The following is a 57,671-nucleotide window of genomic DNA, read 5'->3' on the forward strand; positions in this document are numbered from 1 at the left end:
CGACTTGGACGAGGATAATGTCAACATCGCTCGCGGCAGCCTCAACCTTCTCAACCTCCCTCAACCATCTAAACCCCTCAACTATGTTAAACTTTCCCCTTCCACTAAACTTCCCCCCCTTTTTCTCGTCTTATTCCTAAAGCCCATAATTATGCAGCAGAAATTACCTCTTTCGTTTTTATTGGTTCTGATTGGATGGGGTGTAAGCTCGGCGCACAATCCAGTTTGGACCCTGGATATTGCCCCGATCCTTTACAAACACTGCACCCCGTGCCACCGCGAGGGCGGCTTGGCACCCTTCCCGCTGGTGAGTTACGAAGATGCCTATTTTAACCGTTTTTCAATTGAATACTCGGTTAAAACTGGGAAAATGCCGCCTTGGCCACCTGATCCCACCTATAGTCGTTTTGCCCACGAGCGCCTGATGAGTGCCGATGAAATCCACCTGATCCAGGAATGGGTTGCTGGTGCCGCCTCTTATGGCAATCCCAAAGATGCCCCCAAAGCCCCGGAATACACTACCGCTCCAGGGATCAGTACGCCAGAGTTGAGCCTGCAAATTCCGGAATACACCATTTCTGGGGAAAAGGATGTATATCGCTGCTTCCCCATTGCGAGTGGGGTGAATGTGGACAAATACATTACTGCCTTTGAATGTGTGCCTGGCAATGGGGAGGTTGTGCACCACGTATTGGTGTATGCAGATACGGCCAAAACGGTTTTGAGCCTTGATGCCCGCGATCCAGGGCCGGGTTATACCAGCTTCGGTGGGGTGGGATCTCAATCGGCGGTGCAAATTGGTGCCTGGGTGCCCGGCAGCCGCCCAACTTTTTACCCCAAAGGGATGGGCCAATTGTTGACCAAAAATGCCACCATCATCCTGCAAGTACATTATGCTCCGGGATCAAAAGGGAAAACCGATCGAACCCGTTTCATCGCACGCCTGGAATCGGGACCGATGCGGCGATTGGAGACACTGCCTTTGCTCAACCACTTTTTGTCCCTGACCAATGGGCCGCTTGTTTTACCCGCCAATCAGGTGAAAACCATTAAATCACAATTGAGAGTTCCGGTTCAAGGTACCGTGATTGCCGTAGCACCACACATGCACCTATTGGGTAAATCCATCAAGGTTTGGGGCATTACGCCCAAAAAAGATACCCTGAAAGTCATCCGCATCAACGATTGGGATTTTCATTGGCAAGGGTTTTATTTGTTTCCCAAAGCAATGGTGATTCCGGCAGGGACAACCGTGTATGGCGAAACCGTATACGACAATACCACCACCAACTTTAGCAACCCGAATTCACCGCCCAAAGAAGTGCGGGTAGGGGAGGGCACTACGGATGAAATGATGTTAGTCTACTTCACCTTCACAGCGTACCAGCCGGGGGACGAGAACCTGATCCTGGCCCCTGAGGCAGTGACTGATAGCCGGGAAATCAAATTGGAAGAACTGGAGCTCAAAGTAGCACCCAATCCAGTCCATTCCAAAGCCCTTATTTCTTTTACCCTCAAGGAGGCAGAACCCATTTGGTTGGATGTGTTTGATGTGCAGGGGCGTTGGGTGCGGAGTTTGGCGACCAATCAAAGTATGGCTGCTGGAGAGAATCAAAAAGAGTTGGATCTGGGTGGTTTGCAGAGTGGGGCCTATTATCTGCGTTTGCGAACGGTTAAGGGGTATGCTTCGAGTCAATTGGTAAAATTGTAGGGTTTCCCGGAAAACCTTTATTTTGGCGTTCTCAACCTACACGCATCATGACCATCAACTTAAACAGCGTTGAATTGCCAAACTTTGGCATGCCCTCCACCGAACCAAGCCTGAGCCAAGCCATTTACGAAGCGCGCATCAACCAATTGCACCAAAAAATGCAGGCCGAAGCCCTCGATTTTGTGATCGTTTATGGCGATCGTGAGCACAACGCCAACACCACTTACCTCTGTGGCTACGATCCACGTTTTGAAGAGAGTTTGTTGATCGTTGGCAAAACGGGCACCCCTCACTTGTTGCTGGGCAACGAAGGCTGGGGTTACGCGGAATTGGCCCCGCTCCCGGTACACCGGGTTTTGTTTCAATCCCTGAGTTTGATGGGGCAAGACCGCCTTTCGGGTGTATCCTTGGGCCGGGCTTTGAGTGACGCTGGAATTACTGCCGAAAGTACGATTGGTGTAGCAGGCTGGAAATACTTTTCCGAGGCTGAATTTACCGATCCAGATTATTGTTTTGAAACGCCATCTTACCTGATTGATGCCCTACGCAAGCTCAGTGGCAACTACCGCCAGGTGCGCAACGCCAATGCGCTGTTGATGAACCCGGACGATGGGCTGCGCATTTTGAACGAAGCAGAACAATTAGCCTTATTTGAATTTGCCGCCTGCCTTACTTCCACTGGCCTCAAAAATGTACTCTTCAACATGCAGCCGGGCATGACCGAAATGCAGTGCGCCACTTTGATGCAGCACAACGGCTTCCCCTTGGGAGCCCATACCATGTTGACCAATGGCTCGCGTGCAGCTTACGGCCTACCTAGTCCATCGATGAACACGCTCAAGGTAGGCGAACCTTTTACCATGGCCATGTGCCTCTGGGGTGGCTTGAATGCCCGGGCGGGCTGGTTGGTACACGATGAAACGGAATTGCCGGATGGGGTAGGGGATTACCTGCAAAAACTAGCCATTCCTTATTTCCGGGCCATCGTCAAATGGTACGAGCACATTGGCATCGGCGTGCCTGCTGGGGAATTGTACGACCTCATCCACGCCGAAATAGGGGATCCATTTTTTGGGGTAAAACTCAATCCTGGGCATTACATCCACATCGATGAGTGGGTGCATTCGCCAGTGTTTAAAGGGTCGGAGCTGAAATTCAAATCGGGCATGGCCTTGCAAGTGGATGTGATACCCGGTACTGGTACAGCGTATCACACCAGCAATATTGAAGATGGGATCGCGCTGGCGGATGAGACCCTACGGGCTGAATTGGCGCAGAAATTCCCGGAAATGTGGCAACGGATTCAAGCCCGCCGGAAATTTATGGCTGAAGTGATCGGGATAAACTTGAAACCGGAGGTGTTGCCTTTTAGCAATATTCCAGCGTATTTGCCGCCGTATATGTTGAGCCCGAGGAGGGTGTTAACGGTGCAGCAATAAAAAAAGGGCACATTCTCGTTGTGGAATGCGCCCTTTTTTTGATCAGTTGGAAAATCTTACCGATTCCCCGCCGACATAAAGATCCTCCGCCAGTTGATCCCCTTCGCCAGGCTACCTTCCTTCAGTGAAAACCAAATCAGTAGCGGCTTACCCACCACATGGTCTTCAGGAACAAAGCCCCAGTAGCGTGAATCTTCGGAGTTGTGGCGGTTGTCCCCCATCATCCAGTAATAATTCTGCTTGAAGGTATAGCTAGTGGCTTCTTTGCCATTGACGTAGAACTTGCCATTGCGTTCCGCAAAATCGTTCCCTTCGTATTTGCCAATCACCCGGCGGTACAGGGCGATGGACTCGGGGTTGAGGGCAATGGTTGCACCTTTTTTCGGAATGTAAATCGGGCCGAAGTTGTCCAGATCCCAGCTACCAAAATGGGCGGTATCATAAGGAAACAAGCGGCTTTGAGTCCGACTCATATCAACGTTTTCGATCACGATGTTTTTATCCATCGCCTTGAGTTTGTTCTTTTGTTCGTTGTTCAGAATCAGCATCATGTTGGCACTGCCGCCACTAACTCCTTGCAGTTGATCCTCCGCCGAAATGCCCCAATCACTGAACTGCTGGGTGTTGATGCCTGCCCCTGAAGGGTTGTACACTTGGTACATGTATTGCAAGTACTTGGGATTGGCACCAGGCTTTCCATTGATGTACACCTGGCGATTGCGGATTTGCAAGGAATCACCGGCCAAACCAATACAACGTTTGATGTAGTGGTCCATTTTGTCCATTGGGCGTGTGACCAAGGGGGCTTGTCCGATACTAATCATAGCGCTTGGTTCGGGAGGAATACTTCCTCGCCTCGCATCGTAAATGCTCCAGGTGCGATTAGGGAAAATATACACACTATCACCTTCAGGGTAGTTGAATACCACTGGGTCGTTGTGGTCGATGCCTTCAAATGCCCTCAGTCTATTGTATTTGAGCTTGGGTTTTTCCAGGTAAGATTCAGTGTTGAGGATCGGGATGCGGTTGTGCAACAATGGTACCATCGCCACCGTCTGTGGCATCCGCAGGCCGTAGCTGGGTTTGCTCACAAACAAAAAATCGCCCACCAGCATGGAACCTTCCATCGAAGAAGTCGGAATCACATAGGCTTCGATCAAAAACATCCGAATAAAAGCTGCAGCAAAAACGGCAAAAACGATGGCTTCAGTCCATTCGCGAATTCCTGATTTTTTGTAAGGGTTTTCGGCCAATAATTTTTTGTGCTGCCGCTCATTGGTCCGAGATTCGTGCAATTTTTGGCGGTAATCCCGCTCCTTGGGCAAAATTGGCCCTTCGTATTTGTCCGTTTTATTGGTGCCCAGGTACAGGAAATAAAAAGGGGCAAACAGTACCGCCAGAAAACTGTGGTAAAATTTGAGTTTACCAAAAGACCGTGCCATATCCACCGCTAAACCAGCGTAGATGAAGATGTTGACGATGGGAAACAAGAGAAAAATGGCGTGGGTGGCTTTGCGCCCCACCAGTTTACACCAAACAACAAAGTTGTATCCTGGAACCAAGCCTTTCCAAGCTTCTTCTCCACATTTTTGAAAAATGAAGTATAAACTTACACTCAACAATACGTAACTCAATACAAAAAACAGGATCATGCTCTGCGTAATTTGTGTGATGGATTGTACGAAAGCCCAAATATAAGGCTTTCAGGGTTAGTTGGGTAACCTTAAATAAAATTACAGTCTTGAAACAAATATTAAAGAACGGAAATGAAATAAAGTAAACACTTGACAGGCTCTTTTTTGATTTTGCTGCGTTGCTCGTCAGTTGCGTAGTTTACTATGCGCCTTCCTCGTGCCTTGCCAAATCAAAAAATAGCTAAGTCAACTCGTTTACTTTATTTCATTTCCGTTCTTAAGCGGGTTGTAAATCAATCAGGGTTACTTCAGGCAAAATGCCCACCCGGCCTGGATACCCCAAAAAGCCCAAGCCACGATTGACGTACAAAAACTGTTCACCCTGCTGATACAGACCCGCCCATTGTTTGTACATAAATTGAGCTGGGCTCCATCTTATCCAGCCGGGAATTTCTACGCCAAACTGAAACCCGTGGGTGTGTCCCGAAAAAGTAACGTGAATGTCCTTAAATTCCGGGACAATTTGAACATCCCAATGCGAAGGGTCGTGTGAAAGCAAAAGTTTGACATTGACCCCATCCGATCCCTGGTGCGCATCTGCCAAACGGCCCATTTTGGGAAATTGGGGCAAAGCCGAGTAGTTTTCAACCCCAATGACCGCTATTTTTTCATCATTGATGTCGAGGATGCGGTGCTCGTTCATCAATAAGTTCCAACCCAATTTTTTGTGAATTTCTTTAAGGTTTTCCAAGTTGGCCTCCTTTTCTTCCGCATTTTTCCAGTTGTGGTAGTCCCCGTAATCGTGGTTGCCTAAAACGGAATACACTCCGTACTTGGCTTCAATTTTGTCAAAAACATCCATGTAATCCGCCATTTCATCGGCGTGGTCATTAACCAAATCTCCGGTAAAAAAGACCAGATCGGGCTTTTGCGCATTGATGATGTCGATCGCGTTTTTAACCGGATCTTTGAAGGTAAAACTCCCCGAGTGGATGTCCGAAATTTGTACAATTTTTAATCCTGCCAATTTGGGTGACAAACCTTTAATGCCAATGGTTTGCTGGAACAACTTATACCGATAGGGATTGCGGAGGATACCGTAAGACAGGGTGAAGAAAGGGATGGCACCCATAAACACGCCCATTTTACTCAAAAACTTGGAGCGACCAATGTCAAAATTGGGATCCCCGTTCACCCGTTGAGCGACCCACATGGTCAGGCGGCGCAAATCGTCGATGAGCAACATGGGTAAAATGAGAAACTTGGAAATATAAATGATGAACACCACCGTACGTGAGTAGGTCTCCATGTTTTTGCTCCAGCCATCAGCCCAGCCCCAATTATGGGCCAGCAGGTAAAACACGCTAAATGCTGTAAGGCCCCAAAAAAAGCCATAGGCAATATTTTTTGCCAACATCGACCAGTCTTGCACAATCAGTTTAACCGCTTGAAAACTATAAAAGTCGATGACCAATAACACAAGGATGAAGATAGTGAATCGCATTTTGATTGGATTGATAAACACTCGTTTAACACTAGATTAGGACAAAGGGATTAATTTTACGTGTAAATTTGCGTTTTCTTAGACCATAAATCAAATATGCTGGACAAAATACCCAATCTTAAGCATCTGGATAGTGGAAACTTTTTCCTTATTGCTGGTCCTTGTGCCATCGAGGGAGAAGACATTGCCTTTGAAATTGCTGAAAAAGTACACCAACTATGTACCCAATTTCAAATTCCCTACATCTTTAAAGGCTCCTACCGCAAAGCCAATCGTTCACGCCTCGATTCCTTTACCGGGATCGGTGATGAACAGGCACTGGAGGTGTTGAAAAAAGTAGGCCAACACTACGGCATTCCTACGGTTACGGATATTCACACCGACGAAGAAGCGGCACTGGCTGCACAATACGTCGATGTGCTGCAAATCCCGGCATTTTTATGTCGCCAAACCAGCCTTTTGGTGGCCGCAGCTGACACGGGCAAGGTGGTCAACGTCAAAAAAGGACAGTTCATGAGCGCCGAAGCCATGAAGTATGCGGTGGATAAAATTCGTCAATCGGGCAATGAAAAAATCATCCTCACCGAGCGCGGAGTAACCTTTGGCTATCAGGATTTAGTGATCGATTACCGCGGGCTGCCCGTGATGCAATCTTTCGGAGTGCCTGTCGTTTTGGATTGTACTCACTCACTCCAACAACCCAACCAAGACAGTGGTGTAACAGGTGGCCGACCCGCCCTCATTGAAACGGTAGCCAAAGCGGCCATTGCTGTAGGGGTAGATGGTTTGTTCCTAGAAACCCATCCGCGCCCATCTGAGGCCAAATCCGATGCGGCAAATATGTTACCTTTGGAACGTTTGGAAGCCATGTTGGAAAAATTGGTGAAAATCCGGAAATCAATACTATAAGAACTTATGAAAAAATTGCTGCTAGCCTGTGTTCTTTTTGCGTTGCCGCTGCTGATCCATGCCCAGATCAAGCGCACCATTCATGAAGTGATCGAGGTGTCGGATACCATCCAAACCCTCACTTTTGAATTTTATGATTCGCTCAAAGTGCAAACCTGGCCCAGCAATTCGATCATGTTGGAGATTTTTGTGATCCACAAAGAAAACAGCACCGATAGTGTACTCAAGGGTTTGATCGAACAAGGGCGGTATCGTTTGGATCCCGTGAAATCGGTGGATCGTTTGCACGTCAAGTTTGACTTGCGCAACCGGGGCATTTTGAATACGCTCACCAGTGGCGAAATCCCCGAAGAAGTCAGCATCAATATTTTTATCCCCGAGGATTTTGTCGAGGGTCAAAAAGGGGAATGGACCCGCAAAAAAATGCCGTGACGCACGAAATCGATATAAAAATGCTGCCCGCCGAAGCCAAAGATGAAACGGCCATCCGGCGCAAGGCAGCCAGTAAATTAAATTTGCGGGAAGATCAAATCCAGGATTTACGCGTTCTGCGCCGCTCAGTAGATGCCCGGAGCAGCCAGCCCATTTTTTTGCTGCGGGTAGCTGTATATGTTGGCGAAGCGTATGAGGCCGAGCCAGCCATCCTGGCCCAACTGAAATCGGTTGCTGATCGCCCTGCTGTGATCATTGTAGGCGCAGGCCCTGCGGGGTACTTTGCAGCAATGGAGTTGATTGAACAAGGCTTGAAGCCGATCGTGCTGGATCGGGGTACCGATGTGCGCACCCGCCGCAGAGATTTAAGAGCCATCCAGCAGTTTGGACAAGTTAACCCCCATTCCAATTATTGTTTTGGCGAAGGAGGTGCCGGGACTTACTCCGATGGCAAACTCTACACCCGCTCCCACAAACGCGGCACCATCGACAAGGCCATGCAACTGCTGGTTGAACACGGGGCCTCTTCCGAAATCCTCATCGACGCCTACCCGCATATTGGTTCCAATAAATTGCCGAACATCGTGGCGAATATTCGGGCAACCATCGAGCACTACGGTGGAGAAGTCCATTTCGACAGTTATGTTACCGATTTTATCCTGCACCAGGGGCGGATGCTGGGCGTAGTGGTCAATGAACAGCAGGAATACCGGGGCGAGGCCGTTATTTTGGCCACAGGCCACTCTGCCCGCGACATTTATTACCTGCTCCATCGCCATCAAATTGCCCTTGAGGCCAAACCTTTTGCCTTGGGCGTTCGCATCGAGCATTCCCAGCAACTCATCGACCGCATCCAATACCACCTGCCTGATCGGGGTGAACATTTGCCCGCGGCCAGTTACAAGCTGGTGACTCAGGTGGCTGGACGGGGTGTTTTTTCATTCTGCATGTGCCCCGGTGGCCTGGTAGTACCCGCCGCAACCGCGCCCGGGGAAATCGTGGTGAATGGCATGTCACTATCGCGCCGCGATTCTCCGTACGCCAACTCAGGGACGGTGGTCGCCATTGAAATGGAAGACCTGGTACCCTTCATGCAGCACGGCGTGTTTGCGGGCCTGGAATTCCAACGCAGTGTGGAACAAGCCATGTTCAATTTTGGTGATGGCAGCCAAAAAGCACCAGCGCAACGCTTGACCGATTTTGTCAAAGCAAAAATATCGAGTGATTTACCGGGCTCTTCTTACATCCCGGGTTTAGTGCCCGCACCCTTACACGAATTGCTCCCTGCAGCCATCTACAATCGCCTCAAACAAGGCGTGGCGGATTTTGGCCGCAAAATGAAAGGTTATTACACCGAAGATGCCAATGTGATTGGCACCGAAAGTCGCACCAGCTCGCCGATTCGGATTCCACGCAATGCGGAGACTTATATGCATGACGGGGTTCAGGGCTTGTTCCCTTGTGGTGAAGGCGCGGGGTATGCTGGTGGGATCATTTCAGCGGCGATGGATGGGCAGAATGTGGCGAAGGGGGTGAAGGCGTTTGTGGGCGGGTGAAGGCCAATGAAAAATCGCCACTTAAATTAAAAAACCCACCCAAAAGTTACAAATCTTCGGGTGGGTCAGCAAAGTCCCTTTGGTTAGCTACTCACGGCTTCCCAATTAAAACTTTACCCCACAGCTTCCAACTCCGGCTGCTGCTTCAGTTCCACCTTTTTCGGAACATCCTTGATCGCTGCCTGCGTAGCCGCCAAACGTGCAATCGGCACCCGGAATGGTGAACAACTCACGTAGTCCAGCCCACTGCGGTGGAAGAACTCAACCGAAGCAGGATCACCACCGTGTTCGCCGCAAACCCCAAGTTCCAAATCTGGCCTAACCGAACGTCCCTTTTGTACAGCCATTTGTACCAACATGCCCACTCCTTTTTGGTCGATAGACTGGAATGGATCCTTTTCGTAAATGCCGTTTTTCAAGTAATGAGGCAGGAATTTGCCCGCATCGTCGCGGGAGAAGCCCAAAGTCAATTGCGTAAGGTCGTTGGTACCAAATGAGAAGTATTCGGCCTGACTGCCTACGCTATCCGCGATCAGCGCTGCACGAGGGGTTTCGATCATGGTGCCGACCAGGTAGTGGACCCTATCTTTCCGCTCCGCAAAAACCATTTCTGCGGTACGGCGAATGACTGCGGCCTGCGCATTGTATTCGCGAACGGTACCAATCAGAGGAACCATGATTTCCGGTTTTACCGTAATTCCTTTGGCTTGTATGTTCAGTGCGGCCTCAAGGATGGCCCGGGTTTGCATTTCCGTTATTTCGGGATAGGTGATCCCCAGGCGGCAGCCCCGGTGGCCCATCATTGGGTTGAATTCTTCCAATTCTTCGACGCGCATCTTGATTTTGCCCAGCGAAACCCGCATTTCCTGTGCCATCACTTGCTGACTGGCTTCATCGTGCGGTACAAACTCGTGCAGTGGTGGATCGAGCAGGCGGATGGTTACGGGCAGGTCGTGCATTTCGCGGAAAATGGCTTCAAAGTCGCTGCGCTGCATCGGCAACAGTTTGGCCAAGGCTTTGCGGCGACCAAATTCATCGTCGGCCAGAATCATTTCCCGCACCGCACGAATGCGATCCCCCTCAAAGAACATGTGCTCGGTACGGCAGAGTCCAATACCCGTAGCGCCGAATTCGCGAGCGATCAGCGCTTCTTCGGGTGTATCGGCATTGGCCCGTACTTCCATGCGGCGGTATTTGTCCGCGAGGGCCATGAGCATACCAAAGTCGCCACTCAGTTCCGCATTTTTGGTGGTAATTTGTCCTTCGTACACTTCACCAGTAGAGCCATTGAGCGAAATCCAGTCCCCTTCGTGCCAGGTTTGTCCGTCGATAGTCATCGTGCGGTTTTTGTAATCCACGTGGATGGCACCAGCCCCAGAAACGCAGCATTTACCCATCCCACGAGCCACTACTGCAGCGTGTGAAGTCATGCCACCACGGGCGGTGAGGATACCTTTGGCCACACTCATCCCCCGCAGGTCTTCGGGTGAGGTTTCCAGGCGCACCAAAATGACGGACTGACCATGTTTGGCCCATTCTTCGGCATCCTCGGCAAAAAAGACAATTTGGCCAGTGGAGGCACCAGGCGAAGCTGGGAGGCCACGCGCCAATACCTGTGCATTTTTCATGGCCTCGCCATCAAAAATGGGGTGCAACAACTCATCCAATCGGTGGGGGTCTACCCGCAACAAAGCTGTTTTTTCATCAATCATCTCTTGCTCCAACATTTCCATGGCAATGCGGACCATGGCGGCGCCGGTGCGTTTGCCGTTGCGGGTTTGCAACATCCAGAGTTTTCCTTCCTGGATGGTGAATTCTACGTCCTGCATGTCCTTGTAGTGGTTTTCGAGCTTTGTTTCAGCTGCTACCAACTGTTGGTACACTTCAGGCATGATTTCTTCCAGGGAAGGGTAGTTTTTGCGGCGTTCTTCTTCGCTGACACAAGCCAGTTGTGCCCAACGGCGGGAGCCCTCCAGCGTAATTTGTTGAGGAGTACGGATCCCCGCTACAACATCTTCTCCCTGGGCATTGACCAGGAATTCTCCGTTAAAAAGGTCTTCGCCAGTACCTGCATCGCGGGTGAAAGCTACGCCAGTTGCACTGGAATCGCCCAAGTTGCCAAAAACCATGGCTTGTACGTTGACGGCAGTACCCCAGGATTCAGGGATGTCATTCAATTCGCGGTAAACCCTAGCTCGGTTGTTGTTCCAGCTTTCAAAAACGGCGACTACTGCACCCCAGAGTTGTTCCCAGGGATCCGTAGGGAAATCACGGCCCAAACGCGCACGAATCAATGATTTGAAGCGCTGAACAAGTTCGCGCAAATCATTGGCATCCAAATCGGTATCTAGTGTGACGCGGCGCTCCTCTTTGAGCATGTCGATGATGACTTCAAATGGGTCGTGGTCTTCTTTGGAAACGGGTTTTAGCCCCATCACCACGTCGCCATACATTTGTACAAAACGGCGGTAGGAGTCCCAGGCAAAACGCTCATTGCCTGTTTTGCGGGCCAGGCCTTCCACCGCACGATCGTTGATGCCCAAATTCAGGATGGTGTCCATCATACCTGGCATAGAGGCACGGGCACCCGAGCGAACGGATAAAAGGAGGGGATCGTCGTCGTTGCCAAAAGTTTTTCCCATCTCTTTTTCCAGCAAGGCAACTCCCGCTTCAACCTCAGCTTTGATGAGGTTCAATACGTAGTCCTTGCCTTTTTTAGTGTATTCGGTACAGGCTTCGGTCGTAATGGTAAATCCGGGGGGAACCACAATTCCCAAGCGGCACATTTCGGCTAGATTAGCGCCTTTTCCACCGAGTAAATTTTTCATGGAGGCTTCGCCCTCCGTCCTGGAGGCGCTGAAGACGTAGACATACTTCTGTTGCATAGCTTGACAAATGATGTAGTCTGATAAATGATATCGATGCCTAAGCTATCAGGTTTACAAATCTGAAAAAAGGAGGGATGTCATGCGGAAAATTGAATAAAGTCAGTACATTGTCCAAGTAACCTTCTGTTCATACAGTCTAATGACCAAATCCTCGACATGAAAGCCATTATGGACCTCATTGGTCGCATCTGTATCTCGCTGATTTTTTTCTATGAAGCCTATGACTCCATCATGTATGCCAAGGCAACCAAGCAGATGATGACCGATTATGGCCTGGTGTGGCGACAAGATTTACTCTTTTATGGCGCTGTAGTGGCTTTGGTATTGGGCAGCATTTTGGTTTTGATTGGGTATCGGGCCAGTTTAGGCGCTTTTTTGTTGCTGGCTTATTGGATTCCCGTAACCCTGATTGTACATTCGTTCTGGAATGATGCCCCGGAACTGCGGCGGATGGAATCCATTCAATTTATGAAAAACATCGCCATTGCCGGGGGGCTGCTTTCAGTGCTGGTTAATGGGAGTGGCAAAATCAGTATTCGCCGCTTGTTTGCTACTTTTCGGGTACGTAATGCGTAAGAGTTGGTCTAGGGAGAAGAAATTTATTTTTTTCATATATAAAACCCTTTTCTCTGTTTTTTTGTATCTTTACGAGTACCCGATCGGTTTTTAATCGTTCATTCAGGATATTTACTTCTAAAAAAAGTGACAAACGTGGTTAAGGCAATAATCGTTGAAGACGAGATTAAAGGAAGGAATAATCTCAAGAACTTGCTCAAACAACACTGTGAGCAGGTTGAAATCATTGGGGAAGCCGGAACCAACTCCGAGGCTTTGGTCCTGTTGTCTGATGAGACTATAGAGCCCGATGTTGCCTTTTTAGACATAAGCCTTCCCGACGGACTGATATTTCAAATGCTCAGTCAGTTGGAAAATTTAGATTTTGAGATTATCTTTGTCACAGCTTACGAAGAGTACGCCATCAAAGCCTGTGAATACAGCTCGATCGGCTACATTTTGAAGCCGATTGACCCCGACGCGCTAAAAGAAGCCGTCAGCCGGATTCGTATCCGTACCAAAAATCAAATGGATAAGCGTCTGGAAATTTTTAGCGCTTATTACAACAACCCCAATGCTTTTTCAAAAATGAGCATTTCTGCTGTAGACGGCATCTACTTTGTCAACATCAAAGACATTGTACGCTTCGAAGCAGAAGACAATTATACCCACATCTACCTCAACAGCAGTGAAAGAATCACTGCATCCCGCACAATCAAATCATACGAAGATTTGTTAGCTCCCTTCAATTTTTACAGGGTACACAAACGCCATGTGATCAATTTGAACTACATGCGCAAGTTTGTGAAAGGAGAAGGAGGCTTCGTGATTATGGATGACAACATCAAGATCGAAGTTTCCCGTCGGCGTCGACCTGCATTTATGGAGCAACTCCGCAGATTACAGGAAGGACCGGTGCAGTAGGTACAAAAATTGAATTTTTTTCATTTTTTTTACCTCAAAAATCTCTTAAAAACTTAGTTTTGGCAGGGTTTGTAGCTTGCATACAAGGTTGTGTCTTGTAGTTGTATGTACAACTTCAGGATAAATTGACGTTTATTACTTGGTACTTTGGGGTAGTGTTCTTAACTTTCGCAATAGGAACCGATTTAAGCAATTTTTTATCCCATAAAACGCACTCATATGGGAAAACCAAAAGATGAAAAAAAGAACCTGGACGACCTGAAAAAAGACCTGAAAACCGTCAAGAAAGAAGATATGAAAAAGATCACTGGCGGTAAAAAGGATGGTAAGAACTGGAACAATGGCTGTGGGGGAATCATCCCGCAGTAGACTATGTTTCGAATGTCCGAACGCTGTTCTTAAAAACGGAAAAACCTCCTGCAAGCATTTTGCCACAGGAGGTTTTTCCATTTCACGCTGATAAAATACTGTCTATAGCTTGACAAATGAAGCACGTTGCCCATCTTGGGTGATGAGCCAATAACGACCTACGCCTAGATCTTGTACGTCTAATTCTCTACGCGTGGTATTTTCCTGTACCATCCGACCTACTGCATCATAGATGCGGATGCGGGTTGCTTCGTTCAAACCCATCAAATAGAGTTTCTCTCGCACCGGATTTGGAAAGAACTGCAATTCTTGATAAGGGATGTCTCGCGTTGAAGTCATGGTACTTACCGTCAGATTGATCACCTTACTTTCTTTCAGCTCGTCGATGTCGTCCCAGGTTTTTGCTTTCAATTTGTGAACGCCCAAGGGCAGATTGTTGAGTGTGATGGCGTAAGGGGGCTGTCCGTCCTCACCGATTTTTACATCATTCAGGTAAAGCTCTACTTTGATGATTTCCCCATCGGGGTCATTCGCATCCAACTTGACTGTCAAGGGTTTACTCTGTAGAATTGTGGTATCCTTGGTCGGATTTTGGAAGAGTAGATTGGGTGGAGCATTGACAATGACCGCTACGGGGGACGACGTACTGGAAGCCCCAAAGTTGTCAAAGGCTTTGGCCGCATAAATGTAGCCTCCTGAGCTTAAGTTGTTGACAATGAAGGTAAAAGGAGATTCGATGTCTTCTCCTAGTTTTTCACCATTTTGCCAAAACTCCACTCGACTCACAACGCCATCGGCGTCGCTAGTGCTCACTTGTAGGGTCAACACACTACCAGGAGTGTATTTTGCCCCGGTAGTGGGACTGGCAATGGCTACAATTGGAGGGGCGTTGATAACAAAATTAAGGGGGCTTGAAGCAGCAATGCCTCCCAAATCATCCGTCGCTCGTGCAAAGAAACTGTAGTTGCCATAAGTGTTGCCATCGTATTCGTATTCATAGGGCGCGATGCTATCTTCGCCTACCTTGGCATTGTTCAGGTAAAACTCCACCTTTTTTATACTGCCATCGGGGTCGTTGGCACTTACTTCAAAGTTAAGGGTAGAAAACAATGGATAAGTATTGCCATTCCGAGGGCCACCGACCTGAACCACCGGCACAGCATTGACCAGAACGGCGGCAGGTGTAGATACGCCCGAGCCACCGCGCGAGTCAAAAGCTTGAACTGCAAAGAAATAAGGCCCGGGAATCAGGTTGCTCAACGACAAGGAATATGGGGCAATGGAGTCTTCCCCCACCTTGGTCCCATTTTGCAAAAAAGTGACCTTGGTGATTCTGTCATCGGTATCACCCACTCTGGCCAGTAAAATCAAATTTGCAGTGCCATGGAAAATGCTGTTGTTGGCTGGAGAGCTCAAAAAAGCAAAAGGTGCAGCATTGATGGTAATTGAGATTGCGCTGGAGACTTTGGAAGCCCCTTGGTTGTCAAAGGCCTTGGCCGTAAAGCTGTACACACCCGGGGGGGTAAAACCTAGCTGGTAATCGAAGGGCGCATCGCTGGCTTCTCCAATTAGTTGCCCATCCTGGTAAAACTCTACTTTGTCGATGGCTCCATCAGGGTCGGTGGCATTGGCGGTGAGACCGATGGTTTGACCCTGTTGAAAAATGGTGCCATTGGCAGGAGCAGTAAGTGTTACAGTAGGCGTAAGGTTCTGAGCTTGACATAAATAGACGCATAATAGTGCTGGGAACAGTGCACTAAAGTTTTTAGTGTGCATAAAATCAGTTTTTGGTTTGAGGACAGGAGATAAGGGGTCTCATGCCTCTTTTGTCATAAATCTATGACGCAATTTACAACAGAAAATTAGAACCTTAAATAGCTGAATATTTTGTATAAGAGAAAAAATAAAATACTAATTGATAAGTGCTAGAGTATGAGGCGAACACAAGAGATATTGAGAAAAAAAGAATGTGTTTAGGTCAAATGCAAAGTACGCAGTATATTTGCAAGCAGCAGATGTTGCCTTCCAACCGTTTTCAGGATATTGAAGCTGAGGAGGCTAGACATTGACTGGCAGTAGATAACCCAAAAATGAATACTTATGCTCGCTTATGTATCAAAAATGGTACCCCTGTTGTGCCTCTTGCTGGTGATGCAAGCGTGCAATACAGACAAAACCGAAGCGCCGGTTTTGGACACAGAAATTGCTAAAGAGTACGAATTGGACTTATGGGAAACCCTGGACAACAATACCCGGACCTTCCAAATTCGGGCCAATACCATTCAAAGCCAGGACTGTCTGAATTACTACATCGAAAGTTCGATCAGCCGTAAAGGCAGTAGTTTTGAAATCAACTTGGGTAAACCCCAAATTCCCAGCGTATGTGAACGCGGCATCGGCACCGCCAAATCCACGCTTGACCTGGGAACCATTTCCAACGGAACGTATAACCTCACCATCAAACTTGGACAAATTGTGCCCAGTACCGGGCGCTTGTTGGTCAGTAATGGTAGTTTTTATTTGTCAATCCTAAATCCAATCGGTTTTCGGATCACTCACAACAACTTATTGCGGGTGCCCGATAACACCATCTGGGGCTACATCGGTTACGATGCGAATGCCTTACCGGTGGTTACACAGTTTTTTACTGATCTGGCCGGCATCAGCCAAATTATTGATTTGCCCAAAGGCTACTATGGTCATTTTAACTTATTGGAAAGTGGTGCCATCGAATTGGGCAATGCTCAAGTATCTACTGACCGACCCATTCAGCCTATTTTGCGGCGCTTTCAAGCCAATGAAAAAGACCTGGAAAAGTTGATTCAAACCTATCGGGAAAAACATGGACAATCCGTCTTCATCCGTTTGCGCAATACGGCAGGCAAAGAGTACTAAGTGTAGTGGGGCAAAAATAAATGTTCATTTTTTTTAGGCCAAAGAATTAGCTAAGACACTTTAAATGAACCGTTTACTTATTTAATTCTTTGGCAAAATGAACACTTATTTTTTTATCGCCCTTAGCTACTTACTTCTACAGTTTTCTTTATTTTGATCGGCGTCTCTTTGAGTTCAAAATTGAATCCCTGCTCCACCAGCTTATTGTAACGCTTGCGGTCAAATTTATACAATTTGGCGGGTCGATGCGCAACTCCTTCCTGCGTTTCGTCACAATCCACGAGCAAATTCATGGACAAAATCTTCTTGCGAAAGTTCCGCTTGTCCAGGGGGCAGCGCAGGATGGCTTCATAAAGGTGCTGTAATTCTGTCAAGGTAAATTTAGGGGGCAACAATTCAAAACCAACCGGACGGGTTTTGACCAACCACTTTAATCGTTGTAGGCAGGATTCTAAAATGGTATCGTGGTCAAAAGCAAGGTGTTGCAAACCATTGACCGTATGCCATTGCGCTTGTAAAGCAATGGAAGAAGGCTGAATGATGTAATTGTCGATTTTGATCAGAGAAAAGTAAGAAACGGTAATGACCCGTCCAAAAGCGTGGCGATTGACCGAACCAAAGGCATGTACTTGCTCCAAGTAGACGTTGGTAAGCCCAGTCAATTCTGACAAAACCCGTTTTGCTGCAGCATCGAGATCCTCTTCAGTTTTTACAAAATAGCCTGGTAAGGCCCATTCCCCGATGTGTGGTTCCTCACCCCTTTTGATCAGCAAAACCTTTAAATCACCTTCGTCGAAACCAAAAATAACGTTATCTACAGTGAAGGCTGATTTGAAATAATTGTCAAAATTTGTCGCCATTTTTTCGGTAAAATTGTTGTAGTGCAGCTTGGCCAAACAAATTATAAAACCTTCACAGGAAAACCAAATAAAGACAAAGTAATTAGTGTAAAAAATGCACTAACTAATGGAAGGTGGTTTTTTAGCGGTTGTTTAAGTGGCAAATTTGTAACCCACTCCACGGATGGAATGAAAATGGCGCGGATTTTTGGAGTCGTCTTCAAAGTTGCGCCGGAATTTAAGGATGAAGTTGTCAATGGTTCGGGTACTGGGATAAACGTCATAGCCCCAAACTGACTGTAGGATTTGTTGCCGTGAAACCACTTCATTGCGCCGGTCAATCAGGAGCTTCAAAAGCATGGCTTCCTTTTTGGTCAACACAAAACGCCCCAGAATACCATCGGCTTCAAAAGTGATAAAATTGATGCGGTTGGTGCCAAAGTCAAAAATTTCGGGGGTGTTTTCCGGTGATTTGCTGGTACGTTTAATCAGGTTGTTGATGCGCAGCAGCAATTCTTCGAGTACAAAGGGTTTGGTGAGGTAGTCGTCAGCACCTTTTTTTAACCCCGAAATGCGGTCGCCTACGGCATCCTTGGCAGTGAGGAAAATGACGGGAACCTCCATGTCGGTAAGTCGAATTTGTTCACAAATTTGAAAACCGTCAATTTCAGGCAGCATCACATCTAAGATGATGAGATCAAAATGTTGTTCTTGAAAATAACGGATGGCGTCTCTACCGTTTCCGGTCGCCACTACCTCGAAATTTTCCAATTCAAGGTTTAGTTTGACGACCTCGCGGATGTTTTCTTCGTCTTCAACAAGGAGGATACGCATCATGGTGTGAAAAATTTAGCTGAGTAGTGGGGCAAAAATAAGTGTTCATTTTTTCTGAGCCAAAGGATTAGATAAGAAACTTAAAATGAAGCGTTTACTTATCTAATCCTTTGGCAAAATGAAACACTTATTTTTTTATCGCCCCTAAGGATTGAAAATGGGTGCTCAAGACTACAAAAAATCCTGGGATATATAGTTTTTATTATACTACTAATTTCAATTAACTGGCAGGAGTATTTCAAAAATGCTTCCCTTTGGATCGTTATCATGTACACTGATTCGTCCCGAATGTGCCCGAATAATTTGATCAACGATGTACAAACCCAAACCAGTCCCCTTAGCGGTACGGGTGTCTTCGTTGCCTACCCGGTAAAATTTTTGGAAAATTTGTTTCTTTTCCTTTTCGGGAATACCCACTCCTTGGTCTTTAACTTGTAGCTTTATTTGCCCGTTCTCCTGCATACTCAAATAAGCTTCGATGTCGGCTTTACCGCCATTGCCAGAGTATTTTACGGCATTTTCCAGCAAGTTGAGCACCACCGAAATCATTCCCATTTTATCCCCCTGGAAATAGGGCATTTCCCCTTCCTGTTTAAAACTAAAGTGGGTGTCGGGGTATTTATCGCTCAATTTGGCAATGATTTCTTCCAGCAACTCATGTAGATCAAGGGGCTCTTTGTTGGCCTGGTAAGCAGATTCCAGTTTTGCTGAAAAAAGCAGGTTGTTGACCAAAGTATTGAGGCGTTCGGTTTCTTTGAGTGCATTGCCTTGCAATTGGGACGTTTTTTCCCGGGGCAATTCCCGCTTCAGCAGGGTTTCCAGGACCAAACGGATCGATGCGATGGGTGATTTTAGCTCATGGGTGATGGACAACAAGAAATTCCGACTCTGTTGGGAAGCAATCATCTCTTTGTTGTAGCCCCGATTGATCAGATATACCCCAAATACCAAGCTGATTACAAAAACCACTGCTTCGCCCACAATCATCCACTCCTGCCGGGTATAGTGTTTGGACAAACTTTCGTATTGAGCACTCGCCAAAAATTGGGAATTATTTTTGATGACGCCTTCCGCAATCATACCTATCTTCATCAACTCACTTTTGGCTTCAAAAGCATCGCGGTTTTTGGTAAACAGCAATACTGTCCACCAGGTGAATGCCATCATCATGTAGGCTATCACGAGGTAAGAGAGGAAGCGGAGGCGGATGTTTTGTTTTTCCATGATTTAAAGTTGAAAGGGTTGAGTGATGTTGAGTGAGGTTGAGAAGGTTTAGGCTCCGCAAACGACTTGGACAAGAACGTGTCTAAGCCGCTTGCGGAGCCTAAACCTTCTCAACCTTCCTCAACTTTCCTCAACTAAAAACGATATCCAAAGCAGCCTTAAACTGCTCAGCTGCTTCGGCCAAGTCGGCGTCAGTATGTGCAGAAGATACAAAACCTACTTCGTAACCCGAAGGCCCCATATACACTCCTCTTTTGAGCAATTCCAGGTGCAAAATTTTGAAATGGCTCATGCTCGCTGGATCAATTTGTTCGGCGGCAATAATGCGTTCAGTGGCAAAAGCTATCCAAAAGATGGATCCAATGTGAGGAAAGGTGACTGGGTAACCCTTGCTGGTGGCGTAATCCTGAATGGATCCCACAAAAGCAGCGGTTTTAGCACTCAGCGTCTCGTAAAAACCAGGCTCCAGCAATTGCTTCAAAGCGGCGTACCCTGCGGCCATAGCCACCGGATTCCCGGATAGTGTTCCCGCCTGATACACTGGCCCATCGGGCGCAATGTTGCTCATGAGCTCGGCACTGGCAGCGTAGGCACCAACTGGCATCCCACCACCGATGATTTTGCCAAAAGTGAGGATATCTGGTTTGATGCCATAATAACCAGCCGCGCCTTCAAACCCTACCCGAAAACCAGAGATGACTTCGTCAAAAATCAGCAGCACATTGTGCTTATAAGCCTTTAAACGCAGGCATTCCAGAAAAGAAGGGTCTTGCAGCAAAAGGCCATTGTTCGCAGGGATAGGTTCCACAATGATACAGGCTATGTTGTGTCCTTCCTGCTGGAGGGTTTCTTCCAGCTTTTCGCGATCGTTGAGTGGCAACACGATGGTCTCCTGCGCAAAAGCCTCAGGGATACCAGCCGAAGTACTTTCTCCAAAAGTGATCAAACCCGAACCTGCCTTCACCAACATGGAATCAACGTGACCGTGGTAACAGCCTTCAAATTTGATGACCTTACTTTTACCCGTTGCGCCGCGCGCCAGCCGCAATGCCGACATCACCGCCTCAGTACCCGAACTGACAAAACGCAGTTTTTCGATGTAGCGGTGGTTGTCAATGATCAGCCGACCCAATTCAATCTCCAGTCGGGTAGGGGCCCCAAAAGAAGTGCCCTCGGCAACTGCCGCATAAATGTGTTCCCGGATTTGAGCATTGTTGTGCCCCAAAATCAGCGGCCCCCAGGAGCCACAAAAATCGATGTATTGCTGATCATCTTCATCCCAGATACGGCAACCATCGCCTTTTTTGATAAAAATGGGAGTACCAAAAACCGACTTGAATGCCCGCACTGGCGAATTGACGCCACCCGGAAATAATTTTTTAGCCTCAGTAAAAAGTGCTGCTGAAACAGTACGCTTGTGATCGAGGAGAGTTTCCATCCTTTATTTTTGTTAACTTGCTACAAATGTAACAAAAGCAGAAGCAAATGTTCAAACTGCGGTAAAGGTGTGACGGAGAAATGAAGAAGAATGGGTGTGGGTAAGAATGGGTGTGGGTGTGAAGTGTGATGGTGTGGGTGTGATGGCCTTTCATTCCCGCAAGTGCCCCGCCAACCCACAAGAAAGGGTGTGAGTTAGTGTGTGAAAGTTTGGGTGTGTTGGCTTTCCATTCCCGCAATATGCTTCGCCAACCCACGGATTTATCCGTGGGAGGCCACCAAGAAAGGGTGTGAGTTAGTGTGTGAAAGTGTGGGTGTGTTGGCCTTCCATTCCCGCAATATGCTTCGCCAACCCACGGATTTATCCGTGGGAAAAAATCCGTGGGATACCCATGTGATCCACATCACCAAAAACCAACCCCAAAAGCACAAGCTTTGGGATCATAAATCAATCCCTCATGGCCGTATCTCGTACATTCAAATTTTGGATCTTCGCAGGCAGTACCTTCCTCCTCCTGCTCAGCGCTTGCACAACGACCCAAAAATCCGTTGAGCTCAGTGAAAAAGAGCAAAAGGACTATCTGCAAAAGGGGCAAATGCTAGCACAACAATCCTTTGCAGCCTTGAGCGGTCGACTGATGAGCGCCATTGAAACGGGGGGTGTTCCGCATGCGATTCAATATTGCCACACTGCGGCCCTTCCATTGGTAGACAGCCTTTCCAAAGTCTACAAGGCTAGCATCCGTCGGACCAGCCTCAAAGTACGCAGCCCGCAGGATACGCCATTGGATTGGGAAAAAGCCATCTTGCAAAGTTATCAGCAGGAACTAGCTACAGGAAAACGCCCAACTCCGCTGGTAAAAGCCCTGGACAAAAAACGCATCGCCTTCGCTGCACCTATATACATGGCGCAACCCTGCCTGAAATGCCATGGCAAATTGGGAGAGACCCTCAACGAACAGCACTACGCTGCTGTGAAAAAACTTTACCCAGCCGATCAGGCGATCGGCTATGTGGATGGGGAATGGAGAGGGATGTGGAGTATTACTTTTTTTAGGAAGTAAAGGGCCTTATCACAGCGGCGTAGCGGCAGTGATAAGGCTGGTGGGAAGGAAGGGGTAGTTCATTAACACAAGTTAGCGAGTGGAGAAACTTGTGATAGAATAAATTAGGGGAAAACTTTCACCCAAAATTCCCACTCAAATAATTCGCCGTCAATTCCATTTGCGGCGCGTTAAACAACTGCCTCGTTGGCGCGAACTCGATTACTTCTCCAAAGTACATAAACGCAGTCAAATCCGCCACCCGTTGCGCCTGTTGCATGTTGTGGGTCACAATCACAATGGTGTACTGCTTTTTCAATTCCAGCATCAGTTCCTCAATCCTGGCCGTACTGATCGGGTCCAGCGCGGAGCAAGGCTCATCCATGAGCAGCACTTCGGGCTCGACAGCAACGGCGCGGGCAATACACAAGCGTTGTTGCTGCCCACCAGAGAGGGAGAGCGCCGATTTGTCCAAATCATCCTTTACTTCTTCCCAAAGGTAGCTACTCCGCAAGGTGCGTTCTACGATGGCGTGTAATTTTTGCTTATTGTTTTCGCCAGCTAGTTTCGGGCCATAAGCAATGTTGTCAAAAATGGATTTGGGGAAGGGGTTCGGCTTTTGAAAGACCATCCCGATCTTGCGCCGCACGGCCACCACGTCTTTGCCCGGAGCATAAATGTCATCGTCATCCAGCAAGATTTGACCTTTGACTTTAGCTTCTGGATTCAGGTCGTGCATGCGGTTCATGGCGCGCAACAGGGTAGACTTGCCGCAACCCGAAGGGCCAATCAGGGCCACAATGTTGTTTTCTGGTACATCCAAATCAATCCCTTTCAATACCTCTTTGGTGCCATAGTGCAGGTGCAGGTCGCGTACGGCCAATTTGGTTTTCATATCCTCGCTTTATTAAAATTTCGGTAGCGGTACCGAATGATGAAGGCAATGATGTTCAAAACAAAAACCAAACTCAGCAAGACCAGTGCTGTACCATAGGCCAATGGCCGTACTTCCTCAATGGCATGGTGCTGAGTGGACAAAATGTACAAGTGATAGGGCATCGCCATAAAAGAATCGTGCACACTGCTAGGCAGGTAGCGCAAATAAAATGCCACCCCCGTGAACAAGATCGGAGCCGTTTCCCCCGCTGCTCGAGATAAACCCAGGATCGAACCCGTTACAATACCCGAAACAGCACTTGGCAACACATTGCTCCAGATTGCTTCCCATTTGGTCGCACCTAAGGCCAGTGCCCCCTCGCGGTAAGCGTGTGGCACGTTTTTGAGCGCTTCTTCAGTAGTGGTAATGATGTAGGGTAAGGTCAAGAGGCCGAGGGTAAGCCCCGAAGACAAAACTGAAGAACCCAATCCCATGCCCTGCACAAACACGGCCACCCCAAATAGCCCATAAATGATGGAGGGAACGCCCGCCAGGTTGCGGATGGAAGCCCGAATCAGCCGATTGATCCCGTTGTCATTGGCATATTCGCTCAGATAGATGGCTGTGGCAATCCCCATTGGAATGGCGAAAATGGTGGTGACCAGGGTAACAAAAATGGTACCCATAATGGTGGGGAAAATCCCTCCCAAGGTCATCCCCTTCCGTGGATAATCAAAAAGAAAACCTGAGTTAATTACTCCACTACCTTTGGAAAACACCTCCCAGAGGATGATGCCCAAAAACAGCAGAACCAACAAAACAAAAAAACGGAGGGTGTTCAGCCCCAAGCGCTGTTGCAGTGGATTTTGTCTCATGATTATAACTTGTAGCGGTAACGCCCGGCAAGGTTTTCGGCCAGTAGGTTGACCACCAGACTGATCAAAAACAGTAGAGCACCAACCGCAAACAAACTGTAATAGTGGGTAGTGCCGTAGGGCACCTCGCCCAACTCGATGGCAATGGTGGCCGTCATGGTCCGCACCGGGTCAAAAAACCCTCGGGGCATGGCCAGGGCATTGCCAGTAGCCATGAGTACAGTCATGGTTTCACCAATTGCGCGGCCCATGCCCAAAATGATGGCCGCAATAATGCCAGAATAGGACGCAGGCAATACTACTTTTATTAAGGTTGTCCATTGGTTGGCGCCAAGGGAATACGAGGCTTCTTTAAAACTATTCGGGACCGAACGAATGGCGTCTTCCGCAACGGTGATGATGGTGGGCAAAGACATGACAGCCAGTAATATGGCGCCATTGAGCGCAGTCAGTCCATTGCTCAATCCAAATACCCTGGCGATAAACGGGCCAACCATCACAATGCCAATAAAACCAACCACCACGGATGGGATGGCCGCCAAAAGTTCGATCACTGGTTTGAGGATGAGTCGCGTTTTTTCGGTGGCGACTTGAGCGAGGTAGGTTGCTGCGCCCACCCCGAGCGGAACGGCCAGGAGCATTGCCCCCACGGTGACCAGAAAGGTACTTGCCAGCATGGCCAAGATGCCGTAACTGGGCTCCCCATAAGCCGAGGGGTTCCAATTGCTGGTGAAAAAAAACTCTGCCAAACTGATGTGGGCAAATGCCTTGACTCCATTGAAGAGCAACATCCCAAATATGCCGAGCAAAACCAGTACCGAAGTGGCCGCAGCCCCCAAAAAAAGCCATTTGATGGCCCGATCAACGAAGTGTCGCTTTTGCATAGGCAAGGTTCAGCGCCTGTTTATTTTGTTGCCAATAAATTTCACTTACCGGGAAGTACCCATTTTGTTTGACCAGTGCCTGCCCTTCGGGGCTTAGGCAAAACTGTAGGTAGCGTTGCAGTTGGCCAGTAGGTTTACCGTTGGTGTATTGAAACAAGGGTCGAACGATGGGATAAAAGCCACTGTCGATATTTTTTAGCTCGGTTGGCAAATAGGCGGTGCTTCTGGAATTTCGGCTGATGGCCAATACTTTGACGCCCTTGCTCTGGGCCCCATTTTTGTCCAAAATGTAGCCAACACCCACGTAGCCAATGCCATGAATATCGTTTTTGATGGCTTCTACGATTTGGGCCGTACCATTCATTTGTTTGACCTGGTTGCTGTACTCTGCGCGCACAATGCTGTCCCGGAAATAGACAAAAGTGCCCGAGTTGCTTTGGCGGCCATACAGCGAAATGCCTTCATCTGTACCCCCTAGTTCTTTCCAGTTTTGAATGTCCCCCCGGTAAATCGCGCCCAATTGTTGTAAGGATAAATTTTGAACCGAGCATTGCGGATGCACCACAATCGCGATGGCGTCCATGCCCAATACCGTTGCAATAGGGTATACCTGCTGTTCACGGGCCAGGGCCATTTCTTCCTCCTTCATCGGGCGAGAGGCATTGGCAATGCTGGTTTTTCCATTGATCAAGGCTGCAATACCAGCCCCTGAGCCGCCACCCGTGACGGCAATGGAGATGTTGGGGTCTGTGGCCATGTAAGTTTCTGCCAGGGTAAGCGCCAGGTTTACTTCGGTATCGGAACCCTTGATCATCAGGTTTTCGACGTGGCGGTGATTCGAGTTGCAGGAAAAGGCAAAAATAGCCCCACCGATCAGGATAGTATGAATGTATTTAGACATAGTGTTGATTCACATTTGCCGTAAGTTAGGGGCAGCGTGTCAACTCCAGGTTAAGGAAGGGTTATCTTACGGTAAATTGATGAAAGTCATCGAGTTGGGTGATGAAAGTTTCCACTGGATGGTCGGCAAGGTCATTGGGGAGATGATCTGTTTCTGTGAAAATACTTCAGGGCCAAATCGTGGGAAAATTTACTCCTATTCAAACACATTAAAAAAATATAAAGCCGAGATTGTTTGAGTTTACAACTGGTGTAGTGATTTAATCCAAAGATCAGATTTGCTTAATATTCAAAACGTTTTCACGTACTACTTTCACAGGACGAAAGACCGTAGGCGCGGCCACGCCTACGATCAGGTGTTATCAATCAAAATGCTCAATTAACAACCTTACGAAGGTGTGAAACGAAGTCTACAAAAGGTAGTCCTATCGATAGGACTTGTCATGTGTTTGACGGTTAGCCTCCTCGCTCAATTGGGGGTAATCGCCGGAAAAGTATCTTCAGACAATGGAGAACCACTGCCTGGCGTCAACATTCTGGTAAAGGGAACCACCACAGGTACCATTACAGATGTGGATGGGAAATTCCAATTGGAGCAAGCGCCCAATAATCCTGTGCTCATCTTTTCAGCCATTGGTTTTGTCACCAAGGAATTCAGTGTGAGCGGTCAGTTCTTCATTGAACTGAAAATGGAAGAAGACACGAAACTGCTCAGCGAAGTTGTAGTTGCGGCTTTGGGGATCAAACGTGAAGAAAAATCCCTGGGTTATGCTGCTCAAACCATCAATGCCAGTGCGGTATTGGATGCCAAAACCAACAACTGGGTGAGTTCCTTGAGTGGAAAAGTTGCGGGGTTGAATATTCAAGGGGTAGGCGCAGGGCCATTGGGTTCGGCACGGATTACCCTCCGTGGAGAGTCGTCCTTGAACCTCGACAACAATCAAGCCCTGATCGTTATTGATGGGATACCCGTCAGCAGTCGCATCTCTGGTACTGGTTTTAATTCCCATTTGGCAACAGATAGCCCGGTGGATTACGGTTCCACACTATCGGATTTGAACCCGGATGACATCGACAAAGTTACCATCCTCAAAGGCCCTGGTGCAACTGCGCTGTATGGCAGCCGGGCAGCCGGTGGTGCCATCATCATCACCACCAAGTCTGGGGTGAGAAAAGACAAGGGCATCGGCATTACGTTCAACAGCAACTTTAGTGTAGAAAAAGTCAACCGCTGGCCTGACTATCAATTTGAATACGGCGAGGGACGTACCAATGCCTATTATTCTTACCTCGATAGCCCGGATGGCATCAATACCAGTACAACGGTTGCAGCAGGTCGTGCCTGGGGACCAAAATTCAATGGGCAACAGTATTTTCAATACAATCCCAATGACCCAATCGGCAAACCTACCGAACGTACTCCCTGGGTAGCTTATGACGATCACATTTCTGGTTTTTTTCAATTGGGAAAAAATTATTCTAATAGCCTTTCCTTTGAAGGCGGGAATGAAAATGGCTCCGCTCGATTGTCTTTGACCCAGCTCAAAAACGAGTGGATCATTCCCAACACTGGTTTTGAGCGACTGAATGCCGCCTTGTCGGTCAATCAAAAAATTTCACCACGCCTGAAAATTTCTGGCAAAGCCAACTATACCAACAAGAAGAGTGACAACCTTCCGTTAGCTGGGTACAACAACCAGACTTTGATGTACTTTTTGATCATTGGTACTACGCCCAACGTTCGCCCAGAATGGTTCAAACCCTACTGGCAAGATGGATTCGAAGGAGTCCGCCAAAGAAGTCCTTTCAACCCCGGCCCGGATAACCCTTACCTGGGCATGTACGAAATGCTGAACAAACTGAATAAAAATGGGATGATTGGTAACGTAACCGCCAATTATGAGTTTTCACCAAAACTCGAATTGCAAATTCGTACCGGCTTAGACATGTCCTTTGAGTTTCATTCACAGCAACGTCCATTCAGCATGACGCGTTACCCTCGCGGGATGTACCGCGAGCAAAACATTTTTAGTCTGGAATCCAACTCCGACGTTTTGTTGACGTACAAAGACACTTACGCGTCTTTGTTCAACGTAACCGCCTCGATCGGAGGCAACGCGATGCGCCAGACCTATGATTTTGCTGGATTGTATGCCGATCAGCTGGCTCAGCCGGGTATTTATCAGATTTCAAACAGTTTGGACCCTGCAGTGGCTGATCCGCTCAAGACCAAAAAAGCCATCAACAGTTTGTATGGTACCGCCCAGTTCTCTTACGCTGAAAAAATTTTTATTGACGTAACTGGCCGCAATGACTGGTCGAGTACTTTACCTTTTGAAAACAATGCGTTCTTCTACCCTTCAGTCAGTACCAGCCTTTTGCTGAGCGAAATTTTCCGCTTGCCTAAGGCAGTGACCTTTGCCAAACTGCGGGCATCCTGGGCGCAGGTGGGCAACGATACGCGCCCCTACCAAACTGCCCGTTATTACGATCGGATTTACGGCAACAGTTTCACCAACCCAAGCCAATTGTTCAACGCTGATTTGAAACCAGAGATCACCTCCAGTTATGAGTTTGGTTTAGATCTACGTTTGTTCCGCAACCGCATTGGTTTGGATGTTGCTTATTACAACAACGAGAGCCGCAACCAAATCCTGTCGATTCCGCTTGATCCCGTGTCTGGTTTTTCGAATGCCCTGATCAATGCAGGTTTGATCAATAGTGTGGGTGCTGAGGTCAAACTCACCTTGAAACCCATCGCAAATCCTGGGTTCAGTTGGACCTCTACTTTGCTGTGGGCAAGCAACCGCAGTTATGTTCGTGAATTGGCCCCCGGGATTTCCAACCAAATCATTTACGCCCACAATAGCAACGTTAGCATCGAAGCACGGGTAGGTGGTCGGATGGGTGATCTGTATGGCCGCGGTTTTCAGCGCTCGCCTGATGGGCAAATTGTTTATTCCAGCAATGGCCTGCCAGCTCCTCTCGATCCAGTGGCCAAACTTTGGGGCAATGCTTTTGCCGATTGGAAAGGCAGCATCATGAATGAATTTACGATCAAAAATGTACGCTTCAGCATCTTGCTGGATGGCCAAATGGGTGGCGAAATGTACTCTCAGACCAACCACAAAAACAACACACTCGGCAAAACCAGGGTAACCCTGCCTGGCCGAGATGGTGGTTTGGTCGGTGATGGCGTGGTCAAACAAGCTGATGGGACTTATGTGCCAAATGCTACCAAAATTGCGGCCAGTGCTTATTACGACAACTACTACCAGATCAGCAATGCCGAGACCAATATTTTTGATGCCTCATTTTTGAAAATCCGCGAAGTACGCCTCGAATTCAGCCTGCCCAAAAGCTGGTTGGAAGGCATCGGTATTCAAAAAACATCCATAGCCGTGTATGGGCGTGACCTGTTCAACTTCACCCAGTTCCCTGGCTTCGACCCCGAGAGTGGAAACCTCAATGGCAGCACCTTGACACCAGGGGTAGAATTGACCCAGTTTCCATCTACCCGCACCATGGGCGTCAACCTAACCTTTAAATTCTAAAATCGACAATCATGAAATTTTTCAGCAAAATATCATTCATTTTTCTGGCGCTGTGCATCGCCTTCAGTGCCTGTACCGAGGGGTTTGAAGACTTGAATCTCGACCCCAATCGCCCTAAAGACGTCACCCCTGGCGTGTTGCTGGGGCAAATGCAATACCGCTTTGTCAATGCCAGTATGCAGGCTTCGCGCAACTTCACCCATGAACTGATGCAGGTGGATGCACCACGGGCAAGTACCAGCGGCCAGGGACTTCATCGCTACGTAGTGAATCCTGGAGCCGGGGTGTGGACTTCATTTTATACCCTGATGCGCGATGTGGAAGACATCATCTCCATCTCGGATCGTTTGAAAGAAAACAACTACAAGGCCATTGCGCTGGTCTACAAAAGCTGGGGCTACTCTATTTTGACCGATTTGTACGGGGATATACCTTATTCTCAAGCCGTTAAGGCGGAAGATGGCATTTTTGAAGCAAGTTTCGATGCTCAAAAAGACATTTATCTACAAATTTTGAAAGACCTTGAAACGGCCAATGGCTTATACGACGACAGCAAAATTCTGACTTACGGAGGAGATCAGGTGTACAATACGAACGTTCTGACAGGCGGCAAAAATGTGGGCATTCAGCGTTGGCAAAAATTTGCCAACTCACTGCGCTTGCGCCTTTTGCTACGCATTTCCAAACGGGACGGCGAAGTCGGTGCCAGTGAGCAGATAAAGGCTATTTTAGCCGATCCTGCCAAAAATCCAGTATTTGTGGCCAACGCCGATGAAGCCATTTTCCGTTACCCCGGTACTTTTCCCTATTTTAACCCCTATTACAATGCCCGTACCCTGGACTGGCGGGATGGCACCTATTTCACCGAATTTTTCCTCAATAAACTCAATGCCGACAAAGACCCACGCCGCGCGGTGTGGGCAACAACGGTTGCGGTGAATGGGGTGCAAGTTTACCAGGGCATCAAGAGTGGTTACCCCACCACCACCGAATACGTGGTTGGGCGCAATTCCAGCTATCAGGATGTGCTCAGGACTTTACCCCAACTGGGTGTGATGATGACGTACGCTGAACTTGAATTCATCAAGGCTGAACTTGCCCTGAAGGGATTTAATACCGGCAAAACGGCCAAAGTTCATTATAACACCGCCATTGGGGCTTCGATGGTGCAATGGGGCACCACAATGCCTGCCGATTTTTTGACTCAGCCTGGAGTGCTGTACGACGAGGCACTAAGCGTAGACAAACAGTTGGAACAGATCATGTTGCAAAAATACATTGCCTACTTATTTGTGGACTATCAGGCCTGGTTTGAAAAACGGCGGACTGGTTACCCTATTCTGCCTCGCGGTACAGGTATTCCTGCTGAGAATAAATTTCCCTCTCGGGTACCTTATCCCACCTACTTGCAGTCCCAAAATGCTGCGAACCTCAATGCTGCGGTAGCCAAAATGGGTGGCGACAATAGCAATACGAAGGTTTGGTGGGAGCAATAGACTTTATTTTTTTCATAACGCCGGCAAATCATCCTTTTTTGCCGGCGTTACAATTTTAATGATCATGAAAAACCTGTTCGTCTTCGTATTGCTGTTAAGTGTTGGTGGTCTATTCGCCCAAAACACCATTTCGAGTGTCACCTTACCCAATGGTTGGTCGCTTAGTCCCGCTGGGCGTTCGTTGGAAGTAGGCGATTTGCCTTTGAATATTGCAGTGTCGGCCAATCAGCAACGCATCGCCATTACCAACAATGGCCAGAGTAAGCAGAGCTTGCAACTCATTGACCCAATTGGGGAAAAAGTCCTGGCCAACATTGAAATTCCCAAGTCATTTTATGGGCTAAAATTCAGCAAGGATGGCAAGCACCTTTACGCCTCTGGAGGCAACGACAACTGCATCCGCAAATACGCCATCGAAAACGATCAATTGGTGCAAAAGGATAGCCTGGTACTGGGCAAAGCCTGGCCAGAGAAAATCTCCCCCGTGGGCATCGACATAGATGACCAGCGTGGATTGCTTTATGTGGTGACCAAGGAGAACAACTCCTTGTACATCCTTGATTTGAAGACAAAAGCTACCGTTCAACAGCTCAATCTGGGGCATGAAGGGTACACCTGTGTCCTCTCTCCAGATGCAAAAATGCTCTACATCTCGCTTTGGGGCGGCAAAAAAGTAGCTTATTTCGATACCTACAACCGGAAAATCGTTGCTGAAGTGCCCGTGTCTTACAATCCCAACGAGCTGATTTTGAACAAAAAAGGCACTTTGATCTATGTCGCCAATGCAGGCGACAACAGCGTTTCGGTGCTTGACGTTGCCCGACGCAAGGTGATCGAAGTTCTCGACGCCGCTTTGTATCCCAATTCACCTGTGGGGTCTACGACCAATGGTGTAGCCTTGTCCAAAAACGAAAAGACGCTCTACATCGCCAATGCTGACAACAATTGCTTGGCCGTATTTGATGTAAGCCACCCTGGTCGTAGTGAATCCAAGGGCTTCATTCCGGTAGGCTGGTATCCGACGAGTGTACGGGTAGTCGGTAAAAAGATTTATGTGGCCAACGGCAAAGGTTTCAGTTCTTTTGCCAATCCACTTGGCCCCCAGCCCGTTCAACGCAATGTTCGCTCCGAATCGCACCAAGGAGAACTTCCTCAACCCAACAACCGACTGCAATACATCGGCGCCCTGATGAAAGGGACACTGAGCATCATCGACCTGCCTGATGCGGCCACAATGAGTGGCTATTCGGCCCAGGTCTACAAAAATACGCCCTACAAAAAGGAAAAAGAATTGCAAACCGATGGCGAAGCAGGGAATCCCATCCCGATGAAGGTAGGTGCAGCCTCGCCGATTAAGTACGTATTTTATGTGCTGAAAGAAAACCGCACCTACGATCAGGTTTTGGGCGATATGCCTGGCGGCAATGGGGACACCAGCCTCTGTCTATTTGGTGAAAAATACACGCCCAATCAACACAAGTTGGCACGGGAGTTTGTATTGCTGGATAACTTTTACGTTGATGCCGAGGTCAGTGCGGATGGCCACAACTGGTCGATGGGTGCCCTGGCCAATGATTACCTCGAAAAAACCTGGCCCACCGGTTATGGCCGCCGGGGAGGTGTGACGGAAGGCATGGGTCGTCGCCAAATCGCCAACAACAAAGATGGGTTCATTTGGGATTTCTGCAAACGTGCTGGGGTAAGTTTCCGCACCTATGGCGTTTTTGCCGATGATAAAAAAGGCAATCTCCCTGTGTTGGACGACGACCATGTATGTGCTCAATTCACGGGGTATTACAACCAAAAAGTGCGCGATACCACCCGATTCGCACAGTGGAGGCACGACTTCGATTCACTGTTGGCCATCAATGCCTTGCCGAGCCTGAGTACCATTCGTTTGGGGGCCGATCATACCCAGGGTTTGGCGGTAGGTCGCCCGACACCCTATGCCTGTGTGGCGGACAATGACCTGGCCGTAGGAATGTTGGTGGAGCACATCAGCAAAAGTGCCATTTGGGCTCAATCGGCCATTTTTATTCTGGAGGACGATGCCCAAAATGGCCCCGATCATGTGGACGCCCACCGCTCGATTGCTTTTGTGGCAAGCCCCTACACCAGGCGCAATTACGTAGATCACAGCATGTATTCTACTTCGGGGATGCTGCGTACGATAGAGTTGATCCTGGGATTGCCGCCGATGAGCCAATACGATGCTGCGGCCATGCCCATGTTCCGCAGCTTTACACGAACGCCTAATTTGGCGCCATTCAAGTCCATTCCACTGTCCGTGAGCCTCGACGATGTGAATACCCTGGCAAGCCGCTGGGCAAAAATCTCGGAAGGCTTCAATTTCGCAGAAGTAGACCTCAATGATGACCGCCTGTTCAACGAGGTATTGTGGAAGGGGCTGAAAGGGGATCAAGCCGAATTGCCTGCGCCAAGGAGGAGTGCGTTTGTACGGATGGAAGATGGGGAGAGGGATTAGACCATAACAATAAAATGCGATGAGGGGATTGATAATCCTCATCGCATTTTATTATTAGTCAGGACACTATGCAGGGCTCGTTACACTCCGCTCCTTCCCCCAAAAATACCAAATCGACGGCGCTCCACAAACCACAGTAACTACCCCCATCACAATCGCAGTAGTAATAAAAAAATTCAACCAACTGACCTGTTGTGCCCCGAAATTTTTGTAAAACAAAATCCCCATACTGCCCAGGTACCCAAAGGCGTCGCTGATGTACATCAAATACCCAATGTTGCTTTGGTAGCGAAACAGCGCGATCCAGCGCTCAAACAACAAGGTGTGAAACCCAATGTAAGGCAAATACATCCCAAAGCCCATGACGATCATCCACAAGGCTGGATCGATGGCTTTTTGGGCAAATAAAAAAGTCATCAAGAGGACGATCACGCCACCGGATAGGATGAGAAACTGATTGGCAAAAAAGGCCACTTTGTTGTTTTGGATAAAGACCATACAACCAATGATGACCAGTACGGCTACCGCAATCGGAATTTCGGACAAAACCAAAATCTCGGGTGCATCGGCATAACCCAGCGCGGCCCAAAGCTCTACCGCAAAATTATCGCGGATATCCCGAAAAACAGTCAAGCCTACATAAATCAATACCGAGAGGATAATCCCCGGCGCAAAAGTGTGAAAAAACGCCCTGCGTTGGGCACTGGTCATCGGCACCCGACGGGTGCGCTGCTGTTCATCTTCAGCACTGGGTGGCGGGATTTGGTGCAACATCCAGATGCCCAAGAGCAACAAGGGTAGAAACAAAAGGCCCGTCAAAAACGGCATCCAAAAATCGCCCACACCATAATTGTCAATCAAAGTTTTTCCGCCCGCTTTCACAAAACCCGAAGAAACAATAAAACTTGAAGCCATCGCCGCACCCAACAACTCCGTAAATCGCCGCCCCTCCAAAAAACTAAACACTACACCCCAAATCATCCCCAGGGGCAAGCCATTAAAAAACATCCAAACAAAGTTGTATGGATAAGGAGTAATGGCGAATAGAAACAAGGTAGCCCAGGCAAAGCCCATCAGAAGGAACAATATTTTGATTCGCCGGGAAGCGCTCAACTCCGAGACTAGTTTTATGCCCAAAAACTTGGACAAGGTATACCCAATCACTTGTGCGATGATGAGCATAATTTTGTAATCCATGCCCCACAAACTCAAGCCATCGAAGGTAGCCGCCGTAAAGGGTTTGCGGAAGGCGTACATGCTGCAATAGGTAATGAACGCCGCTGCGCCACAAAACAGAACAAATACTACAGGGTTGCTACGCATCAACCACTGCTGAACGCGGTTGGGACTGGCCAATTGAGTAGGATGGAGACTCATGAGGGCTTATTTGTGGAATTCGCTTTGAATGAGGTTTGGCAACTCACGCACACTGGGCAAAATATGGGTATGTGGGTACTTTTGCAGGGTTTCCAGGCTGTTGGCCCCACTCAAAACTCCGATGTTTCCCCGGCAACCTGCGTTGTAACCCGACAATAAATCTGCCGGGGTATCCCCAATTTTGATGACCTCATGAATGCTTTGGATGCCCAAATCCATCATGGCTTTGTAGATCAAATAAGGTGAAGGCCGCCCAATGCCTCCCGTGCTCTCTACGTCCAGCGTCAAATCTACGAGGCCACGCTCTACCCATTTTAGGCCCTCCATGATCGCGGTATTGACATCTCGGTGGAAGCCCGTATCGGTCACCACCTTGATGCCTTGTTCGTGGCACCAGGCAAATACCTCTTCCGCACCCGGCATGGCTTGCACTTGCTGCTGGTAATAATTCACCATGATCACCGAGTAGCGTTCAAAAATCTCCATCGCCTGGTTCAGGTGTTCCGGGAAATGGTATTTCTCCAGGTTGTCGATTAGCACCAGATCGCCCTGGCTTTTGGCAATCATAAATTGATACAGGTGGATTTTGTTGGTACCAATGGTTTTTTCAAAGTCTTCGAGTTGCACATCGAGGCCATACTCCAATGCCGCTTCGTACAAACTTTTGGCCACTGCATTGTCGTCGCTTACTGTTGTCCCCGATAAATCGAATACAACCATGCTGATTTTACTCATTAATGTGTGTGTATTTTTATTGATTAAAATTGAATCCCTACGCGGAAGGGGTTGTTTTCCAATGCATATTGAAAAGCAGCCTCTACTTGATCCAGGGAGAAAGCACCCTGAACCAATTGTTCAAAGGGATAAACGTGATGGTGTTGAGTAATGAAATCTACCGCAGCAATGAGGTCTTGTTCGTTGTAATTGTGCAGCCCTTTGATGCTTAGTATTTTGCGGACTACTTGTTCTGCGTTGATCTGTACCTGTCGTTGTGGGTAGGTCGCACCAATCCATACCGCCGTTCCGCCTATCGAGAGCAAATCAATGCCGTTTTCCATGGCTTGTGGAGCACCACTGAAGTCGATCATGTTGTGAATTGTGAAGGAATCGCCCAGCACTGCAGTTGCGCTCGCCTTCACATCAGGCTGTTCGTCTGACATCAATAAACAGGCATCGGCCCCGAACCCTCGGGCTTTTTCCAAACGTGCAGCATTGGTATCCAGTGCTATAACCTGGGCTGCCCCTAGTGCCTTACTCATGGCGCAGGCTACTATTCCCAACATCCCTACACCACTAATCAAGACGTTTTTTTGGCTTAAATCACCAGATAAGCGCAATGCACCTGCTACGGTGGAAACAGCACAATTGATCAGGGCGGCCACGGGCAAGGGGATCTCCTCGTTCAGCTTGATGATGGGGGTGTTTTTGCGCAAAACGATGTATTCTCCTAGTCCACCGTGCAAGTGGCTATCGGCCGTGATGGTTTCGTGCCCGTACTTAAAAAGGTCGGCTGCTTTTTGGGGCATGCCTTGTTTGGAGAGCGGGTCGTCAGGTGCGCTCGCATAGATGCCCCAGGTGACCCGGTCACCAAGTAGAAGGGGTTCTCCACGCACATCGCTGGCTGGTTCGGTGCCGGGGAAAGCGGCAATACGTCCCACTATTTCGTGCCCAAGAAGGGTAGGTGTTTTTTCCTTACGTTTGCCTGAATAGGTCAACAAGTCGCTCCGGCAGAGGGTGACATATTCATTTTTGATCAGCACTTCCCTAGGCTCTAGTGTTTTGACTGCTACTTCCTGGAGCTGGAATGGTTCTTCAGGGGCATTAAAAATGGCAACTTTGGAAGAAAGGGACATGAACTTTTCTTGCGAATGTAAACTGAAATTTCTACTGGCTTGCGTTTTATCTATTTCTTGACAATAATTTAAAAATCAGGTTACAATGCCTGACGATACAAGGTTTTGAAAGTAAAACTATTTTTTTTGATAGTAAAACAGAAAATAAATCAGCAGATAGCCCCTATTTTTTTCCAAAAGACTTGATATTATTTTTTTTTAATGTATTTTTGTGATGCACTAAATGTCCTAATGGCGACAAGTGCTTTTTGTTCCGACTTGAGCTTTGTATTACCATCATTTGGAGTGTTTTTTACATAGGCTTATCTACATACTTCACATCGAGTTCTGCACTATCCAGAGCTTTTCCACATTCTATTCTGTCGTTTCGTCCTAAATACCAGTTCAGTTTACTGTTCTGGCTGACTCATTTACAAATTGCATCCCTTGTGATGTATTTAAAGCAAATCACCCAGTACAATGACTTAAATGACTGTTGTTTTTATCCATTCGGTTACGCCGAGAAATCTACACCAAAATTTATTGCGCTAAACTAATCGGCACCTTACGTTTATTTACTTACCAGTAAACTAGCATAAACATGGTATGCCGGGACTTACCCAATCTGGAATATGTTCCAAATTGGACTGGAAGAACTCTATCTGTTTTTAATCTCATAACAGCATTAACACCATTAAATTTTTTACACCATGGGTATTCTTTCTTCTCTAAAAAAACTCTTACCCGCCCTACTTTTGATGGGCGTATTATTCACTGCCTGCGATAATGACGACGACGACAAAGTCCTGGTATTGGATGAAAGATCGGTAGCGGACTACGACTACGAAGTAGCCTTCAAGTGGAATGAAGTGTTCCTCGAAATTGAGCGTTACGCCGCTGGTTACCGTCCAGGCCCGGCACCTCGTGCTTTGGCTTACATTGGCCTGGCTTCTTATGAAGCTTGTGCTCCAGGTATGAAAGACCACAAATCCATTGCAGCTCAGTATCCTGGTTTGTCATTGCCCGTAGCAGATGCCGATGAAGAGTACTACTGGCCTGCAGTAGTGAACACGCTGCGCGCCAACCTGATGCGCCGTTTCTTCCGCACTGCCAGTCAGCCTTTGTTTGAAAAAATCGCGACGCTGGAAAATGCCCTGGGCAGCAAGTACCGCACCCAGACTTCTGAAGCCGTGTACAAGCGTTCAGTAGCACACGGTCAGGCAGTAGCTGATGCCATGTGGGAATGGTCGGCCACGGATTTAACGGGCCACGAAGCGTATTTGGATCCATTCAAAGGGTACAACTGGGCAGATTACCAAAACAAACCTGGTCACTGGCGCCCAACGGTTCCTGGACCAACTCAGCCGATGTTCCCTTTCTGGGGCCGTGCTCGTGCTTTTGCCATCTCTGAAGCAGACAAATTGTGCCCTCCACCATTGGCTTACAATGAGGCTCCCAATTCTGCATTTTTCAACCAGGCCATGGAAGTTTATGCGCAGACGGTGAATGCCCCTTACGAGAACATTTGGATTGGTGAGTTCTGGAGCGATGACTTGGTGAATTTGACTTTCAGTCCTGGCCCACGCTGGATGGCGATCGCGAACCAGGTTTTTGAAGCGGAGGATGTCGATTTGGAAACGGCGCTTTTGACTGACGCCAAAGTAGGTTTGGCCCTGAATGATGCCGCTGTTGCTTGCTGGCATTCCAAGTACTACTACAACCTGGAACGTCCAGAATCTTACATCAAGCGGGTGATCGACAACAAATGGGAGCCACCATTGGACAACCCACTCAACGGTGACAAAGGTTTTAGCCCCCCATTCCCAGCTTATCCTTCTGGTCACTCTACCATGGGTGCTGCTGGTGCTGAGGCACTGTCCAGTATTTTTGGCTACAATTATGCCCTGACCGACCGTTGCCACGAAAACCGCAGCGACTTCGAAGGTCGTCCACGTAGCTTTGGCTCTTTCTACGAAATGGCTGAAGAAAATGCCTGGTCTCGGGTGCCACTTGGTGTACACTTCCGCATGGATAGCGAACAAGGGGTTAACCTGGGCTACCGGGTAGCACGTAAGGTGAACAGATTGCCTTGGAATAAATAGACTTTCTGTTCATAAAGTCAATAATCGTCAGCAAATAGAAATTGTAACACCAGGCTCTTGGCGTTGACCGTTGGTTGGAATCAACCGGAGTCTTCACCAAGAGCTTTTTTTTAAATCACATGAAGGTTCAAAGAGACACTATACTCGGTTTGCTGGGCTTTGTTTTGCTGCTGGCCACAGTTGCCTGCAAAAATACCAAAGCCCCGGAAGAGCGCAACCTTAAGCACCCAGACGGCAGCATCAAGCGCCGCTACACAATGGTTGAAGGTACAATAGAAGGAGAAATGCTGGACTATTATCCTGCAACCGGTGCCATTCAGACCAAGCGTCGATTTGAAAAAGGTATCCAGGTTGGGCGCACTGAGCTGTTTTATCCCGATGGCAAACTCAAAGAAGTACAATACTACGAGGCTGGAAAAAAGCAGCGCGGAGATACCATTTTTTACCCCAATGGGAAACCCCAATTTTTGATCACCTTCAAAGATGGTAAAATGGATGGCCCGATGCGCCGCTGGGATGAAGATGGATCACTATTTTTTGAAGCCCGCTACGAACAGGACTCCTTGAAAGAGGTGACGAAGAAGATGGAAACGATTAAGGAGCAATGAGCAGTCAGCTATGAGCAATCAGCAGTCAGCAGTCAGCTATCAGCTAGGCAGCAGCTACTGGCTCATAGCTGATGGCTGACTGCTATCTCGTATGTACATCAATAATCGGAATCTTTATCTCCACCCTTGTGCCCAGGGCTTCGCCCGTTTTTTCATCCCGCAGGTCAATGGTGTGTACGTAGACCTTTTTTTCGCGAGAATTATACAAGAGTTGTAAGCGTTGCTCGGTGATGGCCGTACCTCTGGAGCGGTGGTTTTGGTAGCGCCCGTCGTTGAGTTGCATTTGACGGGCCTTGTCGCGGCCAATTCCATCGTCTTCGACTACACAAAGGATGGTGTCCTCGTTGTACAGCGAAAAATCTACCCGGATGTTGCCCGATTCTTTGTTGCGCAGGCCATGCTCGATGGCATTTTCTACGTAAGGTTGTACAATCATGGTGGGCACCCCGGTGATGTCTTCCTCTATTTCATCATCCACAATGATTTTATAACTGAGGCGATCTTCAAAACGCAGTTTTTCATTGATGTACAGGTAATCACTCAAAAAAGCGATCTCCTTTTCTAGGGATACCACTTCTAAATCGGAATATTCCAAACTTTGCCGCATCAATTTGGCAAAACGAGCCAGGTACTTGGCGGCGTTGGAGGCCTCGTTGGAGGTAATGTAGTTTTGGATTGAATTGAGGGCGTTGAACAAAAAATGGGGGTTCATCTGCGCGCGCAGCGCCTTGAGTTGCAGTTTGGCCGCTTGAAGGCGCAGCAACTCCGCTTCTTTGTGCTGTTTTTCGGCTTCGTATTTTACTTCAAGCTCCATTCTTTTACGCTCATTGACATCCTCCTGGTATAGTTCCGCATTTTTGCTGTGCTGCAAGAGGTGCTCGTAGGCTTTTTCATACTGACCCAGTAGAGCGAAAAAGCCAGCCATGTCTTTATAAATGCTGGATAGTCTTTTAAAATCATTGGCTTCATCCGCCAAAATAAGCGCTTTGGAGAAGTGTTTTTCCGCTTGTACGGCTTTGCCCAATGCACCATAAACCAATCCACGCCAGGATTCGATTAAGGCAAAATTTTCCAGTGATTCTGCCGACATACCCTTGAATTGGCTTTCTGCTTTTTTGAATAGCTTTAGCGCATTTTCGTAGTCTTTGTTCTGCAATTTGCAGTAGCCCACATTGGCGGTGGCACTGGCTTTGGCGTAGGGATTGACGTCTTCGTGGGTTTCAATGGCTTTCTGAAAATAATATTCAGCACTTTCGAGGTTGTTGAGCGCCATAAAACCATTGCCTACGTTGAGGTAGTTCCAGGAAAGGCGGCTGCGCATTTCGGTAGCCTCGGCAATTTCGACAGCTTTGAGGTAGGCTTCTACACTTTTTTCCTGATCGTCGTTGCGCTCATAAATAGTGCCTAAACCCGTATGGATCAAAATGAGAAAATGGTAGTCTTTGAGGTTGATGTAGCTGCCAAATTCGGTGATTTGTTTGTCGGACTCAATCAGCAACTCGATGGCACGGGAATAATTGGCAAAATGCAATTGTACAAACCCTTCCCGGGCAGTGTGCCGGGCGCGGAGGCGCTCGTCGGGAAAGGCCCTTAGGAGTTTGCCCGCTTTGTCCAAATAGAACAAGGCTTGATCCATGTTCTGCATGTTGATGCAAGTCCCCGCGAAATCGATGTAGACTTCCGCCTGTTGTTTGACATCGCCACACTCTTCTACCAAATCGAGCAATCGGGTGAAGTGCGCAAGAGAACTGGTGTAGTTGTATAATTGGTTCTCAACAATAGCTGAGTAAAGGTGGAAATTTAATTCAACATCCGCATTGGCATAAGATTTAATCAGTGCGCCTTGTTCTTCCAGAAATGTTTTGGCGCGTTGGGGGTTGGTATAAGTGTAATAGGCCAATAACCGATCCAGCAAAATCAAGCGCTGATGTGGCGCTTTTTGTTGCTGTAGTTTATTCTCCAAACTACGGATATCGTCAATTTGTGGGAGAAGGTCGGTCATAACATTTTGCGTTTTGGGGAGAAGGTCATGTAGAAATTTTTTTAATTCTTATTCACAACCTACAACCCAAAACGCAAAATGTCAAACTTTGTGCGGATTTAACTACAAATCCGTAATCAACTTATACTTCGGCACCAAACTCTTCATTACCGTCCAAGCTATCACATAAGCTATTGCGCAAAAGCCAAACATGATAGAGTAACCGGTTTGAATGTGGCCTAGTTCTTTGTAATGGTCAAACAAGGCACCAGCTACTTTAGAGACAAAAACGCCCCCCAAACCTCCAGCCATACCCCCAATGCCGACTACTGAAGCCACGGCCTTTTTAGGAAACATATCGGATACTGTAGTGAAAATATTGGCACTCCAGGCCTGGTGTGCAGAGGCACCAACGCCGATCAAAAGTACTGGGAGCCAAAAGCTGATACCGCCCAGCGGTTGTGCCAGTAATACCACCAATGGAATCAACGCGATTAAAAACATGGCCCGCATCCGCCCATCGTATGGCGCATAACCTTTGTTAATGAAATACATCGGAAACGCACCTCCTCCAATGCTACCGACCATCGTCATGCTGTACAACACCGTCAAAGGCAGGGCGATTTCCGTTTTTTCCATGTCGTATTGCGCTTTCAGATAGGCGGGCAACCAGAATAGAAAGAACCACCATACCCCATCGGTCATAAATTTGCCAAAAGCAAAAGCCCAGGTTTGACGATAGCCCAATAGTTTTGACCAAGCGACTTTTTCCTGTGCACCTACCGATTCTTCTTCTTTATCACTGTGGATGTAATCGAATTCTTCTTTGGAAAGGCGTTTTTGGTCTTCAGGTTTTTCGTAATACATCCACCAGAAAATCAACCACAAAAAGCCTACGGCACCAATTAGGACGAAAGCCGTTTGCCAGCCCCAGGCTTCAGCAATGTACGGTACGGACAAGGGCGCTAAAATGGCCCCAACATTGGTGCCAGAGTTGAAAATCCCGGTTGCAAAAGCGCGTTCCTTTTTAGGGAAATACTCCGCCGTAGCCTTGATTGCCGCCGGAAAGTTTCCTGCCTCACCAAAACCCAGCACTGCCCGAGAAACCATAAAACCTGCAATGGAAACCGATACCGCGCCGATTCCAAAAACACCCAAAATGGCAACAACACTTTCACCAAGCGGAATCGCTAAAGCATGCAAAATGGCACCAATAGACCAAATAATGATGGCCCAAACGTAACCTTTTTTTGTGCCCAGTCGATCGATGATGCGCCCAGCGAAGAGCATCGAGATGGCGTACACAAATTGAAAAACGGAGGTGATGTTGGCATAATCTACGTTGGTCCAGCCATAGGTTTCAGACAAACTTGGTGCCAACAAACTGAGTACCTGTCGATCAATGTAGTTGACCGTGGTGGCAAAAAAAAGCAGTGCACAGATCGTCCACCGGTATTTTCCAATTGTGTTTGTACTCATGATGTAGGTTTTAAAGTTAAAAGTAGAAGGGTTCAAGGATGAAAAGTAGACTTATTTGCGAATATCTTTGACAATTTGTACCAGTTCGGCAATGTGTTGGGTAAAGCCAGCAATGCCGAGTTCATCTGCTTTTTTGATCAGTTGCGATCCAATGCCCACAAAGTTGACTCCTGCACCAAACCATTCCCGCAAATTGGCCTCATTGGGCTGCACCCCACCCGTAACCATCAGTTTTACCTGAGGCATCGGGCCGCGCAGCGCCTTGATGTAACCAGGCCCTACGGCATCACCAGGGAATATTTTCACCACCGTTGCCCCTAGGCTTTGCGCCAGGTATACTTCGTTGGGGGTAAGGGCTCCCGGCATCCAGGCCACCTTGTGTTCCTGGCATACTTCACCTACTTCTGGAGTGATGATGGGCTGAATGATAAAATCGGCACCCAGGTCCAAAAACTGTTCGGCTTCCTCCGGGCGGTAAATGGTACCAATCCCCAGCGCCAAATCGGGTAAGTTGGCCTCCACGTGCTTGCTCAATTGGGCAAAGGTAGCTGGTGCACTGGCGCCCCGATTTGTAAACTCAAAAGCACGCAATCCGCCTGCGTAACAGGCATCCAGCAGCTTTTGGGCATGACTGGCATCGGCATGGAAAAAGAGGGGCACCACCGGGGAGTCCTCTAGTTTGGAAAGTATTTGTTGAGGTGTAAATCTTGGCATTTTATTTTGTTGAAAGGTTGAGGGAGGTTGAGGGAGGTTGAGAAGGTTGAGGCTGCCGCAGCGATTTTGACATTGTCCTTGTCCAAGTCGCTTGCGGAGCCTAAACCTTCTCAACCTCTCTCAACTTTCTAAACCATTATCTTAACAATCTCCCCGACACGTCGCCCGCCAGGATCTGCTCTACCTCCGCCACTGAATGTTGGGCAAAATCGCCTTCCACCAGGTGTTTCAGTGCGGAAGCTGCGGTGCCAAAGCTCAGGGCATCGAGTTCGTTGGACAAATTTAAACGTCCATAAACGTAACCCGCTATAAAGGAATCTCCTCCACCGATGCGGTCTACAATTGGATTGATATCGTAAGTATCCGTTTCCTGATAACCTGCTTTATGGGAAAAACCAATGCCCGTCAAGCGGTTGTGACTGGCGCTCAGCGTATCACGGCGGGTGGCAATGATGCTTTGAGCGTTGGAGAACTTGGCCAGCATTTGTTCGGCCATGTCTTGAAAACCATTGGTCTCCATTCCAAAGATGTCCTTGGCATCCCCCTCGGTACACACCATCACGTCACAGTGTTCCACCAGGGCAGGCATCACTTCCTGGACGGTTTTGCCGTATTGCCAAAGGTTGCGGCGGTAGTTCACATCGGCGCTGACCGGGATGCCCAAGCGGGTTGCGGTTTCCAGGGCTTGTAGGCAAGCTTTGGCCGCGTTGTCCGAAATGGCGGGTGTAATCCCCGTCCAGTGGAACCAACAGGCATCGTCCAACAACTTATCCCAATCAAAAGCTGCCGGATCCATATTGGCAAAAGCACTGTCGTAACGGTCGTAAATGATGCGCGAAGGGCGCATTCCAGCACCCACCTCCAAAAAGTATAAGCCCAAACGTTGGTCTTTTTGGTACACCGTATGGTCAAAATCAACGCCGTGCTGGCGAAAAAAAGCGGTGGCCGCCCGCCCTAAATCATTGTCAGGAAAACAGGTGACATGGCGGCTTGGCACCCCCAATTGGGAAAGGGCTATTGCTACGTTGGCTTCTCCTCCACCATAAGTAACTTCCAGGTTACGGGCCTGCAAAAAACGTTGATGGCCTGGCGTATGCAGGCGCATCATGATCTCTCCAAAGGTTACGACTCGTTTCATTAGAATCCAAAGTAGTTTTTCGCGTTGTTGTAACTGATGTCTTGAATTACTTTGCCGATCCATTCGTAATCGCGGGGCAGCTCGCCATTTTCGATGTCCTGACCAAAGATATTGCAGAGGATGCGGCGGAAATATTCGTGGCGAGGGTAGGAGAGGAAGCTGCGTGAATCGGTCAACATCCCTACAAACTTGCTGACCAAACCCATATTGGAAAGGGCATTCAGCTGCCGCTCCATCCCGTCTTTTTGATCCAAAAACCACCAACCCGAGCCAAACTGCACCTTGCCCGCGATGGAACCATCGTTGAAGTTGCCAGTCATGGTGGCAATCAGTTCATTGTCGTTGGGATTGAGGTTGTATAAAATGGTTTTGGCCAATTGGTTGTTGCCGTCCAGTCGGTCTAAAAATTTGGACAGGGCGCGAGCCTGTGGGAAATCCCCGATGGAATCCCAACCGGTATCCGGGCCTATTTGACGCAGCATCCGCGAGTTGTTGTTGCGCAGTGCACCCAGGTGGTACTGTTGTGTCCAGTTTTTCTCCCAATCCCAAATGCCGAAATACACCAGCATCGCCGATTTGAACTTCAGTACTTCGCTCTGTTCCAAAGTGTGGCCATCGCGAATTTTAGTGAAAATCGTTTTGATCTCCGCTTCAGTATAGTCTTCGGCATAAATCTGCTCCAAGCCATGATCGGATACCTGCGCGCCCATGCTGGCAAAAAAGTCGTGCCGCTTTTTCAGGGCATCCAGGAAATGGTTGAAATTATCGATGGAGGTATCCGCAGCTTTTTCCAGACGCGTAACGTATTGGTTGAAGGTCTCTGGATTGTCAACTGCCATTGCCTTATCGGGGCGGAAGGCGGGCAGTACCCGTACATCGAAGCCACTTTGAGCAATCTGGCCGTGAAACTCCAGGTTGTCGACCGGATCATCGGTCGTACAGAGCACCTTGACGTTCATCTTGCTCAATAAACTACGCACCGAGTATTCTGGTGCGCGCAACTTGGCACTACATTCTTCATAAATGGCCCGGGCAGTGCTGGGTGAAAGCAATTCGTCCACGTCGAAGTAACGCTTCAGTTCGAGATGCGTCCAGTGGTACAAGGGGTTGCGTAGGGTATAGGGAACTGTGGCAGCCCATTGCTCAAATTTTTCGTAATCGGATTTGTCGCCGGTGCAAAATCCCTCAGCCACTCCGTTGGTACGCATGGCCCGCCACTTATAGTGATCGCCGTACAACCAGGCTTGGCTGACGTTGTCAAAAATTTTGTCTTCGGCTATTTCCTGTGGCGGCAAATGGTTGTGGTAATCAATAATGGGCATGTCTTTGGCATACTCATGGTAGAGCAGCCGCGCCGACTCACTTTGCAGCAGAAAATCCTCAGTGAGGAAGGTTTGGGTAGTAGTTAAGGTGCTCATGTGTTTAGGTTATGGTTGAAAAAGTTGAGGGAGGTTGAGAAGGTTTAGGGAGGTTGAGGCTGCCGCAGCGACTTGAACAAGGACCTTGTCTAAATCGCTGCGGCAGCCTCAACCTTCTCAACCTCCCTCAACCATCTAAACCTCCTCAACTATAAAGATACCCCCCGTTTCCAGGGAATAAAATCATCCTGTCCGTGCCGAACAGCAGCTACTTCCGCTTCGCCGCTGGCCACAGCTATGACGTATTCTAGGAGTCGTTCCCCTGACTCTTCGATCGTTTCTTCTCCTTCAATGATGGTTCCCGTGTTGAAATCGATGATGTCGGGCATCCTTTTTGCCAAGACGGTATTGGTCGCAATCTTGATGACCGGAGCGATCGGATTGCCAGTCGGCGTGCCCAGGCCTGTCGTGAATACTACCACATTGGCCCCAGAACCTACTTCTGCGGTGGTTGATTCGACATCGTTACCGGGTGTACACAGCAAGTTGAGCCCAGGTTTGGTTACCATTTCAGGGTAGTCCAATACTGCAGTCACCGGGGAAGTGCCCCCTTTTTTAGCGGCTCCTGCCGATTTGATGGCGTCGGTGATCAGGCCATCCTTGATGTTGCCCGGTGAAGGATTCATGTCAAAACCAGAGCCTACCGCCTTGGCACGCTCATTATAGGTTGACATGAGGGTAGAAAATCGTTCGGCGGTCGGCGCATCTACGCAGCGGTCGCACAATTCTTGCTCTACCCCACACAATTCCGGAAATTCGGAAAGGATCACGGAGCCACCCAAAGTGACCAACAAATCCGAAGTATACCCCACCGTAGGATTGGCCGAAATGCCTGAAAAACCATCCGACCCTCCACATTCCAGCCCCAGGCAAATTTTGCTCAAGGGGGCGGGTTGTCTCGTCAGTGTATTGGCTTGCATCAGCCCTGCAAAGGTTTTTTTGAGTGCAGCACTGATTAGCGCTGATTCGGTTCCCATGGTTTGTTGTTCAAAAACGTAGACCGGTTTCTGCAGGTTTGGATCCCGCTTGGCCAGCTCTTCTTTGAGCATAGAAACCTGCGCGTTTTGACAGCCGAGGCTCAGTACCGTAGCTCCCGACACGTTGGGATGCACGATGTAACCCGCCAGTAGGCCACAGAGCGCCTGCGCGTCTTGCCGTGTACCGCCACAACCGCCATCATGGATGAGGAATTTCACCCCGTCGACATTGGGGAAAAGGCGCTGGTTTTTTTCCAGCGTAGCCGTTTCTACATCGATATCGGCTTGCAAAATTTCTTCCACCGTTTTACCAGCCCGCATCAAACTCACCAGTTCGCGGGTTTGGAGTTGGTAGGTATGGGCGCGGCCATATCCCAGGTCGTCCACCAGGGCTTCGCGCAGAACTTCGAGGTTGCGGTTTTCGCAAAAAACCAGCGGAATCACCACCCAGTAGTTGGCGGTGCCTACTTTGCCATCGGCACGGTGGTACCCCTGGAAGGTACGCCCGCTAAAGCCGTTCACATTGGGCACGGGCCAATCTTTTCTTTGTTCGCCCAACTGGTAAGCACCTGCGGCGTGTTTCAGGTTAGCGGTGCTGATGAGCCCCCCGCGGAAAATGGGTTTTTGGGCTTTGCCCACCAATACGCCATACATGGTGACTTCGTCGCCTATTTCCAGATCGACGGTGGCAAATTTGTGCTTGGCGGCGACATCTTCTAAAATGGTGAAAGTTTCGCTGCCCAATTGTACGGTTTCACCCGCCTTCAGATCGCTGAGGGCAACAACAACATTGTCTTGTGGATGAACCTTGAGTATCCGGTTTTTCATGATTGTACTACTTGTAAAAAGCGCTCCAAAGGGCGATAAAAAAACTGATGTTCATTTTGCCATAGGATTAAATGAGTAAACGATTCATTTCAAGTGTCTTATTTAATCCTGTGGCTCAATAAAAATGAACATCTGCTTTTGCCCCAATACTAAGGTACTGCAAACTCCCTGATCTTGCATGGATTCCAGGTGAAAAGCTACTTTTTCTTCAAAACCGGGTAGCTGACTTAAGTCGCAGCCCCAAAGGTCTTCGTTCTTCAAAACCGCACTCACCAGCGCGCGTGAGGCAAAGTTTTGCCACATGGTATAAAAATAAGCGGCTTGATCATCCTGAATCAGGTAATCTTCAGCGTCGCGGCGGCCATAAAAACGACCTTCTTCGGTTTTGGTGGCCCGCATGAACAGGAGGTAAGCCGCAAATCCCAGGGCCATGTGTTCCGGCACCGTACCCACTGTATCGTAATGACGCAGCAGGGTAGGCACATTGCGCATTTGCATCTTGGAACTGTACTGCATGGTGATGCTCAGCCATTTGTGCTCGATGAAGGGATTGCGGAAGCGATCCAGTACTTTTTTGGCAAAATCATGCGCTTCGGCAAGGGTAAGTGGGGCTGGGATGGTGTGGGCAATTTCATCGAATAATAAATGTTCGAGGAAGTTGGCGAACAGTTCCTGGTTCATTCCTTCGACCACTGAATTGAGCCCACAAAGGTAGGCGAGGCCGCAGGAAAAGGTATGCCCTCCGTTGAGGATCCGTAATTTGAGTTCTCGATAGGGATTGATGTCGGGTGCGATGATGACCCCTTCGTGCGCCAAGTGCAGTGGGAATTTGGCCTTGACAGCTTCATCGCCTTCAATGGCCCAGAGGGCGTATACTTCCGACATGATCAGGAGATCGTCCTGATAACCCAATTGGGCTTCGATGCCTGCCTTTACCGCAGGCGCGGGTGCACCGGGTACGATGCGATCCACCAGCGTATTGCAACAATGGTTGTGTTGTTCCATCCAGTCGATGAACTCGGCTTCCAGGTTGTTGAGGTGAGCCAGTTCCAGCAAGATGCGCTCCAGTTTGTCCCCATTGTCGGGAATCAATTCGGTGGGGGTGATGATCAATCCTTTTTCGGGATCACCTTCAAAAGCCTGATATCTGGCATATAAAAAAGCCAACAACTTTGCGGGAAAGGAGCTGGGTGGACTTTGGTGGATGTCTTCTTTGACCAACTTGATGCCTACTTCGGTGGTATTGGAAATCACCACGCTGAGTTCGGGATTTTTGGCGCAAGCCAATACTTCATCCCACTGGGTACTGGCAGTCAGCACCCGACTGATGGCGCTACAGACCAGGTTTTGCTCTACCTGCTCTGCATCCTGAATACCCCGGATACAAACAGTATACAAATTATCCTGTTGATCAAAGGCGGCGGTATCGCCCGAACTGGTCGATTTTACCACTACAATCCGCCCCTGGAAGATACCCTGGCGATTGGCTGCTTCGATCAAAAAGTCCGGCAAGCCGCGCAACAATACACCGGTGCCAAATTGTAATACCTTCTCAGGCAAAGCTGACCTCTCCTGATGGGCTATACTTTGGCCATTTTGAGCAGACATCATTTGGTGGGATAAGTATTCCATGCTTGTGGTTTTCATTTGTCTTGAATAAAATCTTCCCGAATCGGTGAAAAAACATCCACTAAAATGCCTGCTTCCAAACAAAGGGCACCGTGAACCTCATTGGGTGGAATGTAGTAGCCGTCACCCTGACGCAGGATTTTTTTCTCCGCCCCAATGCTGATTTCGAATACCCCTTCCGCAACATAGCTGATTTGGGTATGGTGGTGATGGTGCAATGCGCCAATACCCCCGTTATCAAATGCTACTTTGACCATCATGATTCGTTCATCAAAGGAGAGGACTTTGCGTTTCACTCCCGGTTCCACTTGTTCCCAGGGGATGTCTTCGTCCAGCATGTATTGTAGCCCAAATGTGGGATGATGGTTCATGTTTGTTGTGTTTTACCGGTTTGCGCCAGGTGGTATCCATTTTCCTTCAAAAGTCCAATCTATTGTGATGGCCTTCGCCTTCAAACCTGTTTGCAAATTGTCTTTGTGCCAGGCATAATCTCCACCACTACGTTTGCAGCGGTAGTAGTACACCCGGCGGCCCCAGAGGGGCGTACCCGGGCCGGATTGCGCCCAGTAAATATCGGCATCGGCCATCTCTTTGGCAAAGCGGCAATTGAGCAAATAAAACTGCGACTCGCGGTGAAAACGCCCCAGTTTGAAACCGGGATCACCTTGGAAATTGCAGTTCTTGAGCACCGTTTTTGAACTTTCGTGTAGTGATCCATCGTGCCAAATGGCGGCACTGAGATTATGGCAAATAAACTGACAATTTTCCGCATATGCCCAACCTCGAGGGCAATAAAAATCTACACCTCCTTCCATCACACAATCCCGGAAATAATACATGCCCTGATCGACGTCCCAGGGGCTTACCGTATCTCCACCAAATGCACGGAATACACAGCCAAGCACCGAGAGCCGGGTACAACCAGGCATGGTGCGCAGGGCAAACTGATGGCCATCTTTCCGCACTATTTTGGGTTTGTTGCCCTCATTGGGGCAGTTGATGGTGCTGTCGCCTTTGGCTTTAAAGCCGTACTCGTTGATCACGCTCAGGTTTTGCAGGGTAATGTCCTGTGCCCGGATGTTGAGGGTAGCTGCGCCCCAGTCGTCGGGATGTTCGCAGCGCCAGCAATCGCGAGGTAGGGAAATGCTGATGACTACACCAGCCGTAGATTCTCCCTTGAGTTGGATTTTATTTTTGTCGATGAAGATTTTTTCAGGGTACTGGCCATTTTTGACGAAAATTTCGCGCCAGCTGGTCGATTCGGTGGGTAAACTATTGATGGCAGCCTGAATGGAACGAAAATCACCCGATCCATCGGTAGCAACAACCAGCCGATTTTGGGCAGGCAGGGCAATACTGCTGACCCAATAAAGCAGAAAAACAAGGCAAAAGCTGGATGTTACACCTGCATCCAGCTTGGCCTTGTGGTGTGATCGCTTTAGTTGCTTGCTCTTCACCAGCGCTTGTTTTTGTTTGTTTACAGGAAAAATCCTGGTTATTTGGATTGCTCCAACAGCCACTTCGCCAATAAGCGGGCAGCTTGAAAATTCTCGTATTGAGCTGGAAGCCGTTTTCCATTGACGTATTCATTGTAAATCCATGGGTCACCTACTACAAAGACCGTACCTTTGCCGTATTTCGCCGTAGCCATGACCACATCTCCGCCCTCGCTGATGCTGGATTTGGCCGCACCACTGAGTTGCAGGGTCACCAATTCTTTGATGAAGAGGGTCGACAAACCTTTAAAAATTGGATGCCCGGCGGGTACTGTTACTTTTCCATGCTCGTATAGGTCATTCTTGACCATGTTGCGGTTTTTACCCGTAAGGCCGATCCCGAAAGCCTGGGTCAATTGGTTGAAGTGTTTTTGCTCACAATTGCTGGTGTCGTTGCCCATCAGCATCAGCACCCCCCCTTTTTTTACCCAGGCCTTGATGGCTTTGATGTGTTCGGGGCCAATGAAATTGGGCGCAGCGGTTTCTTTTTTTGTATCCGGATCAACGATGATGTACACCTTGGCGTCCTTGAGTGCATCGGCAGTCGGGGCTGTTGGTAAGGGTAGGGTAGTGGCGCCGTATTCGCGGAAGAGGTTGCCCCACAACGAAAAGCCGGAGTCCATGGGGTCTTCCCAGGTGTAGTGAAAACGTTCCGTCTGGCCATTGAGCCCTTTGCGGGATTCGTTGTTGAAGTAATAATCGAGCACCACGTTTTTGCCTTTGGCGAGGGTATTGGTGGCGGCAATTTCGATTTCCAGAGCGGCTTTGATGAAGGGGCCGATGCCCTTGAGGTCGTCTTTGCGCAGCGGTTCGCTCAGGTAGTATTCGTAGCTGCCGTCGCGGTAAGGAGTGCCACCGAGGCCACCTACACTCACCGTTTTTTCCAAATGGATTTTGCCACTGGGCTCGGTGCTGATGAAATTGCTGATGATGCCCTGGAAGCCTTTTTGGGCAGCGGATAAAAAGCTGGCGTTGAGGTAACCCATGCGCACACCCTTGGCGAGGGTGTACGTGAACATGCAGGAGGCCGAGGCTTCGAGGTAATTGCCTTTATCATTGGCTCGGTCCAGAATCTGCCACCAACACCCCGAGGCATCCTGGTATTTGACCAACACGGGTGCCAACCTTTGCAGGTAAGTGATGAATTTGCCACGCTCGGGGTGATCCTTGGGGAAAACGTCGAGCACATCCACCAAGGCCATCGCGTACCAGCCCAGGGCGCGACCCCAGAAGTTGGGTGAATTGCCGGTAGCCCGGTTGGCCCAGGGCTGCTCCCGACTTTCGTCGTAACCGTGGTACAACAGACCCGTTTTGGGGTCGATCATGTGTTTTTCAACCAGGGCAAATTGTAGGGCAATGTCATTAAAATTGGCGGGTTCATTGAATTGAACGCTGAATTCGGTGTAAAAAGGGTGCCCCATGTACAAACCATCCAGCCACATCTGATTGGGGTAACGTTTTTTGTGCCAAAAGCCATTTTCTTTGGTGCGGGGGTGGCTGCTGAGTTGGCTGCGCAGCAGGTAAGCGGCTTTTTTGTACTTCTCCTTTTTGGTCTCCTGGTACAACAACAGCAGAGAACGGCCAGTAGGCATGTTGTCGATGTTGTAATCTGCGAGTTTGTAGGTGCGGATGCTGCCGTCTTCCTGCACAAAATGGTCGATGTCTTTTTTGATGTAGTTGTAATACCGCACATCACCGCTATGTTGCCAAAGGCGTTTGAAACCTTCGAGCACTAAGCCTTGCTCGTAATCCCAACGGGAGAATTTCTTGTCGCCCACCAGGATGGAGTCTTTGTGAGTATCCATAAAGGATTCGGCCATCCGCACCGACCAGGGCTTGTCCTGAGCAGTACCGATTCCGAAAAAAAACAAGGTAAAAAGAAAGAGAAAAAATTGCTTGATTTTCATGGCATGCTAGTATGAAAAAAGACCTATATGTGGCGATAAAAACTGCTACGAGCGCTTACCAGCGCCTTGTCTGGCGCGCCCGCAGCGTTCCTACTACTACTATTCTTGTATTTAGTTTTAAAGCACCGGTAGTGAAGTTTAAAATAAAATTTTGCGTTCACTGCTGATTGCAACACGAATCTATGTCATTGCGGGGAGAGGTTTTTTTTTGTTTGGATTTTTTTTTACGCAATCGTTATCGGGAACGATTGCGGATCATTAAATTTCTTGTATTAAAGGAAAAAAACTATTTTTATTGGCAGATAAAAGATTTGATAGGAGTGGAGACAAGATAAGTTTTTTAGTAAGATAAACACGGATCGATATGAATGAAATACGCTGGAGCAAGTCACTTGCTGAAAAAATTATCCGCAAAGGCTGGCCCTTGATCGAAGAAATTAAGCAAGAAGAACTGCGCCAATTGCTTGGCCGGATGGGGTATCAATTATCCAAAGCTACAATCAGCAACATTTACCGCAAGTACATAAAAAATGATACGACTCCGGGCGAAGCAACCCGCTCCATTGGTCTCAATAGTTTGAAAACTTTTTCCAAGGGATTACTGGCCTGGTTCAAAAGCCAAAAAAAATTCCAATTTGATGTTGAGAAAGGAGATTTTGTACCACTGGATGCCTTCACAAATATTGCTGCTGCACCTCAATACACCAGCAATATTCTATCGTACCAACTACGAACCCATCAAGACGGTCGTCGAGGAATTGATGAAAAGATTGAATTCATCAAAGATGCCAAGCATGAGATCATCGAAATGGGCATTCGCCTCAATTCATTCAGCAAATATTTCAGTGGTCGCAAGGATGCGGAATTTAAAAATCCAATCATCAATCTTTTGCAAAGCGGCGTAGCCCTGAAATGTGTGATGATGGATCCCGAGGCGGAGCTGACCCGAATTTATTTTGAAGACCGGGCGAAGGTCATTCCAAAAGAGCTTGCTGATTACCGAGATATGCCTAAAATCCTGGATGACTTGATTCAACTGAAAAATGAGCTCAATGCACTCGATATGCCCGGAAAAATGAGCATTCACCTCTATCAACATTTCCCTTATTATCACTACCTGACTGTAGATGGCAACCAGGAATGGGGTAAAATGATGTACTCGAGTTACATCTATGGTGAAAAACGCGCCAATTGCCCGGTGACTGAAATTTACCAATACGGCTCCCCTGAACTGTACAAAAGGCACTGGAGATCCTTACAACTCATTTTACAAAAAGCCAAAGAAATTTGAATTACCCTTAAATATACCTTTATCATGGATAAGCAAGAATTATTGAATACCATTGCGGCATTCAGCGATTTTGAAGCAAAATACTTTCTGTCTCTTTGGAAAGCAGCTCGGGCTGCTGAGCCGACTACCAGCAATAGTCCAAAGATTGCCCCCAATAAATTGTTCACCAACAAAAATGTTGGCGATATGTCGCGCCTGGCCCTATTGACCATTGTTGTGGAGTCAGTGCAGGGTGAAGCATGGATGTTGAAAACAATGCAAGATCAGCCCTATCAAGGCGAGCCAAAAAATTTCTCACAACAAAACGCTCGTGATGTCAACGATGTGATGGCGGTGTTGGCCGCGGTATTGAGCGCTCCTGATACGGAAATCAAATTTGCAATGAGTGGTGGCAAGATTGATTTTTCGCTGAGTTTTAATGCGATGAGCAACCCCTTGATCCAAGAACATGTGCAAAAAATTGCTGCATCAACCAACTGGCTGAATCCCAAAACTGCCAACCCGACGGTAGTTATTTTAACTCCAATCGAAGTGGAGCGTCAGGCAGTATTGACTCAACTGCCTGAGTGGAGAACTTATTTAAGCCCGACTACCCAAACCCGCCTTTCCGAAGCTACTTTTAAAGGCAATTACCACGAGTTTAAAATTTACAACCAACTTTCTGGATCGGGACTGATTGAAACAGCCTTGGCCATCGAGAGTTTGGCCCAGGAACTGAAGCCAGATCTGGTATTGATGGTAGGGGTTGCTGGGGGAGTGAAGGATGTAAAAAAAGGAGATTTAGTAATCGGAGAAAGAGCTTATGGCTATGAGCGGGGCAAAGAAACGGACGAAGGATTTATGGCCCGGCCACAGGTATTCAATTATTCTCATCGCTTGATTCAATTGAGTAGGTGGATTGTGGATGAAAAATCCTGGCAGTCTAGAGTAATCCCTACCACTGATTTTCCCATTACTGCTGAGCCCAGGATTGTTTTTGGCCCCATAGCCTCAGGCAATAAAGTCATTGCAAGCAACGAGTCTGCCTTGGTCGGATTTTTAAAAACACATTTTAATGATACCCTGGCTGTAGAAATGGAAGCCATTGGTTTTCAGGCCTTGTTGCGCCATGAAAAGGTGAAATCGCTCAATATTCGTGGCATCTCCGATTTGTTGGGCGACAAAGTTCAGGCCGACCAGCAAAACCACCAACCCTTGGCCGCAGCACGTGCGGCAGCTTTTGCTTTTGAATTATTGCAACACCTGGATTTAAGCCAGCCGCAGCATTAATAGAGAGGAGAGTATGTTTACGTAAATTTTCATAAATTTACGTAAACATTTGTAAATCAATAAATTAACTTGATTCTATCATTTCAGTCGATTACTTTTGTACCTGTGATCAGCTACGAAGGGCGATAGCGATATTGCCTTTAACAAGCTGATCAATTCCCCGCAGTTGTGTAGAAAAATCAATTTGCACAAGGCAGGTTAGACCACAGTCTAGCCCTGGGAATGCTATGCCTTGGGGCTATGTTTTGCCGGTACAGATAGCTGCAGATATCACTCACCGGACGTGGCATACGGTACGTGATTATTTCATCTCAAAAATCGATTGCTATGGTAGCGCTTGATCTGCTCCTCCTTTGGATGCAAGGGTTAGGGACGGTAGACATTATTTTGTAATGCCGAAATCCAACAATGGTTTCACCTGTTTGATGCTCGTCGTCAGCAGGTGAAATCTAAAATAACATGGTGTTTTTTGGTTAAAAGTCTTGGTGCAAACAGATAGGATAAGAACTGCCTAACAATATACTTTTAGTTATGGTTTCAACTCTTTAATTTTATTCCGGAACCAGCTTTTGCATACCAACAACTCAAACTCCTCCAATTTATCCAGCAGGTCTTTGTTTGAGGTTTGTTTTAAAAGATCTGGGTCGATGCGTATTTTTTCTAAATGAGTAACCATTTTGATAAAATTGCCAAAACTCGCTTGATGTTGCTCGCTGAAACGATCTTGTTTACGATCCAGTGCCTTGGCAAAAGCGGCACAGTTGTTGGTAAGTTGCTCATAATCATCTAATTCATAACCACTTTGTATTTGGGTAGCCCGGGCCGTTAATTCCATTAAGTGATTGACATACCGTTTGTTTGGGGAATAGGCATCAATAGCGAAGCTAAATTTTTGTTGATAAAAGTGGATGCGCGCAGTAATCACCTGGATGACTTCTTTTTTAAATCCTTCAGGCAGGTGGTCCTTCCATTGATTCAACAACTCCTCAGCTTCAACAACCTTTCCCGCTTCTGCATGGAGGTTGACTACGTTCAGCAATATTTCAGGAGTCATTTTATTGTCTTGTAACAAGGTACGATTTTGCAACCCAAGATGATGCAAGTCTGCGGCTTCAGCGTAAAAACGATCTTTGCCTCGTTTGATGGCAAAAGATGCATAATTGATCAATGCGGTGAGGAAGTTGCCCTGTTCATCTTTGCTGAGCTTGGGATTGTTTTCCTTTAACCATTTTTTGAACTGATCGAAACCCTCATCACTTGGATTGATCGCCACTTCGTAAGCTTGGTAATAGAGTTGCAATAAGGGATTATCAGCAGGAATTATAGCCTTAATTTCCCGTAACTCCTCCACTGAAAACTGAACACTGGGTTCTCTACCACTGACTCGTTTTACCATTTCCATTTCGTGGGCCATCCGGAGTTTAGCCGCCAAATAAGCCAAGTCTAATTGTTGCATGCTCTTGGTCAAACTATCTTCATCCCGATCGGTTTTGAGGGTCTCTCTTGAGTAATAACGCAAGTGAAACAAGCGGTGGTAATGCCAGTGGGACCAGATATTGAGGCCATTGTTTTCTTCTGTGTCTGCCGCCGCATTTTTTTCAGGATTTTTTTTAAGCGCTTTTTCTGGGCTAGGAAAATATCTTTCAATTTGTTTGTCCAATAAACTTTGTAAACCCAGGCGACTGTATGCTGATGCCAACAGAAATTCCTTTTCCTGAGGGTTTTGGCTGAGAGCATGTTCAAGCAAGTATTCGTGTAAGAGGCTACTGAGTTTATTGCCCACATTGCTCAAGCTTTTTGACGAATTGGCCATTTTTTTGTTTTTGAACAAAAGTTTATACAAAACCTCGGTAGCCAAATTCTCGTCATTTAAGTCGGGATGACAAGTCATCAAGTACATGAACAGTTTGAATTCTTGGGTTTTTGAAGAAGCCTTCTTTCTTACATAGGTATAAATGGCTTGAAGTTCTGCTTTATCAACCCGTTTAAGGATTTGTACACACGCATTGCTAAACATAGGATTACAATTGTGAAGATGATTCTGAGCTGTACAAATGTAGCCAAATGGAAAGCAATGTATATGGTTTACTGAAAAAATTATAAAGTGATAATCCTTGCAGTAAAGCTGCTTTTTGAAAAAAATACCATAAAAATTGCCTGAAAAAATGCGAGGAATACTGAAGCTGGTTTGAAAAAACAAAAACACTATTAAGTAATTGTTTGTCAATGATTTATAAGAGTAGTGCAAAATTTTGTGAAATGATCTGGTTCGTTTTTTTTCATTTTTTATGAGGAAAACAAAGAATTATGTCTGGAAGAATCCCTACAAATGCCAATATCTTTATTTCAGCACTGAAGCCA

The 57,671-nt window shown here is 47.9% G+C and carries 43 protein-coding genes; 17 read left to right on the forward strand and 26 right to left on the reverse strand.

Translation table 11 applies throughout. From position 1 onward, the window contains the following. Positions 1-151: 151 nt before the first annotated feature. Positions 152-1,711 (forward strand): T9SS type A sorting domain-containing protein, encoded by a 1,560-nt coding sequence (locus tag ACEW9O_RS14860; protein WP_373550959.1) that lies wholly within the window; start codon positions 152-154, stop codon positions 1,709-1,711. Positions 1,712-1,758: 47 nt separating this feature from the next. Further along, positions 1,759-3,150, forward strand: coding sequence for a hypothetical protein (locus tag ACEW9O_RS14865; protein WP_373550960.1), 1,392 nt, complete (start codon positions 1,759-1,761; stop codon positions 3,148-3,150). Positions 3,151-3,206: 56 nt separating this feature from the next. Here ACEW9O_RS14865 and lepB read toward each other — a convergent pair whose 3' ends face one another. Next, a complete protein-coding gene (lepB, locus tag ACEW9O_RS14870; RefSeq protein WP_373550961.1) occupies positions 3,207-4,802 on the reverse strand; it encodes a signal peptidase I in 1,596 nt (531 codons plus the stop codon). A gap of 259 nt (positions 4,803-5,061) precedes the next feature. Then, the gene (locus ACEW9O_RS14875) at positions 5,062-6,288 is read right to left on the reverse strand and encodes a metallophosphoesterase (RefSeq protein WP_373550962.1); all 1,227 of its coding nucleotides are present in this window, start codon (positions 6,286-6,288) and stop codon (positions 5,062-5,064) included. 96 nt (positions 6,289-6,384) lie between these two features. Here ACEW9O_RS14875 and kdsA point away from each other — a divergent pair, with 96 nt between their 5' ends. Genes kdsA through ACEW9O_RS14890 form a run of 3 tightly spaced genes read left to right on the forward strand, consistent with a single transcriptional unit; the run spans position 6,385 to position 9,185 of the window. After that, positions 6,385-7,197, forward strand: coding sequence for a 3-deoxy-8-phosphooctulonate synthase (gene kdsA / locus ACEW9O_RS14880; RefSeq protein ID WP_373550963.1), 813 nt, complete (start codon positions 6,385-6,387; stop codon positions 7,195-7,197). Positions 7,198-7,203: 6 nt separating this feature from the next. Then, the gene (locus ACEW9O_RS14885) at positions 7,204-7,629 is read left to right on the forward strand and encodes a hypothetical protein (protein ID WP_373550964.1); all 426 of its coding nucleotides are present in this window, start codon (positions 7,204-7,206) and stop codon (positions 7,627-7,629) included. Beyond that, positions 7,605-9,185, forward strand: a complete 1,581-nt coding sequence (locus ACEW9O_RS14890; protein ID WP_373550965.1) for an NAD(P)/FAD-dependent oxidoreductase — start codon at positions 7,605-7,607, stop codon at positions 9,183-9,185. The genes ACEW9O_RS14885 and ACEW9O_RS14890 overlap by 25 nt, the downstream gene beginning before the upstream one ends. Positions 9,186-9,298: 113 nt before the next feature. Here ACEW9O_RS14890 and ppdK read toward each other — a convergent pair whose 3' ends face one another. Beyond that, positions 9,299-12,070 (reverse strand): pyruvate, phosphate dikinase, encoded by a 2,772-nt coding sequence (gene ppdK / locus ACEW9O_RS14895; RefSeq protein ID WP_373550966.1) that lies wholly within the window; start codon positions 12,068-12,070, stop codon positions 9,299-9,301. 159 nt (positions 12,071-12,229) lie between these two features. On the opposite strand from ppdK, the gene ACEW9O_RS14900 reads away from it, so the two are divergent. The 3 genes from ACEW9O_RS14900 (at position 12,230) to ACEW9O_RS14910 (ending at position 13,921) form a co-directional block, all read left to right on the forward strand. Continuing rightward, complete coding sequence (locus tag ACEW9O_RS14900; protein WP_373550967.1) at positions 12,230-12,649, forward strand: DoxX family protein; 420 nt, start codon at positions 12,230-12,232, stop codon at positions 12,647-12,649. Positions 12,650-12,784: 135 nt separating this feature from the next. Then, entirely contained in the window at positions 12,785-13,552 is a 768-nt protein-coding gene (locus ACEW9O_RS14905; RefSeq protein ID WP_373550968.1) for a LytR/AlgR family response regulator transcription factor, read from the forward strand. A gap of 219 nt (positions 13,553-13,771) precedes the next feature. Beyond that, entirely contained in the window at positions 13,772-13,921 is a 150-nt protein-coding gene (locus ACEW9O_RS14910) for a hypothetical protein (RefSeq protein ID WP_013766911.1), read from the forward strand. Between the two features lie 102 nt (positions 13,922-14,023). Here ACEW9O_RS14910 and ACEW9O_RS14915 read toward each other — a convergent pair whose 3' ends face one another. After that, positions 14,024-15,697, reverse strand: a complete 1,674-nt coding sequence (locus tag ACEW9O_RS14915; RefSeq protein ID WP_373550969.1) for an Ig-like domain-containing protein — start codon at positions 15,695-15,697, stop codon at positions 14,024-14,026. A gap of 324 nt (positions 15,698-16,021) precedes the next feature. Here ACEW9O_RS14915 and ACEW9O_RS14920 point away from each other — a divergent pair, with 324 nt between their 5' ends. Further along, positions 16,022-16,816: a hypothetical protein gene (locus ACEW9O_RS14920; RefSeq protein WP_373550970.1), complete on the forward strand. Its 795-nt coding sequence runs from the start codon at positions 16,022-16,024 to the stop codon at positions 16,814-16,816. A 122-nt stretch (positions 16,817-16,938) separates the two neighbouring features. On the opposite strand, the gene ACEW9O_RS14925 is transcribed toward ACEW9O_RS14920, so the two are convergent. The 4 genes from ACEW9O_RS14925 to hemL form a co-directional block, all read right to left on the reverse strand. After that, positions 16,939-17,676 (reverse strand): NUDIX domain-containing protein, encoded by a 738-nt coding sequence (locus ACEW9O_RS14925; RefSeq protein ID WP_373550971.1) that lies wholly within the window; start codon positions 17,674-17,676, stop codon positions 16,939-16,941. Between the two features lie 132 nt (positions 17,677-17,808). Beyond that, a complete protein-coding gene (locus ACEW9O_RS14930) occupies positions 17,809-18,492 on the reverse strand; it encodes a response regulator transcription factor (RefSeq protein WP_373550972.1) in 684 nt (227 codons plus the stop codon). A 213-nt stretch (positions 18,493-18,705) separates the two neighbouring features. Further along, on the reverse strand, positions 18,706-19,713 hold the full coding sequence (locus tag ACEW9O_RS14935; RefSeq protein ID WP_373550973.1) for a sensor histidine kinase: 1,008 nt from the start codon (positions 19,711-19,713) through the stop codon (positions 18,706-18,708). 130 nt (positions 19,714-19,843) lie between these two features. Continuing rightward, positions 19,844-21,151 carry a glutamate-1-semialdehyde 2,1-aminomutase gene (gene hemL, locus ACEW9O_RS14940; protein WP_373550974.1) on the reverse strand — a complete coding sequence of 436 codons (1,308 nt, stop codon included), beginning with the start codon at positions 21,149-21,151 and terminating at the stop codon, positions 19,844-19,846. Positions 21,152-21,608: 457 nt separating this feature from the next. Here hemL and ACEW9O_RS14945 point away from each other — a divergent pair, with 457 nt between their 5' ends. After that, positions 21,609-22,214: a DUF3365 domain-containing protein gene (locus tag ACEW9O_RS14945; protein WP_373550975.1), complete on the forward strand. Its 606-nt coding sequence runs from the start codon at positions 21,609-21,611 to the stop codon at positions 22,212-22,214. Positions 22,215-22,332: 118 nt separating this feature from the next. Here the strand turns inward: ACEW9O_RS14945 and pstB are convergent, their stop codons facing one another. The 4 genes from pstB to ACEW9O_RS14965 are packed head-to-tail and all read right to left on the reverse strand — an operon-like array spanning position 22,333 to position 25,730. Next, positions 22,333-23,088, reverse strand: coding sequence for a phosphate ABC transporter ATP-binding protein PstB (gene pstB, locus ACEW9O_RS14950; RefSeq protein ID WP_373550976.1), 756 nt, complete (start codon positions 23,086-23,088; stop codon positions 22,333-22,335). Beyond that, entirely contained in the window at positions 23,085-23,945 is an 861-nt protein-coding gene (gene pstA / locus ACEW9O_RS14955; protein ID WP_373550977.1) for a phosphate ABC transporter permease PstA, read from the reverse strand. The genes pstB and pstA overlap by 4 nt, the downstream gene beginning before the upstream one ends. A 2-nt stretch (positions 23,946-23,947) precedes the next feature. Next, positions 23,948-24,829 (reverse strand): phosphate ABC transporter permease subunit PstC, encoded by an 882-nt coding sequence (gene pstC / locus ACEW9O_RS14960; RefSeq protein ID WP_373550978.1) that lies wholly within the window; start codon positions 24,827-24,829, stop codon positions 23,948-23,950. Further along, positions 24,807-25,730 carry a PstS family phosphate ABC transporter substrate-binding protein gene (locus ACEW9O_RS14965; RefSeq protein ID WP_373550979.1) on the reverse strand — a complete coding sequence of 308 codons (924 nt, stop codon included), beginning with the start codon at positions 25,728-25,730 and terminating at the stop codon, positions 24,807-24,809. Before ACEW9O_RS14965 ends, pstC begins: the two co-directional genes overlap by 23 nt. Before the next feature lie 397 nt (positions 25,731-26,127). On the opposite strand from ACEW9O_RS14965, the gene ACEW9O_RS14970 reads away from it, so the two are divergent. The 3 genes from ACEW9O_RS14970 (at position 26,128) to ACEW9O_RS14980 (ending at position 33,264) form a co-directional block, all read left to right on the forward strand. Beyond that, on the forward strand, positions 26,128-29,283 hold the full coding sequence (locus ACEW9O_RS14970) for a SusC/RagA family TonB-linked outer membrane protein (protein WP_373550980.1): 3,156 nt from the start codon (positions 26,128-26,130) through the stop codon (positions 29,281-29,283). 11 nt (positions 29,284-29,294) lie between these two features. Then, entirely contained in the window at positions 29,295-30,779 is a 1,485-nt protein-coding gene (locus ACEW9O_RS14975; RefSeq protein ID WP_373550981.1) for a SusD/RagB family nutrient-binding outer membrane lipoprotein, read from the forward strand. 64 nt (positions 30,780-30,843) lie between these two features. Then, positions 30,844-33,264, forward strand: coding sequence for a bifunctional YncE family protein/alkaline phosphatase family protein (locus ACEW9O_RS14980; RefSeq protein ID WP_373550982.1), 2,421 nt, complete (start codon positions 30,844-30,846; stop codon positions 33,262-33,264). Between the two features lie 66 nt (positions 33,265-33,330). Here the strand turns inward: ACEW9O_RS14980 and ACEW9O_RS14985 are convergent, their stop codons facing one another. From ACEW9O_RS14985 to ACEW9O_RS14995, 3 genes are read right to left on the reverse strand one after another with little or no spacing between them, the layout of a single operon-like run. Beyond that, positions 33,331-34,641 carry a DUF5690 family protein gene (locus tag ACEW9O_RS14985; protein WP_373550983.1) on the reverse strand — a complete coding sequence of 437 codons (1,311 nt, stop codon included), beginning with the start codon at positions 34,639-34,641 and terminating at the stop codon, positions 33,331-33,333. Positions 34,642-34,647: 6 nt separating this feature from the next. Beyond that, positions 34,648-35,376: an HAD family hydrolase gene (locus tag ACEW9O_RS14990; protein WP_373550984.1), complete on the reverse strand. Its 729-nt coding sequence runs from the start codon at positions 35,374-35,376 to the stop codon at positions 34,648-34,650. A gap of 23 nt (positions 35,377-35,399) precedes the next feature. Further along, positions 35,400-36,494 (reverse strand): zinc-binding dehydrogenase, encoded by a 1,095-nt coding sequence (locus ACEW9O_RS14995; protein ID WP_373550985.1) that lies wholly within the window; start codon positions 36,492-36,494, stop codon positions 35,400-35,402. A gap of 689 nt (positions 36,495-37,183) precedes the next feature. Between ACEW9O_RS14995 and ACEW9O_RS15000 the strand changes: the two genes are divergently transcribed. Further along, complete coding sequence (locus tag ACEW9O_RS15000; protein ID WP_373550986.1) at positions 37,184-38,575, forward strand: vanadium-dependent haloperoxidase; 1,392 nt, start codon at positions 37,184-37,186, stop codon at positions 38,573-38,575. 119 nt (positions 38,576-38,694) lie between these two features. Then, a complete protein-coding gene (locus ACEW9O_RS15005) occupies positions 38,695-39,183 on the forward strand; it encodes a toxin-antitoxin system YwqK family antitoxin (protein WP_373550987.1) in 489 nt (162 codons plus the stop codon). A gap of 82 nt (positions 39,184-39,265) precedes the next feature. On the opposite strand, the gene ACEW9O_RS15010 is transcribed toward ACEW9O_RS15005, so the two are convergent. The 10 genes from ACEW9O_RS15010 to ACEW9O_RS15055 form a co-directional block, all read right to left on the reverse strand. Then, positions 39,266-41,185, reverse strand: a complete 1,920-nt coding sequence (locus tag ACEW9O_RS15010; protein WP_373550988.1) for a histidine kinase — start codon at positions 41,183-41,185, stop codon at positions 39,266-39,268. A gap of 102 nt (positions 41,186-41,287) precedes the next feature. Continuing rightward, complete coding sequence (locus ACEW9O_RS15015; protein ID WP_373550989.1) at positions 41,288-42,643, reverse strand: MFS transporter; 1,356 nt, start codon at positions 42,641-42,643, stop codon at positions 41,288-41,290. Between the two features lie 51 nt (positions 42,644-42,694). Next, entirely contained in the window at positions 42,695-43,357 is a 663-nt protein-coding gene (locus ACEW9O_RS15020; RefSeq protein WP_373550990.1) for a bifunctional 4-hydroxy-2-oxoglutarate aldolase/2-dehydro-3-deoxy-phosphogluconate aldolase, read from the reverse strand. 136 nt (positions 43,358-43,493) lie between these two features. Then, the gene (locus ACEW9O_RS15025) at positions 43,494-44,495 is read right to left on the reverse strand and encodes a PfkB family carbohydrate kinase (RefSeq protein WP_373550991.1); all 1,002 of its coding nucleotides are present in this window, start codon (positions 44,493-44,495) and stop codon (positions 43,494-43,496) included. Continuing rightward, on the reverse strand, positions 44,495-45,913 hold the full coding sequence (gene uxaC, locus ACEW9O_RS15030; protein ID WP_373550992.1) for a glucuronate isomerase: 1,419 nt from the start codon (positions 45,911-45,913) through the stop codon (positions 44,495-44,497). Before uxaC ends, ACEW9O_RS15025 begins: the two co-directional genes overlap by 1 nt. Positions 45,914-46,062: 149 nt before the next feature. Then, a complete protein-coding gene (locus tag ACEW9O_RS15035; protein WP_373550993.1) occupies positions 46,063-47,718 on the reverse strand; it encodes a UxaA family hydrolase in 1,656 nt (551 codons plus the stop codon). A gap of 102 nt (positions 47,719-47,820) precedes the next feature. Beyond that, complete coding sequence (locus tag ACEW9O_RS15040) at positions 47,821-49,350, reverse strand: tagaturonate reductase (RefSeq protein ID WP_373550994.1); 1,530 nt, start codon at positions 49,348-49,350, stop codon at positions 47,821-47,823. An 11-nt stretch (positions 49,351-49,361) separates the two neighbouring features. Further along, positions 49,362-49,718, reverse strand: a complete 357-nt coding sequence (locus ACEW9O_RS15045) for a cupin domain-containing protein (RefSeq protein WP_373550995.1) — start codon at positions 49,716-49,718, stop codon at positions 49,362-49,364. A gap of 12 nt (positions 49,719-49,730) precedes the next feature. Then, entirely contained in the window at positions 49,731-50,804 is a 1,074-nt protein-coding gene (locus ACEW9O_RS15050; RefSeq protein WP_373550996.1) for a pectinesterase family protein, read from the reverse strand. A 38-nt stretch (positions 50,805-50,842) separates the two neighbouring features. Further along, positions 50,843-52,750 (reverse strand): glycoside hydrolase family 88 protein, encoded by a 1,908-nt coding sequence (locus ACEW9O_RS15055; protein ID WP_373550997.1) that lies wholly within the window; start codon positions 52,748-52,750, stop codon positions 50,843-50,845. A gap of 364 nt (positions 52,751-53,114) precedes the next feature. Between ACEW9O_RS15055 and ACEW9O_RS15060 the strand changes: the two genes are divergently transcribed. Further along, the gene (locus tag ACEW9O_RS15060; RefSeq protein WP_373550998.1) at positions 53,115-54,041 is read left to right on the forward strand and encodes a hypothetical protein; all 927 of its coding nucleotides are present in this window, start codon (positions 53,115-53,117) and stop codon (positions 54,039-54,041) included. 24 nt (positions 54,042-54,065) lie between these two features. Then, a complete protein-coding gene (locus tag ACEW9O_RS15065; protein ID WP_373550999.1) occupies positions 54,066-55,310 on the forward strand; it encodes a hypothetical protein in 1,245 nt (414 codons plus the stop codon). Positions 55,311-55,839: 529 nt separating this feature from the next. Here the strand turns inward: ACEW9O_RS15065 and ACEW9O_RS15070 are convergent. Next, positions 55,840-57,327, reverse strand: coding sequence for a hypothetical protein (locus ACEW9O_RS15070; protein ID WP_373551000.1), 1,488 nt, complete (start codon positions 57,325-57,327; stop codon positions 55,840-55,842). Positions 57,328-57,671 lie beyond the last annotated feature (344 nt).

It is taken from the genome of Haliscomenobacter sp. (assembly GCF_041740695.1).
In the GTDB taxonomy this organism is placed as follows: domain Bacteria; phylum Bacteroidota; class Bacteroidia; order Chitinophagales; family Saprospiraceae; genus Haliscomenobacter.

Coding starts and splice junctions, on each gene's coding strand:
- ACEW9O_RS14860 (WP_373550959.1), top strand. CDS start 152: ATGCAGCAGAAATTACCTCTTTCGTTTTTATTGGTTCTGATTGGATGG.
- ACEW9O_RS14865 (WP_373550960.1), top strand. CDS start 1,759: ATGACCATCAACTTAAACAGCGTTGAATTGCCAAACTTTGGCATGCCC.
- lepB (WP_373550961.1), bottom strand. CDS start 4,802: ATGATCCTGTTTTTTGTATTGAGTTACGTATTGTTGAGTGTAAGTTTA.
- ACEW9O_RS14875 (WP_373550962.1), bottom strand. CDS start 6,288: ATGCGATTCACTATCTTCATCCTTGTGTTATTGGTCATCGACTTTTAT.
- kdsA (WP_373550963.1), top strand. CDS start 6,385: ATGCTGGACAAAATACCCAATCTTAAGCATCTGGATAGTGGAAACTTT.
- ACEW9O_RS14885 (WP_373550964.1), top strand. CDS start 7,204: ATGAAAAAATTGCTGCTAGCCTGTGTTCTTTTTGCGTTGCCGCTGCTG.
- ACEW9O_RS14890 (WP_373550965.1), top strand. CDS start 7,605: ATGGACCCGCAAAAAAATGCCGTGACGCACGAAATCGATATAAAAATG.
- ppdK (WP_373550966.1), bottom strand. CDS start 12,070: ATGCAACAGAAGTATGTCTACGTCTTCAGCGCCTCCAGGACGGAGGGC.
- ACEW9O_RS14900 (WP_373550967.1), top strand. CDS start 12,230: ATGAAAGCCATTATGGACCTCATTGGTCGCATCTGTATCTCGCTGATT.
- ACEW9O_RS14910 (WP_013766911.1), top strand. CDS start 13,772: ATGGGAAAACCAAAAGATGAAAAAAAGAACCTGGACGACCTGAAAAAA.
- ACEW9O_RS14915 (WP_373550969.1), bottom strand. CDS start 15,697: ATGCACACTAAAAACTTTAGTGCACTGTTCCCAGCACTATTATGCGTC.
- ACEW9O_RS14920 (WP_373550970.1), top strand. CDS start 16,022: ATGCTCGCTTATGTATCAAAAATGGTACCCCTGTTGTGCCTCTTGCTG.
- ACEW9O_RS14925 (WP_373550971.1), bottom strand. CDS start 17,676: ATGGCGACAAATTTTGACAATTATTTCAAATCAGCCTTCACTGTAGAT.
- ACEW9O_RS14930 (WP_373550972.1), bottom strand. CDS start 18,492: ATGATGCGTATCCTCCTTGTTGAAGACGAAGAAAACATCCGCGAGGTC.
- ACEW9O_RS14935 (WP_373550973.1), bottom strand. CDS start 19,713: ATGGAAAAACAAAACATCCGCCTCCGCTTCCTCTCTTACCTCGTGATA.
- hemL (WP_373550974.1), bottom strand. CDS start 21,151: ATGGAAACTCTCCTCGATCACAAGCGTACTGTTTCAGCAGCACTTTTT.
- ACEW9O_RS14945 (WP_373550975.1), top strand. CDS start 21,609: ATGGCCGTATCTCGTACATTCAAATTTTGGATCTTCGCAGGCAGTACC.
- pstB (WP_373550976.1), bottom strand. CDS start 23,088: ATGAAAACCAAATTGGCCGTACGCGACCTGCACCTGCACTATGGCACC.
- pstA (WP_373550977.1), bottom strand. CDS start 23,945: ATGAGACAAAATCCACTGCAACAGCGCTTGGGGCTGAACACCCTCCGT.
- pstC (WP_373550978.1), bottom strand. CDS start 24,829: ATGCAAAAGCGACACTTCGTTGATCGGGCCATCAAATGGCTTTTTTTG.
- ACEW9O_RS14965 (WP_373550979.1), bottom strand. CDS start 25,730: ATGTCTAAATACATTCATACTATCCTGATCGGTGGGGCTATTTTTGCC.
- ACEW9O_RS14975 (WP_373550981.1), top strand. CDS start 29,295: ATGAAATTTTTCAGCAAAATATCATTCATTTTTCTGGCGCTGTGCATC.
- ACEW9O_RS14980 (WP_373550982.1), top strand. CDS start 30,844: ATGAAAAACCTGTTCGTCTTCGTATTGCTGTTAAGTGTTGGTGGTCTA.
- ACEW9O_RS14985 (WP_373550983.1), bottom strand. CDS start 34,641: ATGAGTCTCCATCCTACTCAATTGGCCAGTCCCAACCGCGTTCAGCAG.
- ACEW9O_RS14990 (WP_373550984.1), bottom strand. CDS start 35,376: ATGAGTAAAATCAGCATGGTTGTATTCGATTTATCGGGGACAACAGTA.
- ACEW9O_RS14995 (WP_373550985.1), bottom strand. CDS start 36,494: ATGTCCCTTTCTTCCAAAGTTGCCATTTTTAATGCCCCTGAAGAACCA.
- ACEW9O_RS15000 (WP_373550986.1), top strand. CDS start 37,184: ATGGGTATTCTTTCTTCTCTAAAAAAACTCTTACCCGCCCTACTTTTG.
- ACEW9O_RS15005 (WP_373550987.1), top strand. CDS start 38,695: ATGAAGGTTCAAAGAGACACTATACTCGGTTTGCTGGGCTTTGTTTTG.
- ACEW9O_RS15010 (WP_373550988.1), bottom strand. CDS start 41,185: ATGACCGACCTTCTCCCACAAATTGACGATATCCGTAGTTTGGAGAAT.
- ACEW9O_RS15015 (WP_373550989.1), bottom strand. CDS start 42,643: ATGAGTACAAACACAATTGGAAAATACCGGTGGACGATCTGTGCACTG.
- ACEW9O_RS15020 (WP_373550990.1), bottom strand. CDS start 43,357: ATGCCAAGATTTACACCTCAACAAATACTTTCCAAACTAGAGGACTCC.
- ACEW9O_RS15025 (WP_373550991.1), bottom strand. CDS start 44,495: ATGAAACGAGTCGTAACCTTTGGAGAGATCATGATGCGCCTGCATACG.
- uxaC (WP_373550992.1), bottom strand. CDS start 45,913: ATGAGCACCTTAACTACTACCCAAACCTTCCTCACTGAGGATTTTCTG.
- ACEW9O_RS15035 (WP_373550993.1), bottom strand. CDS start 47,718: ATGAAAAACCGGATACTCAAGGTTCATCCACAAGACAATGTTGTTGTT.
- ACEW9O_RS15040 (WP_373550994.1), bottom strand. CDS start 49,350: ATGGAATACTTATCCCACCAAATGATGTCTGCTCAAAATGGCCAAAGT.
- ACEW9O_RS15045 (WP_373550995.1), bottom strand. CDS start 49,718: ATGAACCATCATCCCACATTTGGGCTACAATACATGCTGGACGAAGAC.
- ACEW9O_RS15055 (WP_373550997.1), bottom strand. CDS start 52,750: ATGAAAATCAAGCAATTTTTTCTCTTTCTTTTTACCTTGTTTTTTTTC.
- ACEW9O_RS15060 (WP_373550998.1), top strand. CDS start 53,115: ATGAATGAAATACGCTGGAGCAAGTCACTTGCTGAAAAAATTATCCGC.
- ACEW9O_RS15065 (WP_373550999.1), top strand. CDS start 54,066: ATGGATAAGCAAGAATTATTGAATACCATTGCGGCATTCAGCGATTTT.
- ACEW9O_RS15070 (WP_373551000.1), bottom strand. CDS start 57,327: ATGTTTAGCAATGCGTGTGTACAAATCCTTAAACGGGTTGATAAAGCA.